52 protein-coding genes, 2 pseudogenes and 1 riboswitch (1 of these 55 running past the window's edge) are annotated in these 56,988 nt (G+C 55.7%); of the genes and pseudogenes, 25 read left to right on the top strand and 29 right to left on the bottom strand.

Translation table 11 applies throughout. The features are described from left to right. From ascF to AC1V0D_RS13970, 6 genes are all read left to right on the top strand, one after another. Positions 1-62: the 3' portion of a PTS cellobiose/arbutin/salicin transporter subunit IIBC gene (gene ascF, locus AC1V0D_RS13995; RefSeq protein ID WP_482907611.1), read on the top strand. Its footprint begins 1,387 nt before the window's first position; 62 of the gene's 1,449 nt are visible here — the last part of the coding sequence; its start codon lies off the left edge, out of view; its stop codon occupies positions 60-62. 36 nt (positions 63-98) lie between these two features. Next, positions 99-1,529, top strand: coding sequence for a 6-phospho-beta-glucosidase (locus tag AC1V0D_RS13990; RefSeq protein ID WP_009092841.1), 1,431 nt, complete (start codon positions 99-101; stop codon positions 1,527-1,529). 106 nt (positions 1,530-1,635) lie between these two features. Continuing rightward, a riboswitch (TPP riboswitch) is annotated at positions 1,636-1,738 on the top strand. 70 nt (positions 1,739-1,808) lie between these two features. Beyond that, positions 1,809-2,510 (top strand): thiaminase II, encoded by a 702-nt coding sequence (gene tenA, locus AC1V0D_RS13985; RefSeq protein ID WP_482907610.1) that lies wholly within the window; start codon positions 1,809-1,811, stop codon positions 2,508-2,510. Continuing rightward, positions 2,507-3,247, top strand: coding sequence for an ABC transporter ATP-binding protein (locus AC1V0D_RS13980; protein WP_058957086.1), 741 nt, complete (start codon positions 2,507-2,509; stop codon positions 3,245-3,247). The genes tenA and AC1V0D_RS13980 overlap by 4 nt, the downstream gene beginning before the upstream one ends. Continuing rightward, complete coding sequence (locus AC1V0D_RS13975) at positions 3,244-4,002, top strand: ABC transporter permease (protein WP_482907609.1); 759 nt, start codon at positions 3,244-3,246, stop codon at positions 4,000-4,002. Before AC1V0D_RS13980 ends, AC1V0D_RS13975 begins: the two co-directional genes overlap by 4 nt. A 24-nt stretch (positions 4,003-4,026) precedes the next feature. Then, positions 4,027-4,962: an ABC transporter substrate-binding protein gene (locus AC1V0D_RS13970; RefSeq protein ID WP_482907608.1), complete on the top strand. Its 936-nt coding sequence runs from the start codon at positions 4,027-4,029 to the stop codon at positions 4,960-4,962. A 36-nt stretch (positions 4,963-4,998) separates the two neighbouring features. Here the strand turns inward: AC1V0D_RS13970 and AC1V0D_RS13965 are convergent, their stop codons facing one another. Further along, positions 4,999-6,771 (bottom strand): sensor domain-containing phosphodiesterase, encoded by a 1,773-nt coding sequence (locus AC1V0D_RS13965; protein ID WP_140029346.1) that lies wholly within the window; start codon positions 6,769-6,771, stop codon positions 4,999-5,001. Positions 6,772-6,917: 146 nt separating this feature from the next. Then, positions 6,918-8,144, bottom strand: coding sequence for an FAD-dependent oxidoreductase (locus AC1V0D_RS13960; protein ID WP_154928868.1), 1,227 nt, complete (start codon positions 8,142-8,144; stop codon positions 6,918-6,920). Positions 8,145-8,401: 257 nt separating this feature from the next. Here AC1V0D_RS13960 and clcA point away from each other — a divergent pair, with 257 nt between their 5' ends. Next, positions 8,402-9,790, top strand: coding sequence for a H(+)/Cl(-) exchange transporter ClcA (clcA, locus tag AC1V0D_RS13955; protein WP_482907607.1), 1,389 nt, complete (start codon positions 8,402-8,404; stop codon positions 9,788-9,790). A gap of 76 nt (positions 9,791-9,866) precedes the next feature. Here the strand turns inward: clcA and AC1V0D_RS13950 are convergent, their stop codons facing one another. Continuing rightward, complete coding sequence (locus AC1V0D_RS13950; RefSeq protein WP_167431801.1) at positions 9,867-10,391, bottom strand: phenolic acid decarboxylase; 525 nt, start codon at positions 10,389-10,391, stop codon at positions 9,867-9,869. A 917-nt stretch (positions 10,392-11,308) separates the two neighbouring features. Next, positions 11,309-11,989, bottom strand: coding sequence for a type 1 glutamine amidotransferase domain-containing protein (locus AC1V0D_RS13945; protein WP_058957080.1), 681 nt, complete (start codon positions 11,987-11,989; stop codon positions 11,309-11,311). Positions 11,990-12,355: 366 nt separating this feature from the next. Here AC1V0D_RS13945 and AC1V0D_RS13940 point away from each other — a divergent pair, with 366 nt between their 5' ends. Continuing rightward, on the top strand, positions 12,356-12,571 hold the full coding sequence (locus AC1V0D_RS13940; RefSeq protein WP_009092831.1) for a YdgH/BhsA/McbA-like domain containing protein: 216 nt from the start codon (positions 12,356-12,358) through the stop codon (positions 12,569-12,571). Between the two features lie 62 nt (positions 12,572-12,633). Here AC1V0D_RS13940 and AC1V0D_RS13935 read toward each other — a convergent pair whose 3' ends face one another. Both AC1V0D_RS13935 and AC1V0D_RS13930 read right to left on the bottom strand, forming a co-directional pair. Next, on the bottom strand, positions 12,634-13,836 hold the full coding sequence (locus tag AC1V0D_RS13935; RefSeq protein ID WP_482907606.1) for an MFS transporter: 1,203 nt from the start codon (positions 13,834-13,836) through the stop codon (positions 12,634-12,636). Between the two features lie 165 nt (positions 13,837-14,001). Then, a complete protein-coding gene (locus tag AC1V0D_RS13930) occupies positions 14,002-14,742 on the bottom strand; it encodes a nitroreductase family protein (RefSeq protein ID WP_140029340.1) in 741 nt (246 codons plus the stop codon). A 578-nt stretch (positions 14,743-15,320) separates the two neighbouring features. Here AC1V0D_RS13930 and AC1V0D_RS13925 point away from each other — a divergent pair. Then, positions 15,321-16,010: a hypothetical protein gene (locus AC1V0D_RS13925; protein ID WP_482907605.1), complete on the top strand. Its 690-nt coding sequence runs from the start codon at positions 15,321-15,323 to the stop codon at positions 16,008-16,010. Between the two features lie 233 nt (positions 16,011-16,243). Next, positions 16,244-16,723, top strand: coding sequence for an Hcp family type VI secretion system effector (locus AC1V0D_RS13920; protein ID WP_267370716.1), 480 nt, complete (start codon positions 16,244-16,246; stop codon positions 16,721-16,723). Between the two features lie 286 nt (positions 16,724-17,009). Here the strand turns inward: AC1V0D_RS13920 and AC1V0D_RS13915 are convergent, their stop codons facing one another. Both AC1V0D_RS13915 and pdxR read right to left on the bottom strand, forming a co-directional pair. Further along, entirely contained in the window at positions 17,010-18,386 is a 1,377-nt protein-coding gene (locus AC1V0D_RS13915) for a glycoside hydrolase family 10-like protein (RefSeq protein ID WP_337021644.1), read from the bottom strand. Positions 18,387-18,426: 40 nt separating this feature from the next. Then, positions 18,427-19,917 (bottom strand): MocR-like pyridoxine biosynthesis transcription factor PdxR, encoded by a 1,491-nt coding sequence (gene pdxR / locus AC1V0D_RS13910; protein ID WP_181161937.1) that lies wholly within the window; start codon positions 19,915-19,917, stop codon positions 18,427-18,429. Between the two features lie 110 nt (positions 19,918-20,027). On the opposite strand from pdxR, the gene gabT reads away from it, so the two are divergent. Continuing rightward, positions 20,028-21,314 carry a 4-aminobutyrate--2-oxoglutarate transaminase gene (gene gabT / locus AC1V0D_RS13905; RefSeq protein ID WP_482907604.1) on the top strand — a complete coding sequence of 429 codons (1,287 nt, stop codon included), beginning with the start codon at positions 20,028-20,030 and terminating at the stop codon, positions 21,312-21,314. Between the two features lie 84 nt (positions 21,315-21,398). Further along, positions 21,399-22,808 (top strand): GABA permease, encoded by a 1,410-nt coding sequence (gene gabP / locus AC1V0D_RS13900; protein WP_369750604.1) that lies wholly within the window; start codon positions 21,399-21,401, stop codon positions 22,806-22,808. 205 nt (positions 22,809-23,013) lie between these two features. Here the strand turns inward: gabP and AC1V0D_RS13895 are convergent, their stop codons facing one another. The 3 genes from AC1V0D_RS13895 to AC1V0D_RS13885 all read right to left on the bottom strand — a co-directional run bounded on the left by AC1V0D_RS13895 (position 23,014) and on the right by AC1V0D_RS13885 (position 25,020). Then, positions 23,014-23,316: a fimbrial protein gene (locus AC1V0D_RS13895; protein WP_009092822.1), complete on the bottom strand. Its 303-nt coding sequence runs from the start codon at positions 23,314-23,316 to the stop codon at positions 23,014-23,016. A gap of 366 nt (positions 23,317-23,682) precedes the next feature. Beyond that, complete coding sequence (locus tag AC1V0D_RS13890) at positions 23,683-24,102, bottom strand: bleomycin resistance protein (RefSeq protein WP_140923155.1); 420 nt, start codon at positions 24,100-24,102, stop codon at positions 23,683-23,685. A gap of 33 nt (positions 24,103-24,135) precedes the next feature. Further along, positions 24,136-25,020, bottom strand: a complete 885-nt coding sequence (locus AC1V0D_RS13885) for a LysR family transcriptional regulator (RefSeq protein ID WP_267370706.1) — start codon at positions 25,018-25,020, stop codon at positions 24,136-24,138. Positions 25,021-25,164: 144 nt separating this feature from the next. On the opposite strand from AC1V0D_RS13885, the gene AC1V0D_RS13880 reads away from it, so the two are divergent. Further along, entirely contained in the window at positions 25,165-26,016 is an 852-nt protein-coding gene (locus AC1V0D_RS13880) for a Vmh family MBL fold metallo-hydrolase (RefSeq protein ID WP_471803696.1), read from the top strand. Positions 26,017-26,067: 51 nt separating this feature from the next. Here the strand turns inward: AC1V0D_RS13880 and AC1V0D_RS13875 are convergent, their stop codons facing one another. From AC1V0D_RS13875 to AC1V0D_RS13865, 3 genes are all read right to left on the bottom strand, one after another. After that, positions 26,068-26,739: a hypothetical protein gene (locus AC1V0D_RS13875; RefSeq protein WP_482907603.1), complete on the bottom strand. Its 672-nt coding sequence runs from the start codon at positions 26,737-26,739 to the stop codon at positions 26,068-26,070. 202 nt (positions 26,740-26,941) lie between these two features. Further along, a complete protein-coding gene (locus AC1V0D_RS13870; RefSeq protein ID WP_046102778.1) occupies positions 26,942-27,256 on the bottom strand; it encodes a helix-turn-helix domain-containing protein in 315 nt (104 codons plus the stop codon). Positions 27,257-27,470: 214 nt separating this feature from the next. Then, positions 27,471-28,379, bottom strand: a complete 909-nt coding sequence (locus tag AC1V0D_RS13865; RefSeq protein WP_482907602.1) for a LysR family transcriptional regulator — start codon at positions 28,377-28,379, stop codon at positions 27,471-27,473. A 103-nt stretch (positions 28,380-28,482) separates the two neighbouring features. Here AC1V0D_RS13865 and AC1V0D_RS13860 point away from each other — a divergent pair, with 103 nt between their 5' ends. Beyond that, positions 28,483-29,535 carry an SDR family oxidoreductase gene (locus AC1V0D_RS13860; protein WP_482907601.1) on the top strand — a complete coding sequence of 351 codons (1,053 nt, stop codon included), beginning with the start codon at positions 28,483-28,485 and terminating at the stop codon, positions 29,533-29,535. 61 nt (positions 29,536-29,596) lie between these two features. Here the strand turns inward: AC1V0D_RS13860 and rluF are convergent, their stop codons facing one another. Both rluF and AC1V0D_RS13850 read right to left on the bottom strand, forming a co-directional pair. Further along, positions 29,597-30,475, bottom strand: a complete 879-nt coding sequence (gene rluF / locus AC1V0D_RS13855) for a 23S rRNA pseudouridine(2604) synthase RluF (RefSeq protein ID WP_046102781.1) — start codon at positions 30,473-30,475, stop codon at positions 29,597-29,599. Positions 30,476-30,568: 93 nt separating this feature from the next. Further along, complete coding sequence (locus AC1V0D_RS13850; protein ID WP_476640170.1) at positions 30,569-31,039, bottom strand: GNAT family N-acetyltransferase; 471 nt, start codon at positions 31,037-31,039, stop codon at positions 30,569-30,571. Between the two features lie 268 nt (positions 31,040-31,307). On the opposite strand from AC1V0D_RS13850, the gene sfnG reads away from it, so the two are divergent. Then, entirely contained in the window at positions 31,308-32,396 is a 1,089-nt protein-coding gene (gene sfnG / locus AC1V0D_RS13845; protein WP_482907600.1) for a dimethylsulfone monooxygenase SfnG, read from the top strand. A 95-nt stretch (positions 32,397-32,491) separates the two neighbouring features. Here the strand turns inward: sfnG and AC1V0D_RS13840 are convergent, their stop codons facing one another. After that, complete coding sequence (locus AC1V0D_RS13840) at positions 32,492-34,465, bottom strand: autotransporter outer membrane beta-barrel domain-containing protein (protein ID WP_476640168.1); 1,974 nt, start codon at positions 34,463-34,465, stop codon at positions 32,492-32,494. Between the two features lie 176 nt (positions 34,466-34,641). Continuing rightward, positions 34,642-35,532: a MurR/RpiR family transcriptional regulator gene (locus tag AC1V0D_RS13835; RefSeq protein ID WP_009092811.1), complete on the bottom strand. Its 891-nt coding sequence runs from the start codon at positions 35,530-35,532 to the stop codon at positions 34,642-34,644. 469 nt (positions 35,533-36,001) lie between these two features. Here AC1V0D_RS13835 and AC1V0D_RS13830 point away from each other — a divergent pair, with 469 nt between their 5' ends. Continuing rightward, positions 36,002-38,125, top strand: a complete 2,124-nt coding sequence (locus tag AC1V0D_RS13830) for a TonB-dependent siderophore receptor (RefSeq protein ID WP_482907599.1) — start codon at positions 36,002-36,004, stop codon at positions 38,123-38,125. After that, a complete protein-coding gene (locus AC1V0D_RS13825; protein ID WP_154928885.1) occupies positions 38,112-39,251 on the top strand; it encodes an ABC transporter substrate-binding protein in 1,140 nt (379 codons plus the stop codon). The genes AC1V0D_RS13830 and AC1V0D_RS13825 overlap by 14 nt, the downstream gene beginning before the upstream one ends. Here the strand turns inward: AC1V0D_RS13825 and AC1V0D_RS13820 are convergent. The 6 genes from AC1V0D_RS13820 to AC1V0D_RS13795 form a co-directional block, all read right to left on the bottom strand. After that, positions 39,240-40,223, bottom strand: a complete 984-nt coding sequence (locus tag AC1V0D_RS13820; RefSeq protein ID WP_058957065.1) for an XdhC family protein — start codon at positions 40,221-40,223, stop codon at positions 39,240-39,242. The two genes, AC1V0D_RS13825 and AC1V0D_RS13820, sit on opposite strands and share 12 nt — an antisense overlap. Further along, positions 40,220-40,786, bottom strand: coding sequence for a nucleotidyltransferase family protein (locus AC1V0D_RS13815; protein ID WP_482907598.1), 567 nt, complete (start codon positions 40,784-40,786; stop codon positions 40,220-40,222). The genes AC1V0D_RS13820 and AC1V0D_RS13815 overlap by 4 nt, the downstream gene beginning before the upstream one ends. Positions 40,787-40,877: 91 nt before the next feature. Beyond that, positions 40,878-43,262: a xanthine dehydrogenase family protein molybdopterin-binding subunit gene (locus AC1V0D_RS13810; protein WP_482907597.1), complete on the bottom strand. Its 2,385-nt coding sequence runs from the start codon at positions 43,260-43,262 to the stop codon at positions 40,878-40,880. After that, entirely contained in the window at positions 43,259-44,251 is a 993-nt protein-coding gene (locus AC1V0D_RS13805; protein WP_482907596.1) for an FAD binding domain-containing protein, read from the bottom strand. Before AC1V0D_RS13805 ends, AC1V0D_RS13810 begins: the two co-directional genes overlap by 4 nt. After that, positions 44,248-44,712, bottom strand: a complete 465-nt coding sequence (locus AC1V0D_RS13800; protein ID WP_009092803.1) for a (2Fe-2S)-binding protein — start codon at positions 44,710-44,712, stop codon at positions 44,248-44,250. Before AC1V0D_RS13800 ends, AC1V0D_RS13805 begins: the two co-directional genes overlap by 4 nt. A 487-nt stretch (positions 44,713-45,199) precedes the next feature. Then, the gene (locus tag AC1V0D_RS13795; RefSeq protein WP_482907595.1) at positions 45,200-46,099 is read right to left on the bottom strand and encodes an alpha/beta hydrolase; all 900 of its coding nucleotides are present in this window, start codon (positions 46,097-46,099) and stop codon (positions 45,200-45,202) included. A gap of 284 nt (positions 46,100-46,383) precedes the next feature. Here AC1V0D_RS13795 and AC1V0D_RS13790 point away from each other — a divergent pair, with 284 nt between their 5' ends. From AC1V0D_RS13790 to AC1V0D_RS13770, 5 genes are all read left to right on the top strand, one after another. Beyond that, positions 46,384-46,944 carry a fasciclin domain-containing protein gene (locus AC1V0D_RS13790; RefSeq protein ID WP_167431785.1) on the top strand — a complete coding sequence of 187 codons (561 nt, stop codon included), beginning with the start codon at positions 46,384-46,386 and terminating at the stop codon, positions 46,942-46,944. Between the two features lie 61 nt (positions 46,945-47,005). Further along, a complete protein-coding gene (locus AC1V0D_RS13785; RefSeq protein ID WP_058957062.1) occupies positions 47,006-47,554 on the top strand; it encodes a sigma-70 family RNA polymerase sigma factor in 549 nt (182 codons plus the stop codon). After that, a complete protein-coding gene (locus tag AC1V0D_RS13780) occupies positions 47,551-48,237 on the top strand; it encodes an anti-sigma factor (RefSeq protein ID WP_482907594.1) in 687 nt (228 codons plus the stop codon). Before AC1V0D_RS13785 ends, AC1V0D_RS13780 begins: the two co-directional genes overlap by 4 nt. Positions 48,238-48,417: 180 nt before the next feature. Beyond that, positions 48,418-48,966 (top strand): GNAT family N-acetyltransferase, encoded by a 549-nt coding sequence (locus AC1V0D_RS13775; RefSeq protein ID WP_482907593.1) that lies wholly within the window; start codon positions 48,418-48,420, stop codon positions 48,964-48,966. 118 nt (positions 48,967-49,084) lie between these two features. Then, on the top strand, positions 49,085-50,509 hold the full coding sequence (locus tag AC1V0D_RS13770; protein WP_482907592.1) for an alpha,alpha-trehalose-phosphate synthase (UDP-forming): 1,425 nt from the start codon (positions 49,085-49,087) through the stop codon (positions 50,507-50,509). A gap of 533 nt (positions 50,510-51,042) precedes the next feature. Here AC1V0D_RS13770 and AC1V0D_RS13765 read toward each other — a convergent pair. The 3 genes and pseudogenes from AC1V0D_RS13765 to AC1V0D_RS13755 all read right to left on the bottom strand — a co-directional run. Continuing rightward, positions 51,043-51,417, bottom strand: a pseudogene (locus AC1V0D_RS13765) (baseplate J/gp47 family protein); the annotation flags it as partial. Further along, positions 51,404-51,760 (bottom strand): GPW/gp25 family protein, encoded by a 357-nt coding sequence (locus AC1V0D_RS13760; RefSeq protein WP_482907591.1) that lies wholly within the window; start codon positions 51,758-51,760, stop codon positions 51,404-51,406. The pseudogene AC1V0D_RS13765 and the gene AC1V0D_RS13760, both read right to left, overlap by 14 nt. After that, positions 51,757-52,335, bottom strand: coding sequence for a phage baseplate assembly protein V (locus AC1V0D_RS13755; RefSeq protein WP_482907590.1), 579 nt, complete (start codon positions 52,333-52,335; stop codon positions 51,757-51,759). Before AC1V0D_RS13755 ends, AC1V0D_RS13760 begins: the two co-directional genes overlap by 4 nt. A gap of 114 nt (positions 52,336-52,449) precedes the next feature. Here AC1V0D_RS13755 and AC1V0D_RS13750 point away from each other — a divergent pair, with 114 nt between their 5' ends. Further along, positions 52,450-54,201, top strand: a complete 1,752-nt coding sequence (locus AC1V0D_RS13750) for a hypothetical protein (RefSeq protein WP_482907589.1) — start codon at positions 52,450-52,452, stop codon at positions 54,199-54,201. An 8-nt stretch (positions 54,202-54,209) separates the two neighbouring features. On the opposite strand, the pseudogene AC1V0D_RS13745 reads toward AC1V0D_RS13750, so the two are convergent. Next, positions 54,210-54,588: pseudogene (locus AC1V0D_RS13745) on the bottom strand (phage virion morphogenesis protein). Between the two features lie 572 nt (positions 54,589-55,160). Between AC1V0D_RS13745 and AC1V0D_RS13740 the strand changes: the two are divergent. Beyond that, the gene (locus tag AC1V0D_RS13740) at positions 55,161-55,574 is read left to right on the top strand and encodes a hypothetical protein (protein WP_482907588.1); all 414 of its coding nucleotides are present in this window, start codon (positions 55,161-55,163) and stop codon (positions 55,572-55,574) included. Positions 55,575-55,876: 302 nt separating this feature from the next. Beyond that, a complete protein-coding gene (locus tag AC1V0D_RS13735; protein WP_337021660.1) occupies positions 55,877-56,173 on the top strand; it encodes a hypothetical protein in 297 nt (98 codons plus the stop codon). A gap of 107 nt (positions 56,174-56,280) precedes the next feature. Here AC1V0D_RS13735 and AC1V0D_RS13730 read toward each other — a convergent pair whose 3' ends face one another. After that, positions 56,281-56,847 (bottom strand): GNAT family N-acetyltransferase, encoded by a 567-nt coding sequence (locus AC1V0D_RS13730; protein ID WP_150029201.1) that lies wholly within the window; start codon positions 56,845-56,847, stop codon positions 56,281-56,283. Positions 56,848-56,988: the final 141 nt, after the last annotated feature.

Raw genomic sequence — 56,988 nt, 5'->3', positions numbered from 1 at the left:
CCACCACCACGACACAACCGGCAGCCGTACCCGAACGCGTCAACGCCATTAACAGCCACTAAAGGAAAGGGTCTTACCGACCCGGAAAAGAGGAATGCATGTCTGAATCAAGGTTTCCGCAAGGGTTTTTATGGGGCGGTGCACTGGCCGCCAACCAGAGCGAAGGCGGTTTTCGCGAAGGCGGAAAAGGGTTAACCACCGTCGATATGATCCCGCATGGCCCGCATCGGATGCCGGTCAAACTCGGTCTTGAAAAACGGTTTGCGCTTCGCGACGACGAGTTCTACCCGAGCCATAATGCGATCGATTTTTATCATCGTTACCGGGAGGACATCGCGCTGATGGCGGAGATGGGGTTCAGCGTGTTCCGCACCTCGATTGCCTGGAGCCGTCTCTATCCCAACGGCGATGAGCTGACACCTTGCCCGGAAGGCATTGCTTTTTACCGTTCGGTGTTTGAAGAGTGCCGGAAACATCAGATCGAACCGCTGGTCACCCTCTGCCATTTCGATGTGCCGATGCATCTGGTGACGGAGTATGGCTCGTGGCGTAACCGTAAAATGATCGACTTTTTTGCCCGCTATGCCCGCAGCTGTTTCGAGGCGTTTGATGGTCTGGTGAAGTACTGGCTGACCTTCAACGAGATTAATATCCTGCTCCACAGCCCCTTCTCCGGTGCCGGACTGGTGTTTGAACCAGACGAAAATCCGGAGCAGGTGAAATATCAGGCGGCGCATCATGAACTGGTCGCCAGCGCGCAGGTGACCCGCATTGCGCATGAGGTCAATCCGGCTAACCAGGTTGGCTGCATGCTGGCGGGCGGCAACTTCTACCCCTGGTCGAGTAAACCGGAGGATGTCTGGGCCGCGCTGGAGAAAGATCGTGAAAACCTCTTCTTTATCGATGTGCAGGCACGCGGCGCCTATCCCGCCTACGCGGCCCGGCTGTTTCGGGAGAAAGGCGTAACGCTGAAGATCGAGGAGGGTGACGCGGAAATTCTGAAAAACAGCGTCGATTTTGTTTCGTTCAGCTACTACGCCTCACGCTGCGCCTCGGCGGAGATGAACGAGCAGAACAGCAGCGCCGCCAATGTGGTGAAGTCTTTGACGAATCCCCATGTGCCGCGCAGTGAATGGGGCTGGGGCATCGATCCACTCGGATTACGGATCACCATGAACATGATGTATGACCGCTATCAGAAGCCGCTTTTCCTGGTCGAAAATGGTCTGGGCGCACGCGATGAACCCGATGCCAGTGGCGAAATCCATGACGACTACCGCATCAGCTATCTGCGTGAACACATCCGCGCTATGGGTGACGCGATTGAAGATGGCGTGCCGGTCATGGGCTACACCAGCTGGGGCTGCATCGATCTGGTGGCGGCCTCAACCGGTGAGATGAGTAAGCGCTACGGTTTTGTCTATGTTGACCGTGACGATCTCGGGCGTGGTACGCTGGCCCGCACGCGTAAGAAGTCATTCTGGTGGTATAAGAAGGTCATTGCCAGCAACGGAGCCGATCTTGAGTGACAACGTCACTTATTGAGTGTTGTGTCTGCGGTGATACGCCTGTCAGCGACGCCGCAGGTTTGCAGTCAACCTGCCGTTGTACTCTGCCGGTAATTATCGTATAACCGATGTCTCCGAGGGGTGTCCTGTTATGGGCTGAGATGGCGTAAGCCGAACCCTTTGAACCTGATCTGGGTCATGCCAGCGAAGGGACGGGTCGGCAGATATTTCTGCGTCATCTCCTGCATCACTCCCTGTTCCAGCCCGTATGCCCGGATCTCCATTGTGACAGGAGATCTGATGACACATCCGCTTTTCGAAACCGGCTTTTACGGTCGTCTGCGTCAGCAGGCTGACCCTCACTGGTACGCCTATGTGGCACATGACTTTGTACAGCAGCTCGGTCAGGGTACGCTGCCCCCCGCCGCGTTTCGCCATTATCTCACCCAGGATTATCTGTTTCTGCTGCACTTCGCCCGCGCCTGGGGCCTGCTGATAAGCAAGCTCTCCGCACCGGACGCCCTGCGCAGCGCGACGGCGTCGCTCAACGCCATCGTCAGCGAACTGCCGCTGCATCTGGACTACTGCCAGCAGTGGGGCATCAGCGAAGCGGCAATGGCGAGCGAACCGGAGGCGGTGGAAACGCTCAACTACACCCGCTATGTGCTGGATGTGGGGCACAGCGGCGATGCGCTGGAGTTGCTGACCGCGCTGATGCCCTGTGTCGCCGGGTACGCTGAAACGGGTCTGACCCTGCTACAGGATCCTGCAACCCGCTTCAGCGATAATCCTTATGCGGCGTGGATAGAAAACTACGGCGATGAGTCCTATCTGAACGGCGTTCGCAACGCCCTTTCGCTGTTTGAAACCCTGGCGGGCGAGCGTGCGGCTGAGCAGCGTTTTGCCTCACTGGCGCAGATTTTTACTACCGCCACACGGCTGGAATCCGCGTTCTGGCAGATGGGACTGAATCATGCGGCCAGTCTGCAGGTCCGCCCATGATTGCGTCAGCCTGTTCGGCGCCGCCTGGTATCGCAATCCGTCAGCTGTCACTCAGGTTGGGTCAGCAGCAGCTCTTCAGCCAGCTCACTCTGGAGATCGCGGGTGGCCAGTTTACAGCGTTGCTGGGGGCGAGCGGCGTGGGTAAAAGCAGTCTGATGCGGGTGATTGCCGGTCTGTTACCGCCTTCCTCCGGCCAGGTCAGCGGCAGTGATGGCCTGCCGCTGACCGGACGCATCGCCTGGATGGGACAACAGGACTTGCTCTATCCGTGGCTGACAGTGGAGCAGAACGTTTGTCTGGCCAGCCGCCTGAACGGGGAGAAGCCGGATCGTGAGCGGGCACAGCACCTGCTGGCGCGTGTCGGTCTGAGTCGTTATGCCACCGCACGGCCCGCGACGCTCTCCGGCGGGATGCGTCAGCGCGCCGCACTGGCTCGCACCCTCTATACCCGCCAGCCCGTGGTGCTGATGGACGAACCCTTCTCTGCGCTGGATGCCCTGACCCGCAGTCAGATTCAGACGCTGGCCGCGGAAGTGCTGGCCGGGCACACCGTGTTGCTGATAACGCATGATGCCGCAGAAGCCTGTCGATTGAGTCATCATCTGCTGGTGATCGGCCCGACGGGTATCGAAGCCTCTCCCTCCCTCCAGGGGCAGCCTCCACGGGCGGCAGAGGATGTCAGCGTCATCCGGAGTCAGGCTGCCCTGCTGAATCAGCTGAGCAGGTTAGCCGGATGACGTCAGAACAACGATCTGGCGGACTACGCCGTGGTGTGACGCTTTTTACAGGCCTCATCGGATTGTGGTGGCTCATTTCCCTTTCCGTACCCGCTTTTTTGCTGCCCTCCCCCCCGGCGGTCGCCACCGCGCTCTGGCAGAACGCCCGCTATCTCAGCCAGCACAGCCTCATCACCCTGACGGAGATCCTCAGCGGCATGGCACTGGGCGTGCTGCTGGGCGCCCTGCTGGCGCTGGGGATGTCCTTTTCACCGCGGTTGCAGCGCTGGATGATGCCGCTGGTGATCACCAGCCAGGCGATCCCGGTGTTTGCGCTGGCGCCCCTGCTGGTGCTCTGGTTCGGCTTCGGGATGAGCGCCAAAGTCGCAATGGCGGTGCTGGTCATCTTTTTCCCGGTGACCTCTGCCTTTTTTGATGGCCTGCGCCGCGTCCCGCCCGGCTATCTCGATCTGGCCCGCACGCTGGGCGCCTCACGCGCGGCTCAGCTGCGTCATGTCAGGCTGCTGGCGGCACTGCCCGCGCTGGGATCCGGTTTACGGATGGCGGCCGCGGTGGCCCCGATTGGCGCCATTATCGGAGAGTGGGTCGGCTCAGCGGAAGGACTGGGCTACGTCATGCTGAATGCCAATGCCCGGATGCAGAGTGATCTCTGCTTTGCCGCCCTGTTCATTCTGGTGCTGATGACGCTGCTGCTGTGGCTGTTCATCGATTTCCTGCTCCGTCGCCTGATTAGCTGGGCCCCCGAAACGGATTAATGACCTTAACTGACGAGAAAAAGTATGACGAAAATACCGCTCTTTACCCTGCTGCTGGGTGCCGCCTTCGCCACCCCCCTTCAGGCAATGGAAAAACTGACGCTGGTGCTCGACTGGTATATCAATCCCGATCACGCGCCGATCGTGGTGGCACAGCAGACCGGCGCCTTTGCCGCAGAGGGGCTGGAGGTCAGCATCATTCCCCCTTCCGACCCGGCGCTGCCGCCGCGCCTGGTGGCCGCAAAGCAGGCAGACTTAGCCATCACTTACCAGCCTCAGCTGCATTTCTTCGCCGACCAGGGCCTGCCCCTGATGCGGGTCGGCACCCTGATCAATACGCCGCTGAATACGCTGATCACACTCGACAGATCGATGAAGAGTCCGGGGGCGTTAAAAGGCAAACGCATCGGCTATTCCGTCAGCGGTATTGAGCAGGCGACGCTGGCGACCATGCTGAGCCATGAAGGAGTAAAGGCCGATCAGGTGACGCTGATTAACGTCAACTTTCAGCTCACCAGCGCCCTGCTGACCGGAAAAGTGGATGCGGTGATCGGTGGCTATCGCAACATCGAAGCGCTGGAGATGAAAGATCAGGGGAAAGATCCGATGGTGTTTAACGTTGAGGATTATGGCGTTCCGGCTTATGACGAGCTGATCATCGTTGCCCATCGGGATGAGGCGCATTCAGAAAAGATCAGAAAATTTCTGCGGGCACTGAAGAAGGGAAATGCGACGTTACAGGCCCAGCCTGAAGCGAGCTGGCAACAGTTTGCCCTCGCCCATCCGGAACTGAATACGTCGTTGAATCACCAGTCATGGATGGCGACGCTGCCGCTGTTCGCCTCCGATCCGGCAAAACTGGATCGCGCACGCTATCAGGCTTATGAACAATTTCTCTTCGATAACCAGCTGATTAAACGCATGACCCCGGTTGATCGCTACGCCACTGACAGCGAATAAGAGACCGGCCCGCAGCGTGCGCCGCGGGCCGATTTCCTAGCGGACCTTCTGATAGAGCCAGTGTTCGATGTCACTGGCGGGCAGCGGTTTTGAGAAGAAGTAACCCTGAATTTCGTCACAGCCGTAACTTTTCAGCAGTGCCAGCGTCGACTCGGTCTCTACCCCTTCCGCCAGAACGGTGTAGTTGAGCTCTTTCAGCATCTGAATAATGCACCTGACGATGATTTTAGATGCCTCATCCTCACCCATGCGCGAGATCAGGGAGCGATCGATTTTGATCACATCCAGCGGGATATCTTGCAGGTAGCTGATGTTGCTGTAGCCTACGCCGAAATCATCCAGTGAAATGACAAAGCCGTGCGATTTCAGTGCCTCCAGCCCCTTGATCCCCACATCGCTTTTGGTGATCAGTTCATTCTCAAGACATTCAATACCCATAATCGAGGCCGGGAGCTGCGCGGCCGTCAATTTCGCCAGCAGGTTGTCGGCAAAATCTGCTTTTGAGAAATCACGTTCACTGACGTTAATGGAGACCGGAATCAGATCGTATTCGCGATTCCAGCGCGCCAGTTGCTCTATCGTGTGATCGATGACCCAGTTGGTGAGGTCGGAAATCAGATTCGTTTTACCCGCTAACGGAATAAATTCTGAAGGAAAAAGTTCACCCCGCTCAGGGTGATTCCAGCGGATGAGTGCCTCCAGCCCGACGGTTTTGCCGGTTCTCAGGCAGACTTTGGGCTGCCAGGCGAGATAAAGCTCTTCATTTTTATGCAGCGCCTGCGCCAGATCGTTCATGATCATAAAGTCATCGGTGCGACGTGTATCGTAGCTCTCATCAAACACCATTGCGCTGATGTTCTCATCAACCGCTTCGTGCAGCGCGCTCACTGCCTGACGCACCGTTTCATTGGCATCCATCTGCGACGGCACAAATTCGGTTTCGCCGGTGTGAACATCCAGATCGAGCGTAATGTTCTCGGCCAGGTCGGCCTTGAGGCCTGTGAACAGGTCAACCATATTCTGCGCAGTATAGCGACCAGACCAGGGCTGAATAATGGCAAAGCGGCCCGGTGCAAAGCTGTAGAGCGTTTCGTTTTCAGTCAGATTGAGCCGGTGAGCGACATCTTCTGCCATCTGCTTCAGCAGTTTCTCCATCGGTGCGATCCCGACGGCACGTGAAAGCTCATACGCGCGAATAATGTCGATGCAGTCGATCAGGATCAGACGAAAGCGGCTGTGCGGTGCGGTCAGGGTCAGCTGCTGAATATCGCGCAGCAGGCGTGGACGATTCGGCAGATGCGTGATGACATCGGCAAAGCCCGCATTGTTCCAGGCATCCAGAAACGAGGTGACCAGCGTTGCCAGTGAGCGCAGAACCGTCAGTTTCTCGTCGGTAAAGGGGTGAGGCTCGGTATCCGTGACGCAGAGGGTTCCCAGTACCGAACCTTCAAGATTCTGCAGCGAGACACCGGCGTAGAAACGGATATGCGGATCGCCCTCTACAAACGGGTGGGTGACGAAGCGCTCATCCAGCAGGGTGTCGACCACCACCAGATGGCCTTCGCCATCAATCACATGGCGGCAAAGTGACTCATCCCGGGTCGATTGCTGAAGATCGAAGTTGCGAGAGGCTTTAATATACTGATTATGGTCGTCAATAATCGAAATGAAGCTGCCTGAGATACCCAGGACCTCACTGGCAAGATTCACAAATCTCTCCAGCACCTCATCCCGGGTTTCATCCGGTGACAGCAGTGCCTTAATAGCACTCAGTCGTTTTACGTCACTGCCATTTTGCTCGTTATGCACGAAACCTCTCCTATGCAGGCGCAAAATTCGAAATAATTTCGCTGCTTAATGCTCAATTAGCGCCCAATTATCAGATAAATAGCGGCTCAATCTGACAGTAATTCCACAGCGAAACAGTGTCGCATGATATCTGAACGCTGTCGAAATCATTTATTGTCCTTACCACGTGCAACCTGCGGCGATTCCGGCCGGAACCCGAGTCCGATGAGGCGACCGGCCATAAACTTCAGAAAGGGCAGCCGACCGATCATCCCGGGGATGCGACTGCTACCACCGGTTTTCTTTTTGCTCTTTTTGCGGCTCATTTTGATCTGCAAAAACTGCGTGGCAACGGTAGGAAACTGACGGCGCTTCTGCACTTTTTCCAGGTCGCGCAGCTGCAGCTCACCGGCTTTAAGCGGCGCAGTCAGAATATTCGCCGTCGCCACCGCATCCTGAATCGCCAGATTCACACCCACCCCGCCTATGGGCGACATTGCATGCGCCGCATCGCCAATGCAGAGCACGCCAGGCTTCGCCCACTTATCGAGCCGGTCAATGCGGATAGAGAGCAGCTTAAACGCCGTCCAGTCCTCGATTTCCGCCATTCGCGCGGCTTCAAAAGGTGACAGGGCCGCAATCTCCGCTTTAAACGCATCAAGTCCGGCGGCCTGTTTCGCGTCAAACTCCCCCTTGGGGATAGTCAGCCCGCACTGCCAGTAGTCACCGCGATCGATAACGATAAAGTTTCGTCGCGGTCCCGTGTGCCCCACGCCCATATCAGGGTCGTGCGGCTGCCTGCTGAGACGGAACCAGATGACATCCCGTGCCGCGCCAAAAGCCTGACTGGTCAACCCTGCCGCTGCGCGTACCTGAGAATGTCGGCCATCCGCACCCACCACCACTTTGCAGCGGACATGAATGCGCTGATTTCCGCGCAGTGCCGTGACGCCACTGACCGTGCCATTTTCCTCATTAAGCGACGCAAAGGCGGTTGACCGCAGGAGAGTGTAGCCCGGATATCGGGCGCTGTGATCGGCAATAAAATTCAGGAAATCCCACTGCGGCATAAAAGCGATGAAGCGGCACTGAACCGGCAGGCGGGAAAAGTCGGCCATGGTGACTTTCTGGCCGGCAATCTCCGCCTCCAGCTTTTCGACCCGCTGATGCGGCAGCGTGAGAAATGCTTCCAGCAGGCCGAGCTGGTGCATCGTTTCCAGCGTAGAGGGGTGAATGGTGTCACCGCGAAAATCGTGCAGAAAATCGGCGTGCTTTTCGATGACTACCACGCGCACGCCTGCCCGGACGAGCAGATAGCCCAGCATCAGGCCAGCCGGGCCGCCCCCGACAATACAACAGTCAGCGGTGAGGATTTCAGTAGAATGTGGCTGCATGTCGGCTCCCTGTCACGCCAGTATTGCTATGATTATTGCGTCAACCGTGGCGACAACGCCACAGTCGGTCGATAGTGCGTGGCTCAGACACTGAAAAATCAGGATACGCCAGCCTACCGCGAACGCATGGCGCAAGTGGTTTGTCCACCGCAGGCGAAATAGCCGCTTTCCTCAGCTGAAATTGATCCTGACGTTTGTTTTCACCTTATCTCTCAGTACACTGGAGCGCTGGTCTGGTTGAACAAGAATCCCTCTCAATGAATGAAGAAATACCGCAACCGGTTTATGTTCCCCGCTCCATCGCGGCACGCAGCCGGATGTTCCGCGCCCTGCTCCACCGTGATAAGACGCCGCTGGCGATGCTGTTTTGCGCTGCGCTGGTCGGTTCGCTGGTTGGCCTGGCCGGGGTAGCCTTTGCCCGCGCCGTTGAGGCTATTCAGCAATGGCGCGCCGACACACTGATACCCGCCCACTTTAAGGGCTGGACACTCTATGTGGCCGCCTTTGCCATCTCGGCGTTACTGGCGATGGTCGGCTATTTTCTGGTCAGACGCTTCGCCCCCGAAGCCGGTGGCTCCGGTATTCCGGAAATTGAAGGGGCGCTGGAGGAGCTGAGGCCGGTGCGCTGGTGGCGGGTGATTCCGGTAAAATTTTTTGGTGGCATGGGCACGCTGGGTGCCGGAATGGTACTGGGCCGGGAAGGCCCGACGGTGCAGCTGGGCGGCAATATCGGCCGGATGGTGATTGATATTCTCGGGATGCGCAGCAACGAGGCGCGGCATACGCTGCTGGCAACCGGTGCGGCGGCCGGTCTGGCAGCGGCGTTTAACGCGCCGCTGGCGGGCATTCTGTTCATTATTGAAGAGATGCGTCCGCAGTTCCGCTATAACCTGATATCCATTAAGGCCGTGTTTACCGGCGTGATTATGGCCAGCATCGTCTTTCGCTGCTTTAACGGCGAACAGGCGGTCATCTCCGTAGGCAAACTGGCGGATGCGCCGGTGCAGACGCTGTGGCTCTACCTGGTGCTGGGCATGATTATCGGGATGGTTGGTGTACTGTTTAATCGCCTGATTTTTCTGACGCAGGATATGTTTGCCCGCTTCTACGCCGGTAAAACCGCACGGGTTGTACTGGCGGGGGGCTTGTTAGGGGGCGGCTGTGGCATTCTGGCGCTGCTGTTCGCCCCCGGAGCAGGTGGCGGTTCAGAACTGATCCCCCAGGCTGTGCATGGCGTCTTCCCCTTCGCGCTGCTGCTGCTGATCTTTCTGGTCAGGCTGATTACCACCCTGCTCTGTTTCAGTTCAGGTGCGCCGGGCGGTATTTTTGCGCCGATGCTGGCGCTGGGAACTCTGCTGGGTACCGCGTTTGGTGTGGTGATGACCGATCTCTTTCCGTTCTATCAGCTGGAGCCCGGTACGTTCGCTATCGCAGGGATGGGTGCACTGTTTGCGGCCTCGGTCAGAGCCCCTCTCACCGGCATCGTGCTGGTGCTGGAGATGACCGACAACTATCAGTTGATCTTACCGATGATTATCACCTGTCTGGGCGCGACGCTGCTGGCGCAGTTCCTGGGGGGCAAACCGCTCTATTCATCTATTCTGGCCCGCACGCTGGCCCGGCAGTCGGCCGTGACGCCTCCTTAGGCGGACATTCACGCCGCGGGATAAAGGTTCTTATCCCAACCGGCTACCCGCCTCTCAGGGCGGGTAGCCCGGTCACTTACTTGTCATCAAAAAAGTCAGCAGGCATCTGGCCGGGTGCCAGATTGATCACTTCATCATTATCCGGCCCCTCATTTTTCATGTAGGTGACCTTAGCGAACTCAGGAATAATCACGTAGGGGTAAGCGGGACCTTCGTCGCGGAAGCGATGCATATCCTCAATGAAGTCATTCTGATAGCAGATAGTTTTTTCAGGATGCTGACCTTCTCCGGCAATCCACTGCGGGAAGAAGATGGTTCCGTGCAGGAGAGTGCGATTAAGATCGAACAGCAGGCTGACGCAGGTTCCGGTCGGCTCATGCCAGTCTACTTTGTAGATGCCCGGGGCAAACTGAACCGCGTGCATCTTCTGGTTGGTCACCCAGCGGCCGCCCACCAGCCCCTGATGAATGCGGTAGTCACAGGTAGTTTCATTGCGCGCGTACCACTCATATTTCCAGCCATTGTCATAGGTATAGACAAAGTGCGTACCCACGAACTGAGACAGATCGCTGGCAATATCCTCTGGAGATTCTGCAGACATGTTACCCTCTCTGAACAGGCGCCCGGACCGGGCGCAGATAAATGTATAAACCAGCCGGCAAATACTCACTATGGACCAGACTGGCTGAATTGCCATCCATAGCTGGAAATTGTCATCGGACTGTCACAGAGCCGGAACGGTCACATTGACAGAGAAAGGTCACAGAGGAAGAGTCGATTAAATGCCTGAAAGAAAAATAAAAGCCCTGACTAAGACAGCCAGGGCTTTTAGGTTACTACTGATTTAACATTTACCATTAACTAACTTAATTAACAGGAACAACTTTGGTACAGCTATTTATGAACAGATTCTGCGGATAATAATGAACACGGTTACAGAATGTCACTATTATTAACGGTCTCAACCACCTGAGAGGCTTTCGTGAGACAAAGACAGGTCAGGCCCGTATAAATCTGCACACCCCCATCGCGATATATACTCTTTGATGCGTTGCCTTACATTCATTACGACGTGTAATCCGCAACCGTAACCGTCGTAAAGTCACGTTCAGAACTACGAGGCCTTACATCATCGCGATGCAATACTGCTTATCTCTCAGTGCGTTACTACGACTCGATTTAACAGGATTGTGATTAACTCAAATGAGCTGATGACAACAATGTTTAACAGAACCGCCGACAGCTTAAGCGAATAAGTCCATCGACACCGATAACACCGTTAATTCCCGGTGTGTCAGGGCACTTTCATGCCGCTGATAATTCTTAATCTACCTCTGATATAAATAATGTCAACACTGGAATTTAACCCATGTTTATATCTTCAGTGTTCCGGAAATTATGCTGGGAGTAATAATCGATATATTGATCCTGAATAATTCGGCAGGTAACTATTTTGACAGAGAGGATTAAAAGGCGATTACAAGGGCGCCGACAGACGCCCCTGTGAAAGACCCGACGCTATTTTTTCAGACTCGCCAGCAGAACCTTCGCGGTCTCAGAAGAGGAGCCCGGATTCTGCCCGGTAATGAGCAGACCATCCTGGACAGTATAGGACTGCCAGTCCTCTCCCCGTGAATAGAGACCGCCATTCTGTTTCAGCGCGTCTTCAACGAGGAATGGGACGATGTCGGTCAGGCCAACGCCCTCCTCTTCACTGTTAGTGAATCCCGTGACTTTCTTTCCCTTAACCAGAGGCGTGCCATCCGGATTTTTCACATCGCGCAATACGCCTGGTGCGTGACATACCAGTGCTACCGGTTTGCCAGCCTGCAGGGTCTGCTCAATCAGTGCAATAGAGTGTTTGTCATTTGCCAGATCCCATAGCGGGCCATGGCCGCCCGGATAGAACACAGCGTCAAAGGCATTCGGGCTCACGCTGTCCAGTTTGTGGGTAGAAGCCAGCACCGCCTGCGCAGCCGAATCGCTATGGAAGCGACGGGTATCCGCGGTCTGAGAGTCGGCTTCATCACTTTTAGGATCGAGCGGAGGTTGTCCTCCCTGTGGTGATGCCAGGGTTACGTCTGCGCCCGCGTCAAGAAAGGCATAGTAAGGTGCGGCAAACTCTTCCAGCCAGAAACCGGTTTTCTTGCCGGTATTACCCAGCTCATCATGTGAGGTCAAAACCATCAGAATCTTCATGTCCGCTCCCTGTAAGCGTTGCAGGTTAAGAGTTCAGGCGCGTCATACCCGATGTTAATCGCGCCTTCTTCTGTTTTGTCCGTCAGTCGTGACGGACTCTGAGGAATCACTGAAATTTACCGCTTAATATTCGGTGATCCGCAACCCATTATAGTTCATCACTATTCTTTTCGTTTTTATGCCGGATAGGCGTGTCAGACTTTCTGGAAAGGTTCTCTCACCAGCCTGAGATGAGCACAACCCGGCACAACTAGTTAGTATGATCACGATTACCGCACTAATAGTTAATATTGATATGGTAACTATGGTTATTATTATTGCCATCGGAGGCACACATCCTCCTCATTGATAAACAGGAATATGACCATGAAAAACGTAAAAGCACTTTCAATTGCCGCTCTCGCCACCCTTTCACTGATCTCATTTGGCAGCTTCGCGCAGAGCGTATCTGTGACCTCCTCAACACTGGATGGCGCAGAGTCAAAAATCGCTGCTCAGGCACAGGAACAGGGCGCGCAATACAAAATCACCGAAGCGAACACCAACAACCGTGTTCATATGACCGCAGAACTGTATAAATAACGGATGGTCGCAAACGGAATTGCCAGAAGAGGCTGCCCAACGGGCAGCCTTTTTTGTGTCGGTCAGGCGAGGCGTGCGGCTGGTGCGCTGCCGGTGCGCCACCATAAAATCAGCGCTGCCAGCGCGATCACGCCCAGAACAGCAAAGGCGGTGCTGTAGGAGTAACGCGCGGCGATCATGCCCGTCATGGCCGGACTCAACGCAGCGCCCGCTCCCTGCATCAGCATAATCACGCTTTGCCCGGCGTTAACATGGCCGGAGCCACGCAGCAGAGAGACGATATAACCCGGCACCGCCACCCCCAGGATCCCCGCTGCCACCCCATCCAGTACCTGAACCGGTATAACAAAGAGGGGAGCGGCAAAGCCCGCCGCAATCACCGCGCGCAGCGGTAAGATCATCAGGGCGATCATAATAAAGAGTCGGTAGCCGTACGTTTCGACCCGTTTAGAGACCCATAGCGCCACCGGAATCATCACCAGCTGCGAGATCACCACCGTTGCCGCAGCAAAGAGGCCAGGGCTGACCGCCGCCTGCCCGCCTGCCGAGGCGACGCGCATGCTCAGCATCGGCAGCAGCGCGGCATTGGCAAGATGAAACAGCAGCAGCGTCACACCGGCCACCAGCAGGGCCGGTTTGCGTATCAACATCGATAAGCGCGGCGCGGGTTCACGCTCTTCATTCTGCTCGTAACCGCGGGCAACGTCGTTATCGATTTCATCACCGCGGATCGCTATCGTGGCAACGGCAGCGAAGAGCGCCATCACCGTCATCAGAATAAAGACCGCGCCCATTCCCCAGTACCAGGCTGAAAATCCCGCCAGCAGTGCGGCGATGGTATTCCCGCCGTGATTAAAGGCCTCATTACGACCCATCTGGTGGTTAAAGCCGCGCTGGCCGGTCAGTCCCAGGGTGATGCCCGCCACGGTCGGGCCGATAAAGGCCGCCGCTATTCCCGCCACGATTTGTGAGACCATGGCGGTCCAGGTCTGATTGCTGTACCAGAGCAACAGCGTGGCGACCGTGATCACCAGACAACCCAGCAGCACAATCATTTTCTTGTGTCGGGTGGCGTCGGCCGCGATCCCGGCAGGCAGCGTGGCCAGTAACCCGGCGATGCCGCCGCAGGTCATGACCAGACCGATTTCGTCGGGACGCCAGTGTCGCTCCGTCAGAAAGATGCCCAGAAATGGCCCCAGCCCATCGCGAACATCGGCCAGAAAAAAGCTCATTAAACAGAGCGCGTAGAGAGAACGCTGTGACATGTTATTTCCCTGGAAGGTAAGTGTTAAAGGCAATTGCGCTTCGGTTAAAAAGGAAATTATGTGTTACAACGAGGAAAGTCACATTTCGTTATAGTAACAAAATGAAAAAGGCCACCCGTATCTGGATACGGGTGGCCCTGACGTGTTTCGCGTTAAATGCGCGGCTTATTTATCGGTGCCGAAACCCTGCTTCAGCAGTGCAGGCAGCACAGCCGGGAAGTAGATGTTTTTGTAATAACCACCGACGCTTGCACTCCAGCTTTCGCCATCGTCGCGGCCGATGTTTTTCCAGTGCTGTACCATCTCATCGTTATAAGCGGCAATCTGCTGCTCCAGCCCCTGGGTTTTATAGGTCTCATCATGGCGGAAGGTCGCCAGCGGCAGACGGGGTTTCTGATGAGCGGGTTCATCAACATGACCAATGACCACACCTGCCACAGGGAACGTCAGCGGCGGCAGATCCAGCAATGAAATCATCGCTTGTGGATCGCGGCGGATCCCGCCAATTGGCACAATGCCTAATCCTTCTGCGCGCGCGGCAGCCATCACAGAGCCCAGCGCAATACCGATATCGGTTGAGCCAGAGACGATGCTTTCGATGCTCTGATGCGCGATTTGCTGCTGATCGACCGCAGACATCGCTACGGCAGATTTATGCATATCAAGTACAAAGGTGATGAACACCGGTGCTTTAGCAATCCACGGCTGACCACCCGCAATCGCGGCGATCTCCGCGCGACGGCCTGCGTCACGGGTGATGACGACAGAAACCTGCTGCGAGTTGACCGATGTTGGCGCACGGTAAGCGGTACTGATAATCCGATCCAGTACAGCCTCATCAACGGGTTGCTCAGTGAAACTGCGTTCACTTTTGTGACTTGTGAAAATATCAATCAGATCGCTCATAGTTCCTCCCATTTAAAAAGCAACTATAACAGTAACGTATTCGCACGCTTGGTAATTCGAGGGTTTTTGAGCACCCTTTTGTAACCGTTTCTAAACACGTCTGCGTCTGTGTATACGTTTAAAACGCCGGGGTTAAAGTCACCGAATCACTCACCGCCGGTGCGCTATAAAGTCAGTCCCGTTACCGGACATCTTTAAAGCGCTGTGTGCAACTGACAATGCAATGCTATCTGCTGAAACGCGCCGCCCGGATTGAGCCATTACCCTTCAGGCGATTAATGCCTGCTTCACCGTTTGACCGCGGCTAAAAAGCAGACAGGTAGCAGAGGCCTTTATCATACCTGCGGCGTTAATCGCTCTTTCCTGAAATCCCTTTTTCATATTCCGACAATTCATCAAAAAGAACCGAAGGTAACCTATTTAAGCGCTATGTGAATAAACCGATCACACAATTACGGGACATCTTTCAGGTTATATTGATCAAGCGCATTACTGAAGCGTTAACCATATTTACATAAAAAGAACGGCCAGATAATGTGAGACATAAATCAGGGATGAATGGTTCGAGGGAATGAGCAATGCCATACAGCTATCAGGTGATAAGATATTTACAACAAAATAACATTTTAGCTAATCAACTCGATCACGCTGTTTCAGGCGTTAAGGAAGCCGTATTAAATCAGATTGAGATGACAGGCGCTGGTGCCAGACGCTTGCTCTATTACACCTCCTGCTTTACCGATGAATATAAAGATATTTGCCTGCAGCAAAAGACCGAAGATATTCGCTTTGCGAAAGGTATTTACCACCTATTGCGACATGAAGATATTATTTATGAAATGCTTAATATCTATTTTAATGAGATATTGCGCTATAAAACATCTGAGCAACTACAACATATTAAGCATTTGCTTATGGCAACAAATATTCATATCGCAGCAAGTTCATTGACTAATTTAGGGTTTGCATCAGCGACGGCAACTGCAGTTTCATTAGGTTTAAATATTCATCAAAACATAGCAGCTCTTGCAGGACGTATGGGAGGGGGCATTGTAATGGCAACGGGTTTTTATGGCATAGTGCAAAAAGACGCTGATAGTGCTCAAAGCTTACATATTAAATCCCCCGCTTATTTTCAGGCTTTATACACTCATGAGCTTGAAATGATGTATTTTTTAATAGACCCCATATTTAAACGTGCTGAGGTATTTCAGCACGTAGCGTCAGATGAAAATATAGCAAACATCATCACCAGGATGATAAGATGATGCTGCTTAATATTATTAAACGACTTCTGAAGCGGATTTTCACTTCACTGATAGGGTTATATGCCCCGCAGGCTATAATAATTGCCTATGCCTTATTCCAGATAATACTATTTCCTTCAGCCCCACTCTGGTTTGTGCCAATATTTGCACTGATAGTGATATATATATTTAGTCGCTATGTGAAGTGGTGAAGTGCCATTAGTTTTTTAACCTCATAAGGAATTGAAAAAATTATGTCTATACCCGCCCATTTATGGCTTGAAGATGAAAACGGTTCTCCCGTCACAGGCAGCTGTCAGATGCCACTGCGGTTGGGCTCCATCGAATTAAAATCGTTCTCTCACGGTGTAACCATACCTGTCGATCCCAGCTGGGGAAAGCTCACGGGAACGCGGGTCCATAGCCCTGTAACGATAGTCAAAGAATTTGATCAAACAACCCCGCTACTCTACAGAGCAGTCTGTGAAGGCCGGACAATGAAGAAAGGCACTATCCGAATGTATCGCATTCTGGAATCCGGAATCGAAGCCGAATATTTCAATATCATTCTGGAAAATGTCAAATTTACGACAGTTGCACCCTACCTTGCCCCTGGCGGGGTGAGCAGTACGCATCTCGAAACGCTGGAATTACGCTATGAGGCAATCACATGGAAATATACGGATGGCAATATCGTATATCGTGATGAGTGGAATAACTACGCGAGATCATAAGTGCTCCTGACTGACTTCACCAATCAACTTCTGAAATTAATAGATAACACAGTTACGTCACCCCCGGATTTTTGTCACGTCGGAGTATTTCCAATCCGGTTATCTGCTGCTGTTGCATTACTGCCGTCCTGTGAACAGGTGTAACGAAATGGAGAGTCCGTTACCGTTACACCTGTCGCAGGGAGAAGGCAGCAACCGCGAGCATGCATCACGCCAGCTTCACCAACATTCGTTTCGTCAGGTATGCGTTGAGCGCAGAAGCCATAACTATGCTGCCGTGTCGATGTCAGCCGCCCCAGCGACTTTTCAGATAACTCACCGCCTGCTGAGTCTGCGGCTGATTGAGATAGTTCTCTCTGAAAAGAATGGTGCCGTCGATATGGGGCCAGGACTCATTGAGGTCGAGCTGCTTTCTCAGTTCCGGCACTCCGCCCTGCAGCGTCCAGTCAGGCTCAATCCGCGAAGGCTCGCCCACCTTGTAGAGCGCCAGACCGATGTAAAGCCGGGTTCTGGTCGGCTTCACCACCTCTGCCCACCACTTTGCCAGCACGTCATAACGGGCAGCCTGACGGGAGAACGGCCAGTAGAGCTGAGGCGCGATATAATCCAGCAGACCCTGCTGAACCCAGCGACGGGTATCCGCATAGGCTTCATCGTAGGCCGCTGCGCCTCGGGTATCTGAACCCGCCGGATCGTGCGACAGGTTGCGCCAGACACCCGCCGGGCTGACACCAAATTCCACCTCCGGCTTCAGCTGTTTAATGGTACGGGAGACCTGCTCAATAAGCTGTTGCGTATTGTGACGCCGCCAGTCCGCTTTGCTGGCGAAGCCCTGCCCGTAACGGCTGAAGGTCTGACTGTCGTTGAGAAGGGAGCCTGCCGATTCCGCATAGAAATAGTCATCGAACTGCACACCGTCGATCGGATAGTGCGCCACCACCTCGGCCACAATACTGGTGATCCAGTCGCGTGCGTCCGGGATGCCGGGATCGAGCACGTAGCGGTCGCCCGCGGTACGAATCCAGTCACGGTGCAGCACAAACACGCTGGCCGGATGAAGAGAGAGCGTGCGGTTCAGCTCACTGGCGGTAGAGGGTTTGATGTTGACCGAAACCCGATAGGGGTTGAACCACGCGTGGACTTTCATACCGCGTTTATGCGCCTCATCCAGCATAAACTGCAGCGGATCGTAACCGGGATCTTCGCCGATTCTGCCGGTCAGCATATCGGACCAGGGCAGAATTTTAGAGGACCAGAGCGCCGTGGCATCGGGCTTCACCTGGAAAAAAACCGTGTTAACTCCCAGGCTTTTCAGTTTATCCAGCTTGTCGATAAGCGACTGCTGCTGCATCCGGATGCGCTCTGCCGGGCTGGCGCCATTGACCGATGCGACGGGAGGCCAGTCAAGACGGGACACGGTAGCTAACCAGACGCCGCGCATCGGTTGCCGGACCTGAGGCTGCACCGGCTGGCTGGCTGGCGGTAACGGCTGTTTCGTGACCGGTGGAAAAGGCGTCACCAGCGACCGCGGCGGCTCAGAGGCGCAGCTGACGAGCAACAGTGCCGCAGCCAGTGCGGCCCCGCGCCTTAACGCCACGCTGGCTGCGGCAGGAATAAGATTCAGTGCGATAATAAACTCCAGTTTTATCTGGTCGGGACGCAAAGAGGAGTATTCTCGGTGACTCTGATTAAATGTCAATGCGTTAGCGCTGGGGACTGAACACAATACCGGCCGCCGCCAGACAGGCTTTGAGGGTGCCAAAGGCATCCTGACACTGCCGTTCATTAACGCAGGCATACCCCAGCAGCAGGCCTCGCGTCTCCTGAGGATGCATATAATATTGTGAAAGTGGCCGCACCTTGACGCCGCGCTTCAGCGCCTCGGCGGCAATGGCGACATCATCACTGCCTGCCGGCAGCGGCATTACCAGATGGAGACCGGCTTCATGGTTAAAAGCCGGTAAGAAGGCGGGCCCCAGATAGCGCTCGATCAGCCGACAGAGAAACTGCCGCCGCTGTCGATAGAGCAGCCGCATCCGCCGGATATGCTCCATGTAATGACCCAGCCGGATAAACTCCGCCAGCGCCCGCTGGATCAGCAGATGTCCGCCGCGATAGAGTTCCGCTGCCGCGATGCGCATCGGCTGAGCCAGCGGTTTTGGCACCACCAGATAGCCAATGCGCAGGGCGGGATAGAGCGTTTTACTGAACGTGCCCATGTAAATCACCGGCGCATCGGCTTCCAGCCCCTGCAGCGAGGGATGCGGCTGTCCGGAGAAACGAAATTCGCTGTCGTAGTCATCTTCGACAATCCAGCTCTGATGACGGCGCGCCAGTGTGAGCAACGCCTGACGACGTGCCAGGCTCAGATGCACCCCCAGCGGGTACTGATGGGAAGGTGTGACAAACACCATTTTGGGTGGCGGCCCGCTGTCGGGCACCAGGCCCTGCTCATCCACCGGCATGGCCCGGATTTTCAGGCCATTCATCCGCAGCAGATTGCGTGTTCCCCAGTAGCCCGGCTCTTCCATCCAGACCCGATCGCCTGGATCGCACAATACCCGCGTGACCAGATCGACCGCCTGATGAACGCCCTCGGTGATCAGAATCTGATCCGCATCGGCCTGCACGGAACGCGCCACCCGCAGATAATCGACCAGCGCATGACGCAGATCGGGGCAGCCACCGCCGCTGCTGTAAACCAGCCGATGGACGTCAGGCTCCCGGTTCAGACGCGCCTGAATCTGACTGAACAGCTTATGAGGAAATTCGGTCACGTCGGGCGCGCCAGGCACGAATGCTCCCCACTGGTAAGGGGATGCCGTGGCGTGCCCCAGTAGTGTGGCACCGCGCTTCGACAGGGTGGCCGGTCGCTGCGCCTTCACGGCGGCCAGGTCGGCAATCGCATCACTCTGCAGCGAACTCTCCGGCAGCGTCTCGGCAATCCACGTGCCGCTGCCGGTGCGCGCGGTCACATAGCCCTGCGCCATCAGACTTTCATAGACATGCATGACCGTGTTTCGCGACACGCCGAGTTCACGCGCCAGATCGCGGGTGGGCGGCAAACGACTGCCGCGCGGAAAGACCGCTTCCGTGATCGCGGCCTGCATACAGTTGAGCAGTCGCTGATGCAGGGAACCGGTTTTCATAAACTGTAACCGTGCTAATAGATGATCGGCGTACAAGAGTCGCAATTGGCTCCATCCTTCCTCTGATAATTGGCTCTGGCAACTCACCACGCCTCAGGCATAAATAAACGTGTTTGTCGGGAATTGTAAACACGCATATCAATGAGGTGGATCAAATGAGCGAAAAAAATAACCTGATGCAGGAACGTAAAGCACAGGCTCTGCCTAAGGGCATCGGTACGCTGTGCGACTGGTACGTTGCCCGGGCAGAAAACGCCACCTTATGGGATCAGGCTGGTAACAGCTGGATCGACTTCGCAGGCGGCATCGCCGTGCTGAACACCGGTCATCGCCATCCACGCATCGAGCAGGCGGTGGCCGAACAGTTAACAAAGTTTACCCATACGGCGTTCCAGATCACCCCTTACGAAAGCTATATCGCACTAGCTGAACGCATCAATCAGCGGGTGCCGGTTGCCGGTGCAGCGAAAACCGCCTTCTTTACCACCGGTGCCGAAGCGGTAGAAAACGCGGTTAAAGTGGCGCGTGCCTATACCCGTCGTCACGGCATCATCACCTTTGGCAACGCGTTTCATGGCCGCACCTTTATGACCATGGCCATGACCGGCAAAGTCGCCCCCTACAAGCGCGATTTCGGCCCGATGCCCCCTTCCGTTTTCCACGCCCGCTACCCCAGCGCGGTGCAGGGGATCAGCGTTGAAGCGGCACTGACCAGCCTGGATGAGATTTTCACACAGGACATTGCGCCCCATGATGTTGCGGCAATCGTACTGGAACCGGTGCAGGGTGAAGGTGGATTCCATGCGGCACCGGCAGAGTTTATGGTGCAGCTGCGTGAACTGGCTGACCGTCACGGCATCCTGCTGATTGCGGATGAAGTACAGAGCGGATTTGCCCGCACCGGCAGGCTGTTTGCCATGGAAAACTATCCGGTGAAAGCCGACATCATCACCATGGCGAAAAGCCTGGCGGGCGGGATGCCCCTCTCCGCCGTGGCCGGTCGCGCTGAGGTGATGGACGCGCCTGCCCCTGGCGGCCTGGGCGGTACCTATGCCGGAAATCCGTTAGCTATCGCGGCGGCTCACGCGGTGCTGGATGTGATCGAGGAGGAGCAGCTCTGTCAGCGCGCCGTGGATCTCGGTGGCCGGCTTGTCGCTGAACTGGAGGCGCAGCAGCGCAAACACCCTGATATCGCCGAAGTGCGGGCGCTGGGTTCGATGGTGGCGATGGAGTTCTATCAGGCCAGCACCGCGCAGGCCGTTCAGAAGATGGCGATGGAACAGGGCCTGCTGCTGCTGACCTGCGGCGCGAAAGGCAACGTTATCCGCTTCCTCTACCCGCTGACCATTCCGGATGCACAGTTCAGCCAGGCGCTGACCCTTCTCTCCACGGTGATCGATCGCTGTGTTGCCCCTGCCGGACACCCTGTCGTCCCGGCATGATTTCACTGGCTCGTTAATCGCAAGCCCCTTTCCTGTTCGTCCGGTCAGCATGGCCGGGCGTCCCCCGGAGACGTTGACATGACGATGACTCAGAGTGCGAATGAAGATTCGCTGGCTCAGAACCTGAAACCGCGCCACGTGCGCATGCTCTCGATTGCCGGCGTAATTGGCGCCGGGCTGTTTGTTGGCTCCGGCCATGCTATTTCTGAAGCGGGCCCCGCCGTGCTGATCTCCTATGCGGCCGCCGGGTTGCTGGTCGTGCTGATCATGCGGATGCTGGCGGAGATGGCGGTGGCCTCACCCGATTCCGGGTCATTCTCCACCTATGCGGAGAAAGCGCTGGGACGCTGGGCCGGGTTTACCATCGGCTGGCTCTACTGGTGGTTCTGGGTGCTGGTGATCCCGCTGGAAGCCAATGCGGCAGGCACGATCCTGCACGCCTGGTTCCCCGATGTGGCCATCTGGCAGTTCACCTTCGCCATCACACTCTTACTGACCATTACCAACCTGCTGAGCGTGAAAAACTACGGTGAGTTTGAATTCTGGTTTGCCCTGATCAAGGTCGTGGCGATCATCCTGTTCCTGGCCGTCGCAGGTGCCGCCGTGTTTGGCCTGCTGCCTGACAGTCACACCAGCGGCCTGTCGCATCTTTATGACACCAACGGCTTCATGCCAAATGGCCTCGGCGCGGTGGTGGCGGCTATCCTGACCACGATGTTCTCTTTTATGGGCACCGAGATTGTCACTATTGCCGCCGCAGAGTCGAAAAATCCCGGCCGGCAGATTACGAAAGCGACTAACTCGGTGATCTGGCGTATCGCGCTGTTCTACCTGCTGTCGATTTTCTTCGTGGTGGCGCTGGTTCCGTGGAATACGCCAGGCCTGGTTGAACAGGGTTCCTGGCAGACCGCTCTGCAGGCGATGAGCATTCCTCATGCCCGGCTGATCGTCGATCTGGTGGTGCTGATGGCGGTGTGCAGCTGTCTGAATTCGGCGCTCTACACCTCCTCGCGTATGCTTTACTCGCTGTCACGCCGCAAGGATGCGCCCGCTGCGGCCTCACGCACCAATCGCAGCGGCACACCCTGGGTTGCGGTGCTGCTCTCGACTGCGGCGGCGTTTCTGGCGGTGATCGCCAACTACCTGGCACCCAGCGCGGTCTTCGAATTTTTACTCGCCACCTCGGGTGCCATTGCGCTGCTGGTCTACCTGGTGATTGCCGCATCCCATCTGGTGCTGCGCAAAAAACGCGAGCAGGCGGGTGAAGTCCTGACTTACCGCATGTGGCTGTTTCCCGGTCTGACCTGGGTCACGATTCTGTTTATCGTCACGGTGCTGGTGATCATGCTGTTTGATCCTAAACACCAGACAGAATTAGTGGCGACGGGCGGTTTAACGCTGGTTATTATTGCGACCAGCCTGCTGCTGCGCCGTAAAAAGGCAGAACAGAAAAGCACGCGCTATTTTGTGCAGCGCTCCTCTGACCCGTCATAATTAACTGAAGCGCATTAACAGTGAAAAAGCCCACCTTTTATAAGGTGGGCTTTTTTTTGCATCTGGTTCCCTGGTGCTGACAAAAAGGGTCTGGCGATATAAGGTTTTCTCTGATACCCACTTTTTCGCTGTGGGTTTGGTAACATTACTTTTATTCCTGTTTCGCCCCGGGCGCAATCAATTTTCGTCAGAATGGCAGAAAAAATTAAAGATAAGTGAGGGACAGAATCCCTCTGGTTTTTTCGGCGTTTAACCAGTGCATTTTCACTTCTGCAGGTAACCTGTCAAGGGCGTGGAGATTTCTGAGATCAGCCGTCGTCAGCGTAGTCTTTCCCCTGCCAGAATCATAACAACTGAACACGACCTGATTCTTTCCGGTGTTCATATCACATGAATCATTCGTCACCATGCCGCGAAAGGTAATCGTGCCTGAATCCGAACCAGCACTTGCTGCCCCGGCGATTGTCATTAAGAGCGTGGTAAAGCCAGCGAGTAAAAATGATTTCATCCTGCATCCTCCTGAATGTGTGTCAGGAGTTATCGGCGCAGATCGCAAAAGATTAAGCACTGAAAAGAGAATTAAATGTAAATCTTCACCAGCCGGACTTTTCATCGCCCTGGATTTTTTAACATCGATAGTAAAAAAAGAATTTTTTGCGTTAACGGTATAAATAACATCAACACAGAAGAACAGGATTTAAACGCAAAGACGTCCAGGAGGAGAGCTTAAATAAGCTGAGGCACTTTCTGCAGTGACAGAAATGGGCATGCTGATTTTTATTCTGACTGCCTGTTCAAAATAAATATCACTCAGGCGTTCCGGAATGAGAGATATCCGCGCTGCCCGGCAGAATTCACCCAAAATGTTTTCAACTCATTCCAGATACTGGCTGAACCGCAGCAGATAACCATCCGGATCCTGCAGAAGAAACTCGCGCTGACAGGCGGTTGTCCCGCCGGTGTCATATACCGTATCCCGCAGCGGGCGATAGAGCGGAATACCCTGCTTTTGCACCCGAGCCAGTACGACCTGGATATCATCCACTTCAATCTGAAAATTGATGCCCCGTCCCAGCGGCCTGTGAAGCTCTGCCGTGTTCCAGCCCTGAGGATGAAACTGCTCAATCATCAGTTGCACCTCGCCATAGCACAGGTAGGCGAAGTCCGGCTGCTGCCGCTGTATTCTCACGCTGAATCCCAGTAACGTCGTGTAAAAATGCAGTGAGGCGGCAAAATCGGTTACGGTGAGTTCTGGCACCATACGATTCCAGTAAAGGGGTTGATTGTCACTCATTTCTTCTTCCCTGTTATCGGTTGTGAGGCTGGCTCAGGCAGGACTCAAAAGGTTGCGCTGCAGTTCATCGAGTATCAGCCGCAGTGCTGCAGGCTGATGTTCCCGCGACAGGTAAAGTCCCCAGATGCCAATGCGTCCCGGCTCATAATCGGGCAGTAAGGTGACCAGTTTTCCGCTTTCCAGAGCGTGACGCGCCTCCTGCTCGGGCACCATCGCAATTCCACAATCTGCACTGGCCGCATCGCACAGCAGAGAGGAGATCCCGGCGCTGAAATTTCCTTTTACCGCCACCGCCATTTTCTCTCCCTGCGGGGAGGTAAAGTGCCAGCTCTGTCCGGCGAAATGGCTGTAACAGAGGCAGTTATGGTGCGCCAGATCGTCAGGCGTTTGCGGCATCCCGTGCTGCTGCAGATAGGCCGGTGAGGCGCAGAGGACAGAGCAGCAGTCACCCAGGCGGCGGGCGATAGTGCCCGGCTCCGGCGTATCAGTAATGCGGATGGCGAGATCGATCCGTTCACCAATCAGGCTGACAGGCTGATTATTGATCTCCAGCTCGATGCGCAGGGCCGGATAGCGCGCCAGAAAGTCGGGGATCACCGGACCGACAAGGTGGACAGCCGTGAAGTGCGCGCAGGCGATGCGCAATGTCCCGGCGGGTATTCCCTGCGGGGTCTCCTGGCGGATCTCCTCCGAAAGGCGTGCCAGCTGGCGGGTCTTTTCCAGAATCGCCTCGCCTGCAGGAGTGATCGTCAGACGACGTGACGAGCGATGCAGCAGACGCGTTCCGGCCCAGCTCTCCATCTCTTCCAGATAACGGCTCACCATGGGACGGGAGATCCCCAGTGCGCGTGATGCCGCACTCAGGCTTCCCAGCTCACAGATCCGGTTAAAAACGGCCGCCGCAGTCACTCTGTCCATCTGTTTTGCCTGTTCGGATTATGAAACTCAGCATGTCTGATTTCGGGAATTCTAACAGATGTCAGAATGCGTAAAATAGCGCCACTGACACAAAACATGATCATTTGCGCCGCCCTGTGCGGTGATTACCCTCTGAGGATAAACATGAAAATTGCCGCTCACGCTTTAATTATGATGCTGGCTTCAGCCTCTGCCAGCGCCACGACCCTGAAACTTGAAACCTATAATCCGCAGGAAAAGGGCCTGTTTGCCGTTTCATCTACGCTGGTCTCCGGCCCCACCGAAGCCATTCTGTTTGACGCGCAGTTCAGCACGCAGGATGGTGAGAAGCTGGTGGCGATGATTAAACAGAGCGGCAAAAAACTGAAAGAAATCGTGATAACCTCCGGCGATCCCGACTTCTATTTTGGCCTTGAACCGATTGTTAAAGCCTGGCCGGATGTGAAGGTGGTGGCCTCACCCGCTGTGGTGAAACATATTCAGGAGACGCATGAGGCGAAGCTGAAGTACTGGGGTCCGCAGATGAAACAGGGCGCGCCTGACGCGCTGACCGTGCCAGAGGTGACGCATGAGACACGGTTTAGCGTAGACGGTGAAGTGCTGGAGCTGCGGCATCCGGAGCAGTATGCCGCTTACGTCTGGATCCCCTCCGCCAGCACCATTCTGGGTGGGACGGCCCTCTCTTCCGGCATTCATGTCTGGACAGCAGACACCCAGACCCCTGAAAGCCGTGCGGCGTGGCGTCATATCCTGACAGAGATGCAGACGCTGCATCCGCAGAACGTCATCCCGGGTCACTATCTGGGTGCGCGCCCCGCCGGGTCGCAGGCGGTGGATTTTACCCTCAACTACCTGAAGTCCTTTGAGCAGGCGCTGTCGCAGCACAAAACCTCAGCAGAGGTGATTAGCGCCATGACGGCCGCCTGGCCAGGACTGGCCGAGCCGGGTTCGCTGGAGCTCAGCGCGAAAGTGAACACCGGTGAGATGAAGTGGTAACCCGCAGAGAAACGGCTGACTTTGCGGCACAACGCGGGGTGCACCAGGGCGCTATTTTTTAGCCAGATAGCGTCTGTCATCCCGCGCCTGTAATCGCGCCTCAGCGGGTGTGGGGAAGATGTAGTGAAACAGGTCGCGGTAAAAACTCAGGTGTTTCAGCAGACCTTCCTGAATCGATCGGCTGATATCTTTGATCAGAAATTCCTGCGTGGTGTTGAAGTTCGTCACGCTGAAAAAGGTTTTGTCGTAGACGTTTACCACCCCTTCCCATTTCATCACCTGCTCCTCCGGGGAGAGGTCTTCCGAGACGGTAAAGATCCCCTTGTGGGATTTCACGCCCTGTTTACTGACATAGGTGGTTAAGGCGTCGTAGCCGCGTTTGTTGCGCCAGCGGCAGAATTCGTAGGGCACGTCGTAATGGGGCAGCACAAAGTCCGGGCTGCGAAAATGCTCATCTGCAATCAGGCCATCCAGCGTCACGGTAAAATGCAGAAAGTCCTGCAGAAAATCGAACTGGCGGGTTTTGGTCAGGGTGACATTAATTGAGTAGTGACCGGCCTGCACAAACCAGTAGTTGGTAAAGCCTGTCACCAGAATAGTGAACGCCTGCCAGTCACTGATGCGTCGATCGCCCGCCAGTCCCCTGAAACGGCTGATCATCATCCGTGACTTCGGATGCTGATACGCTTTCAGCAGCGGATCGTTCATACCTTTCAGTAACATCAGGCTCACTCCATGATAGTTTGCGCTTATCCTGCCACGCTCTGATCAGAGTGAAAAGTGTCGCTGTTCTGAATGTGACCGCTGTATGGCCGTAGCGGATGGGGTCCGGCAGAACGACCGGGGAGGTTCAGGATCTTTCACCGCACTGAGCAGGCCAGCCGAGAGGCGCGTCCTGATGACGCGCGATGTCCGGCTTATGAGATCACAACTGCGCGAGGGTTTTGAGTGTTTCAGGATTCTGCTGGACCATACGAATCAATAAAACTGCCTGTGCATTAGGTCTGGCTCTGCCCTGCTCCCAGTTCTGATAAGTGGTTTCACCTGTGTGAAGGTAATGAGCAAATACAGCCTGAGAGAGATTGAGTTTTTCACGGACGTCGCGCAACTCCTGCGGCGTAAGGGTAACAGGCGCGCGTTTTGTCACCTTGTGATGCTTCAGCGTGATCTTTCCCTCCTGGTGATCCTGGAGTTCCTGCATCCCCGTCATGAGTTCACTGAAAATATCGCGTTCAGACATGCCCTAGCCCTTTTTTGATCACCTGCAGTGCCGTCGCCAGCGCATCTCGCTGCGCCTTAGTGAGGTCATCGCGTTGATCTTTGTCGTAAATGGTCATCACTCAGATAATCAGGCCGGTATTTCTGAAAGCTGGAAAGTTCGATGAAGAGTGCGTCCATGTCATTCCCTATCCCCAATCAGGGGATAGTTTATCCCTGCATCGGCTAAAATTCAATCATGCCGTCCTTCCTGTCTGGTCTCCCGCCTCCAGCACTTCACTCAACCGCGCCATCAGCGCGCGTACCCGGTGAGGAATAAAACGGGCATCAGGGAAAATGGCGTAGAGATAGCGGTCGGGAAGCCGCCAGTCCGGTAACAGCCGTACCAGCCTGCCGGATGCCAGCGCCTCCGCGCCAATCAGGGTCTGCAATCCGCCAATCCCCAGCCCGGCCTCCAGAGCCTGCCGCAGGGCATCGCTGTTGTTGGCGCGAAACACGCTCTTCACCGGAACAGAGATCCTATCTGTCGCCGAGAGCAACTGCAGCGGGGCGTCCGGGGAAACGCCGCTGAAACGGACATGGGGATAATGCGCCAGCTCAGCCGGAGTCTGGAGAGTACCGTGACGGGCTATCCAGTAAGGGGACGCCACCAGCACGGTTTCAACGGTGGTCAGTACCCGGGCCGCCAGCGTGGCGGGTGGCGACTCACTCAGCCGAATTGCCAGGTCAACGCCCTCCGCAATCAGGTCTGACAGACGATCTTCCAGCGCAAGCGTTAACTGCAGGGCCGGATGCGCCTGCTGGAAGGCAATCAGAGACGGCATCAACCGCTGCCCGATACCGCTCGGTAACTGGATGTGCACCCTCCCGCTCAGCGGTTGCGAGTCGGGCCGCAGTTGCTGCTCCAGTTCCTCCATCGCATTGAGCAGGTGTCTGACCTGCTGCAGATAACGCTGCCCCTGCTCCGTCAGCGCCATGCTGCGGGTAGTGCGGTGCAGCAGCACAACGCCCAGCGCCTCCTCCAGGGCTGCAATCTGCTGACTCACGGCCGATTGTTTCATGCCGTTCTGCCGTGCCGCTGCCGAGAAGGAGCCCGCTTCCGCGACCCGGATGAAGGTCTGAATGGCGTTAAGTTTGTTCTGCATTCAATGATTTTCCTGATAAGTGATATCCGGCTGGTGGGATTTAATCAGAATCTTTGGCAGGTGAGAATGCGTTCCGTTACTCAACAAGAGAGTGGAGGTAAGCATGACGCAGAAAAACAGGGTGGCATTAGTGGCAGGAGCCAGCGGAATTGTCGGGCAGCAACTCTGCCAGGCGCTGGCTGACAATCACTGGCAGGTCAGGGCGCTGACCCACCGCGCTGCCGCTGCCGGGAGCGGGAGGGAAACCTTCCGGGTCGATTTGCGGGATCCAGAGCAGAGTGCGCAGCAGCTCGCTTCGCTGACTGACGTCACGCATCTCTTCTACAGTGCCTGGCTCAGCGCCGCTGACTGGCAGGCGATGGTGGAGCCCAATCTGGTGATGCTGCAGAATCTGGTGCGGGTCATTGAGGCTATCGCGCCGCTTGAGCATGTCAGCCTGATGCAGGGATACAAAGTCTACGGCGCGCATCTGGGCCGGTTCAAAACCCCGGCGCGGGAGAGCGATCCCGGTGTGCCGGGTGCCGAATTTAACGCCGCACAGCTGGCCTGGCTGAGCGCACAGCAACAGGGTAAAACCTGGCACTGGAGCGCCCTGCGACCCGGCGTGGTGGGCAGCGACAGGCAGGGCAACAGCATGAATCTGGCCCTGAGTCTGGCGCTGTATGCTTCCCTCTGCCGGGCGGCGCGGCTGCCGTTACGCTTTCCCGGTTCGCTGGCAACCTGGCACAGCATGGTCGACTTTACCGACGCCTCACTGCTTGCCGATGCGACGCTCTGGGCCGCACGTGCACCCGCGGCGGCCAACCAGGCCTTTAATATCAACAATGGCGATCTCTGGCGCTGGAGTGAACTGTGGCCGGTCATCGCCGCCTGGTTTGAACTGGCAATCGCGCCGCCGGTTACCCTCTCTTTCCGGCAGCTTTTTCAGGATTACCGTGGGCTCTGGCGGGAGATTGCGGAAGAGAACGCCCTGGTGCAGCCCGACATTCTGGCCCTGAGTGATGGAACGTTCGCGGATTTTGTCTTTGGCTGGGATTACGACATGTTTGGTGATAGCAGCAAGCTGCGGCGGGCGGGGTTTCACCACTATCGCGCGACGGATCAGATGTTTTGCGATCTGTTCAGTCGCTTCAGAGCGGCCCGCCTCATTCCGTGAGGACCCGGATCAGAGGCGCGAGGCAGAGCGCGCAGGGGTGGCGCTCTGCGACGGCAAGGTCTCAGCGCCCTTTTTTCTTGCGGCCCGGCTGGGTAAAGCGCTTGCGTGAGGCACCACCGGCATCCGCTTTTTCAGCCGGTTTCGCCGGGCCTTTCTGCGGTTTTTTTCCCGCCGCAGGTTTAGCAGGCGCTTTGGCTTTCTTTGCCGGTTTTTCTTCCGACGAAGAATTTTCCAGCAGTTTAAACAGCTCAATGAGTTCGTCGTCAGTCAGATCGCGCCACTCGCCCAGCGGTATGCCTTTGAGATTGACGTTCATGATGCGGGTACGCTCAAGCTTCGTCACTTCATAGCCAAAGTGCTTACACATACGGCGGATCTGGCGATTCAGCCCCTGCACCAGCGTGATACGGAAGACAAACGGCGCTTCCTTTTTCACTTTGCACTTTTTGGTGACGGTGCCGAGCATGGGCACGCCCGCGCCCATACCGGCAATAAACTCATCGGTGATCGGTTTGTCGACGGTCACCACATACTCTTTCTCGTGGTTGTTACCGGCGCGCAGGATTTTATTGACCAGATCGCCGTGGTTGGTCAGGAAAATCAGGCCCTGAGAATCTTTGTCGAGACGGCCAATCGGGAAGACGCGCTTACTGTGATTAACGAAGTCGCTGATGTTATCGCGCTCGCCCTCTTCCATCGTGGTGATAATCCCCACCGGTTTGTTCAGCGCGATCAGCACCAGATCCTCTTCATCACGCGGCTCGATCAGCTGACCATTTACCTTCACCACATCGCCTGCAAATACCTGCGCGCCCACAGTGGCGCGTTTGCCGTTAATAAAAACGTTGCCCTGCTCGATGTATCGATCGGCGTCGCGGCGGGAGCAGATACCGCTCTCGCTGATGTATTTATTGAGACGAGTTGATGAGTCAGTCAGCATGGTTCCTCCAAAAAACGCGGACTATACCTTACCGGCGTGAGCTTGCGAAGTCTTTGCGCGGGAAACTTGTAGCGCGCCCCGCGCAGCAGAGCGTCAGAGCGTAATCGCCATCTCCACACAGCGTAACGCACAGCCCACCAGCTTCGAAGGATAGAAGCTTTCGCCCAGAACCCGGAAGCCATGCTGCTGATAAAAGCCGGCGGCGTTGGGCGTCGAAGCCAGCGTCAGACGGTGATAGCCACGCTGCAGCGCCTCCGCTTTGATTCTGTCGATAATCCGGCCCGCCAGGCCCTGTCCGGTAAATTCAGGCAGCGTAAAAATCGCCTCCACGCTGGCCGCGCTGAGATCCAGCAATCCGGTCGCAACCGGCTCGCCGTCCGGGCCATCAATCACGAAAAAGGGATTCTCGCGGATCATCGCCGGAAAGCTGGCGGGCATCCGGTCTGGCGTCCAGGCAGTCAGCACCTCTGGCGGATAGGCATGCTGGCAGCCGTGGCGGATCGCCCGATTTCTGATCTCCCATAAACGGTGCGCCTCTTCAGGCGAGGCTTCTCTGACTATCATACTGCCCTCCTTTTGCTGAATACCCGGTTCGCTATCACACCACGTTGTGGCGCGCTCGGCTAGTGACTGAACAGGGCTGTTGCATTGGCAAACCGGCTGTTTTCATCCTGCTGCATCTGCAACAGCACCGGCGGCGTCAATCCGGATTCACTGTTGTTAAAACAGCGGCTTACTGACTGGCATGGTTACTGCTTAGCCTTTTCTTTTATATCTGAAAGTTTGGACAAACTTACGTTACCAGTAATTCAGCTATATCAGGAGAGCAACGATGTCAGAAACTCAACCCCTGCAGTTCGCCTACTGGGTGCCGAATGTCTCAGGCGGACTGGTGATCAGTCAGATAGAGCAGCGTACCCGCTGGGATGCCGGATACAACCGGAAACTGGCACAGATTGCCGAAAAGGCGGGCTTTGACTACGCACTGACGCAGATCCGTTTTACCGCCGGTTACGGCGCGGACAATCAGCATGAGTCGGTCACCTTTTCTCAGGATCTGCTCAGCCAGACGTCGCGATTGAAAGTGATTGCGGCTCTGCTGCCCGGCCCGTGGAATCCGGTGCTCGCGGCGAAGCAGATCGCCACCATCAGTCATCTCTATGGGCCGCGCATCGCCGTGAATATTGTCAGCGGCTGGTTCCGGGGCGAATTTAAGGCGATCGGCGAACCCTGGCTCGATCATGAAGAGCGTTACCTGCGCTCGGAAGAGTTTATCCGCTGCCTGCGCGGCATCTGGCGCGAAGAGAGCTTTACCTTTGCCGGGGATTTTTATCGCTTTCGCGACTACGCCATGAAACCGAAACCGCTTTCACCGCTGCCGGAAATTTTTCAGGGCGGCAGTTCACGGGCGGCGCGGGATATGGCCGCCCGGGTGTCAGACTGGTATTTCACCAACGGCAATACCCCGGAAGGAGTGCGTCAGCAGGTGGCCGACATCAGGGCGAAAGCCAGCGTCAACCAGCACAAGGTGCGGATCGGCCTGAACGGTTTTGTGATTGCCCGTGACAGTGAGCAGGAGGCGCAGGCGGTGCTGCAGGAGATCATCCGCAAAGCTAACCCGGATGCGGTCAAAGGCTTTCAGCATGAGGTCAGAAATGCGGGCAGCGCATCACCGGAGGGCGAGGGAAACTGGGCGAAATCGTCGTTTGAGGATCTGGTGCAGTATAACGATGGCTTTAAAACCAATCTGATCGGTACACCGCAGCAGATTGCCGAACGGATTATCGCGCTGAAGCGGGCCGGTGTGGATCTTCTGCTACTGGCGTTTCTGCACTTTCATGAAGAAGTCGAATTCTTCGGACGCGAGGTCATAACCCGGGTGCGTGAGCTTGAGGCGCAGGAAGCGCTGGTTCGCGCATAGCTGCCGCTTTCTTTGCTGGCTGTGCTGCAGGTTATCTGCCGCTCCGCGCTGGCGGGGCAGCAGGTTCAGGACGTCAGCGCCTTTGATCTGCCCGGTTAAAAACGGGCATTCACTCCCACGTTCCACGTCACCTGATGCGTCTCACTGTTACCCGCCACGGCCGAAACGCCCGCAAAGGCATTCACTGCGGCACCCAGCGGCACGCTGGCTCCCACGGCCATGTTGATCCAGTTGTCATCCCTGCCATCACTGCTGCGGGTAAAGGCGGTGCGGGTCGATTTCAGTCCGGCCGTTACCGCGGAATCACTGTTACCAAACTGATGGTTGTAACTGATCTGCGCCCAGGGATTGACCGGCAAATCTTTGCTGTCGATACGCCAGCCCAGGGAGCCGACCTGTGCGTGCAGCGTCTGGTCGCCAAAGCGCATAGAGGTGCTGCTGTTGCCCTCTTCCTGATAGCCGCCGACCCGCGTGTAGTCGAGCGCATAGCTCGCCACCGGCCCGGTCGTGACGTAACGGCCAACGGGAAGATCCCAGCCGGTCTGCACCCGCATCCCCAGCACTTTCCCGCCACTGTTACCCTGTTCGGTACGGGTCGCAGGCCCCAGTTTCACCTGGCGTTTAATATCGTCGAAATTCAGATCGGCATAGTGGGCGTCCGCGTTTATCCAGCCGTGGTCGAGGTAGTTCAGCTGGCTCCAGATCGCCACCAGATTACCGCGCAAGCGGTAATCGAAGCGCGACGAGGGCTGCTGGCGCTGCGAGGTGGTGGAGAGCATCGCGCCGGCCTGCCACGCATCGGTCAGCTGATAGCCCACCCCCACGGTGCCGGTGGCGCTGGTGGCATCCCCATCCAGCAGACTGTCGCCTCGAAAATCCCGCTGCTGCCCGGCGTAACCGCCAAAAACGGTTAACGTGCCCGCCTCTGCGGGCTGCTGACGCTGCTGCTGCAGATGACCATCCAGCGTATTCTGCGCATCGCCCACCAGCATTGAGGGGGCACGGCTCAGCGCCGCCACCTGCAGCGGTGCGTTAAGCACTGACTGAATGTAATCGGCGATCAGCGCATGGACGGCAGGGCTGGGATGCAGCCGGTCGGCAAACAGATACTGCTGCGAGGATGAAAATCCCGGCGTGGAAGTGGTGCAGTCCATTGACGACACGCCGGGCGGGCAGGCCATGCCGGCGGTGTTGGTGAGTCCATAACGGCCCGGATTATCGATCACCTCATTAAACAGGCCATTGATATCTACCCGTGCGATGTTGCCGCGGGCAGCCAGCAGCCCCTCCTCTTCGGCCTGATTGTAACGGTCGGTCAGCGCCGAGGCGGCCTCACTCAGCAACCGCCAGGCAGCAATCAGCTGCTGCGCGAGCGCCTCACGGATCGGCGGAATCGCAGAAAGCTGCCCCGCCGCCTCACCCAGGGCCGTTTCAATCGCCTGCTCGCGCGCGGCCCGGTCTGGCGTGGTGCGGGTGCTCAGCGACTGAAACAGCGCCGCCGTGGCCGGTTGCGCGGCGGGTCCGAGCGTCTGCAGAATCGCCTGCAACAACGCGGGGGTGGCCCCCACGTTGGGCACCGTCGGCACAATCACCGTTCCGGCGCCGGCATCCAGCAACCGGCTAACCTGTAAGGCCGCCGCACCGGCGCTGTTATCGACCAGCTGCCGGGCAATCAGGGGGGAGAGCGCCGCCGCCGCTAAGTCATTGCCGCCGATCCAGTGGATATAGAGGCCATCGGGATCGGCCCGCCCGCCGCGGGATGCCAGATAACTTTGCAGCTGATCCTGGGTATTGAACAGGGGATTGATCGCCGGTACCGCGACGGCGCCGCCCTCGGCATAGTTGTTTCCCCCCTGCGATGAAGGACGTAAGGTATCGCCCAGCGACTGCGCGACGATCTCGTCATAGAGCGGGTGGGTTGCGCCATCATAGGTAAAGCGCCCTACGTTCCCGCCATCACTCAGGCTGTCGCCAAAGACGGTGAGGTGGCTCCATGCCGCGGCGGGCAACGGTGACAGCAGACTCAGGATTGCACAGCAGAAAAGGGTTTGCGCGTGAAGGGGTTTCATCAGCAGCTCCGCACAGGGGTAAAGGAGGACGAACCGCACCCGATGGCACGGTTAGCAGTAAGCGTAGTCGTCCGGCGAAAGAGGCTGAGAAAAAGGCGAGATCTGGCTCGCAAAGCGGGAAAAATCTGGCGTGAAAGCGGTCTGCGGCCGCACCAGCCACAGCGGAGTCAGCGCGGCTACTTTTTAGTGGCGGGTTTCAGGCCACGATAGAAATCCTGCAGACGTTTCATGGTTTTGACCGTGCGCTGCGGCATCGCAGAAGCCACCGACAGGATCAGCATCTCCAGACAGACCATGATGGTGCCATGCAGCGGAATGCGTCCTTTTTCACCGCCGCGAGGCACGTTGATCACCACATCGGCTTCGCGGGCAAAAAAGGAGTCGGTGGCGTTGGTCAGCAGCACAAGCGGAATGCCGAGCCGTTTCGCCTCACGCACGACCGTTGTCCCCTCCCGGTGCGCCGACTGCTGCGCCATCATCACCAGCACATCGCCCCGCTGCATCGCCAGCATCTGTTCAGCCAGCGCCACACCAGAACGGTTCAGTGAAAAGGCTGGCAGGCCGATGCGGTTAAGCAGCCGCACGCTATAGTCCGCCAGAATGCCCGATGCGTTGATGCCAAAAATCGCGACGGCGCGCGCTTCGCTCAGCAATGTGACCGCATCCGCGACCGCCACGCGGTTCTGCGGCTGAGAGAGCACCTCACAGGCGTGGCGGTGGCCCGACAGCACAAAGTCGATGGCGCTGCTCACGTCGCTGGTCACCTCACTGACGGTCGTCACCATCTTATCTTCGGAGGTCAGCGCCGGCCCGAACCAGACTTTCAGCGTCTCTTTCAGGTCGCGCAGGCCGCTAAAACCCAGGGCCTGAATCGCGCGGATGACGGTGGCATCTGAGGTCTGATTTGCCAGGGCGATCTCCATCGCCGTGCTCTCCAGCACCGTTTCGCGCTGTTGATCAAGGTAACGGGCTACGGCAAGCAGACGCGGCGAGAGCTGCTTTTCCCTGGCGCGCAGGCGCTCTGCCAGCACATCGGTTCTGTTCTTTACTGTCCGGATCGATTTCATGCTTCACCTGATTCAGGGGGAATTAATTTTTCGTCTCTCACTCCTGCTCTCATTTTCACGACCCGATCGGCGAAAAAGATGTAGTGAACGAGCCGGAGCATCTGATTATTCACCTGATAACGCTGTGGATTAAGCGTCACCATTCAGGCTAAAAATAAATAATTTAATTATATTACAGATAGATAAACACAGCTTCGCTTAGCCTTCCGCTGAAAATTTGCCTCAGGCGAAATGTAGTATTTTACGATTAAATTATATTTACTACTACACCGGCTGATGATTGAATGATTCTCAATTACAGATGAGAAGCATTGTCGTCGGGGCGGTGAGAGGTTCTTTCCCCCTTCCGGCTTAACGCTTCGCTGTTTAACACACTGCATGTTGCAGAAGACCTCCAGGGAAGCCCTGTGTGACCGACAGAAGGTCATGCCGGGCGTGATTGACCTCAGCTTCAGAAACGAAAAGAAAAATGAAAAACAGTTCAGACTCCCGTTATCCGGCCCGGCACTCTGCTCTGGTCGTGGCGATCTGCGGCAGCATCCTGCTGCCGCAGGCTGAAGCAGCAACCGACAGCGCACCGGATATCACCGTCACCGCAGAGGCGAATCCGGAGGGAAATTACAGCGCCAGCCAGAGCAGCGTTGCCAGCAAAATGCCCACTGCCCGGCTTGATGAAGCGCAGTCGGTCAGCGTGGTGACACAGCAGCAGCTGGAGGATTATCAGGTCAGCTCGCTGGCAGAAGCGATGCGTTTTGTCAGCGGGGTGAGCGAAGCGAACACCCTGGCCGGCACCGAGGATGGCTTTGTGCGACGCGGCTTCGGCAGCAATGCCGACGGGTCGATCTACCGTGATGGGATCCGCAGCAGTCAGGGCCTTAACGTCGATGCCACCACGGAGCGGGTGGAGGTGCTGAAAGGCTCCTCCTCCCTGCTCTATGGCATTCAGAATCCGGGCGGCATCATCAATGTGGTCAGCAAAAAGCCGCAGTACAACTGGCACTCCAGCGTCAGCGGACGCTACGCCAGCGAAGGCGGCGGAGCAGGCACGCTGGACGTCACCGGGCCGCTGGGCAAGGGTTTCGCCTTCCGGCTGGTTGCCGAGAAACAGAATCAGGATTACTGGCGCAACTTTGGCCGTGAGGAGCACACCCTGGTGGCCCCCTCACTGCAATGGTTTGGTGAGCAGGCCAGCTTTCTGATCAGCTATGCCGACTACCGTTACGATATCCCCTACGATCGCGGCACCGCCTTTATCAATGGCCGGCCGATTGATATCGGCTATAAAGATCGTCTGGATGACAAAGCCAATCACGCCTGGGGACATAACAAAACCCTGAACGCGCACTACGACTGGCAGTTTAACGACGAGTGGACAACCCGTCTGACCCTGGGCTGGAACCAGCGGCGCTATGACAATAATGAAGTGCGGGTGACGGCGGTGAATGCCAGCAGCGGCGTGGTCACGCGCCGTGCCGATGCCAATCGTGGTTTTAACCATAAAACCAAATATGTCAGCTGGGATCTGCTGGGGAATCCAGAAATCTTCGGTATGTCGCACGCGCTGGTGGCGGGGACAGACTATGAGATGAACCAGACCTACCGCGCGCATCAGTATCAGGGCAGGGTCAACCGTCAGTTCAGCTACTTCAGTCCCGACTATGACCTGCTCTCTCCGGTGACCGATGCCAGCACGGAAAACAGAACCGCGGCCAATAACCTGAACCGCATTCACAGCCGTTCACTCTACCTCAAGGACAGCATTTCGCTCTCGCCCGACTGGATTGTGGTGCTGGGCGGCCGTTATCAGCACTACGAACAGCGGGCCTCTCGCGGTGTGAATCCGCAGGTGGAAACCCTGAACGATGAGGGAAATAAATTTCTGCCGCAGGCCGGGGTGATCTACAAACTGACGCCCGACCTCTCGTTCTACACCAGCGTCAGCAAGTCGTTTACCCCTTCCACCGACGTGGATGACAATGGCAACGTCGGCAAGCCGGAACAGGGCACCAGCTGGGAGGTCGGCAGTAAATGGCAGCTGTCGCCGAAACTCCTGGCGACCGTGGCTCTCTATCGCATTGATGAAAAGGCGATGTCGCTGAACATCAATGGCAGCACGCGGGCGATTGATAAGGCGCGATCTACCGGCGCGGAGTTTGAGCTGAACGGCGAGATTTCTCCCGGCTGGGATCTCAGCGCCAGCTACAGCTATGACCAGGCGGAGATTGTCAGCGACCGGGTCAATCCGGACAACAACGGCAACCGGCTGCAGAATGCGCCGCGCCAGTCTGGTGCGCTCTATCTGAGTCATGAGATGCAGGTCAGCGGGCTGCCAGGCTCACTGCGACTCGGCGGCGGTGCCCGCTATGTCGGCACCCGTGCAGGCGATCCTGATAACAGCTTTACCCTGCCCGACTATGTGGTAGCAGACACCTTTGTGGCGTGGAACAATCGCCTGTTTGGTGAAAAAACCCAGCTGCGTCTGAATCTGAATAACCTGTTCAACCAGCACTACTACAGTTCAAGCGGCGGCAATCTGCGCGTCCGTGAAGGTGAAACCCGTAACCTGATGGTACAGGCCCGTGTGGAATTTTAAATCGCTGCGTACCGGGCTGCTGCTTGGCCTGCTGTGCATCAGCGTCGGCGCAGGCGCGCGGACGCTGACCGACATCACCGGTCGCCAGGTGACGCTGCCCGATCATCCGCAACGCATCGTGCTGGGTGAAAGCCGGATGCTCTACAGCGTCGCGCTGCTGACCTCAGGCAATCCGCTGCAGCATATTGTGGGGTGGCCGCTCGACCTGAAAAAGTATGATCCTCAGACCTGGCAGGCTTTTGCCCGCCAGTTTCCGCAGATGCGCGAGATTACGCCACTGGGGCTGGATGGGGTCAATGACATGAACCCTGAACAGGTAATTGCACTCAGACCCGACGTGGTTGTCCTGCCGCAGCTGGCGCGTGACGGTGAAAACGGCGCCCTGCTGGAGAAGATGCTCAGCGCGGCGCATATCCCGGTGGTGAAGATCGACCTGCGGGTTGACCTGCTGAACAATACGGAACGCAGCATGACGCTGCTGGGGGACGTGCTGAATCAGCCGCAGCGGGCTGCTGAGTTTAATCATTTTTACCGCACCCATATGCAGCGCATTGAAACGCGGCTGGCTGATTATCATGGCCCCCGGCCCCGCGTGCTGTTGCAGCTGCATCTTGGCCGACGAAATGAATGCTGCGTGACTTCGGTAAAGGGTAATCTGGGCGACCTGCTGCGCTTTGCCGGCGGGGATAACATCGCCAGCCAGCAGGTCAACGGGGTGTTCGGGCGACTGAGCGAGGAGAGCGTCATCGCCGCCCGGCCCGACTTCTACTTTGCCACCGGCACCGGCAGCGTGGATGAGGCTGGGGCACTTCAAATCGGACCCGACGTCTCCGCCGCGCAGACCCGGCAGAGCCTGCTGGCACTGACCGGTCAGCAGCACGCCCTGAAGCAGCTGACCGCACTGCGGGACGGCCACACCGGGGCGATCTGGCACAACTTTTACCTCAGTCCGTGGCACGTGGTGGCAACCGAGTTCTTTGCCACCACGCTCTATCCGCAGCTGTTCAGCGATGTTGACCCGGAGCAGACGTTGCGTGAACTGTTCCAGCGATTTCTGCCGATCCCCTTCTCCGGCACTTACCTCTACCGGCTGGCCCCGGACACGGCGCAGCGGTCAGGCGGCTGACTGGCCGCCGTTTTTAATGCGGACAATATCGGCCATCACCGACAGCGCAATCTCTGCCGGGGTTTTGCTGCCGATAGGCAGACCGATGGGCGCATGGATGCGGTCCAGTTCGGCACGATCCATACCGGCGATCTGTTGCAGACGCGCGCGCCGCTTCTCACTGTTTTTGGCTGAGCCCATAATGCCGATGTAGAAGGCAGGGGTGGCAATCGCCTCCATCATGGTCAAATCGTCGATGCGCGGATCGTGGGTCAGCGCCACAATCGCCACCGCCGCATGCGCCCCGTTCAGTTCCAGCCAGCGCGCCGGATGCTGTGACACCAGCGTCACGTTGTCCGCGCCGCCGAAATGGCTCTCCAGCTCCGTCAGCATCTCCGGACGGTGCTCACAGACCCGCACATGGAAACCCAGAATCTGGCCGAGCCGGATGCACTCATAGGCCACGCTGGAATAGCCCGCGACCAGCAGTTCCGGGATCGCCCCCACCGGCAGCACGATCTGCTGCTCGCTGGCATCCAGTGCGGGCAACACCCGACTGGCGGCGATGGCCTCCCACTGCGCCCGTTCACCGGGGCGTATCATTTTTACCAGCGGCTGCTGACCGCTCAGCGCCCGCTGCATCGCCGTCAGCAGGGCCAGCGTGGCCTCATCGGGCGGCAGAAACTCAATAACGATCTCCAGACTGCCGCCACAGGGCAGGCTGACATCAGGCCGCATCCCGCCTTCGCCGTAACGCACCCGCTGACTGCTGTCGCGGTAAGCCCCGCTAGCCAGCTGCGCCAGAAAATCCTCTTCGATGCAGCCGCCCGACAGCGAGCCGCAACTCTCTCCGGTCTCACTGACCGTCATGAGTGTCCCCGGTGCGCGCGGGGAGGAGCCGTAGGTGCGCAGCACCGTGCAGATCCACACCGCTCGCCCCGCCTGAGAATGGCGGAGGGCGGCATTAATGACGCGTTGATCCAGCGTTATCATGAGAATTCCTTTATTAACTGCAGATCGGCAGGAAAATCGATGTCACACAGACAGCCGCGATCGTGCAGCGGCAGGCGGACGGCGGCGGCGTTCACCAGCGCCTGCGGCCCGCTGTCGCCCTGCAGGCTGCTCAGGACCGGATAACAGTGACGCTGAAAGCCCACCGGGTGCCCCGGCCTGCCCGCCACCCAGGGTCGGACGACAGGCGCGTCTGCCAGCGCCGTGCTGACGGCGCGGTAACTCGCGGCTGACACAAATGGCATATCCCCCAGCGCAATCAGCCAGCCGTCATAGTCGCGCGTGGCGTTAACGCCTGCCGCGATCGACTCCCCCAGTCCGCCGCTGTCACACAATACCAGCGTGGCGGAGGTGCAGAGCGCCTGAAGCGCAGCGGCGTCGGGACGCGTCACCACGAACAGGTCAAGTCCACTGGACGCGGCCTGCTCCAGCGTATGTTGCAGCAGCGGTTTGCCATCAAGGCGGGCCAGTAACTTATGCTCGCCCGCCTGCTGACGAAAACGGCGGCTCAGTCCGGCAGCCAGCACAATTAACGCTATCTTCACTCTCTCTCCCTGCAGCGTAAAAACGGGCGCAGCCCTCAGCCTGCGCCCGCCTGACCTCTGTCCGGCCTGCCGGAGCAGGTCAGGAACCGTCTCAGATGATTTTGTCGAGCGTAATCGGCAGATCGCGCACGCGCTTGCCGGTCGCATGGAACACGGCATTACTGATCGCCGCCGCCACGCCGACAATCCCCAGTTCACCGACGGCTTTCCCGCCCATCGTGGTCGCCTCAAAATCGGGCTCCCCGACGTTGATCGTGGTAATGCTCGGGATGTCGCCGTTGACCGGCACCAGGTAGTCCGCCAGGTTGTTATTGATCACCCGGCCATTGCGCGGATCGATAATGCCCTCTTCCATCAGCGCCTGACCGACCCCCATGATCATCCCGCCAATCCACTGGCTGCGTGCCAGTTTCGGATTGTAGAGACGGCCACTGTCGAGCGCGGCCACCATGCGTTTTACCCGGATGGTGCCGAAATCCTCATCAACCCGCACTTCCACAAACTGCGCGCTCCAGCTGTGCGCCGAAAACGCTTCGGGACGGCTCATGTCGTTCAGGTTGCGCACCATTTTATCGCGCTCGCTTTGCGACATATCATCCGGGAAGGTGCCGCCAGTGACCGTGAGACTCTCTGCCGGTGCCAGCGTCGCCAGCTGTGCCAGTGAAACCGCCAGCCCGCTGCGCAGAGTGTGCTGCACGGCGTCGCCTTTCAGCGTGAGCTGAGAGGCGGGGGTGCCATTGAGCGGTGACTGTGGCAGCTCGCTGGCCAGCTTCAGCAGCTGCGCGCGCATTCTTTTAGCGGTGTCGTTCACGGCGGCGGTGACGTTACCTGCCAGCTGCGAACCGCCCGCGACGCCGGCGCGCGGTAAGCGGGTGTCACCCAGCTCAACCTCAATGGTGGTGGAGTCGACGCCCAGAATGTCGGCGGCGGTCTGCGCCAGAATTGTGTAGGTGCCGGTACCGATATCTGCGCCTGCACACTGCACCACAAACCGGCCCTGCGGCGTCAGGATGATTTTCGCCTCCGCCGGCAGTTTGTTGACCGGATAGGTGCCGGAGGCCATGCCCCAGCCAATCAGTTCGCGTCCTTCCCGCATTGAGCGCGGCGTCATAATCCGCTTGTCCCAGCCAAACGCCTCTGCCCCTTTCTGATACGCCTCTTTCAGACGGCGCGAACTCCAGGGAAGATCCAGCTGGTAATCTTTATCGGCCCAGTTGCGCAGCCGCAGTTCCAGCGGGTCGATGTTCAGGGCATAAGCCATCTCATCCATGGCTACTTCAAGGCCAAAGGCGCTGGGATTTTCACCCGGCGCGCGCATCCAGCCAGGCGTGACGGTGTTGATCGGGCGCACCTGATGCTGAGCGGAGACGTTCTCCACCGCATACATGCGGGCGGTCACCTTGCTGCAGTTCTCGGCGAAGACGTCAATCAGTGACGTTTCACTGAAGCTGCGCTGGATAATCGCCTGAATTTTACCGTCACGCGACGCGCCCAGCTCCAGCTGCTGCGAGGTAGCCGGACGACCGCCCAGGCCGGTAAAGGTCTGCGGGCGGGTCAGCGACACTTTGATCGGGCGCTTCAGCGCGCGTGACGCCACGCACGCCAGTGCAACGTGGGTGTAAGGCACCGGTTTTGAACCAAAGCCGCCGCCGACGTAAGGCGAGATAATCCGCACGGCTTCGGTGTCAATGCCCATCCACTCGCCGATCTCCACCTGCGCGCCCGCCACCCACTGACTGGGCTCCCAGACGGTGATCCTGCCCTCCTGCCAGTGTGCCACGCAGGCGTGCGGCTCCATCGGCATGTTGTATTCGCGCGGGGTGGTGTAACGCTCGCTCAGGCGCACGTCGGCCTGCTGCATCGCCTGCTCTGCGTCACCCATATCGATATCCTGCTTCGACACCGGTTTCGGCTCCACGCCCTCATCGGTGGCGAAAATCAGGCCTCTGGACGTTTCATACTCAATCTCAACCAGCGAGGCGGCCCAGGTAGCCTGTTCAAAGGTTTCTGCCACCACCAGCCCGATGTTCTGACCATTGTGGATGATCTTGTCGTCCTGAATCGGGGTATAGGTTGACTGCGCTGCGCCACCGTCTGCGATGGCGGTGGGCTTGTTAATCTTCAGAGGGTTCAGGTGGGTGTAGACCGCCAGCACGCCTGTGGCCTGCTGCGCTTTTTCCACGGACATCCGGCTGATACGACCGCTGGCGACGGTGGACTGGATGACCACACCATACAGCGGATTTTCCGGCTGATGCTCGACCGCGTAGCGCGCTTCACCGGTGACTTTCACTTTGCCGTCACCCCGGGAGCGTGCTGCGCCTAATCCCTGAACCGGACTGGCCGTTTCTGGCATAGCCGTGGCGCTGTCGCTGGCGCTGACACTCTGCATGTGCAGCCCCAGGCTGCCCGCCGCTGAGATCGCCGCCGTGGCCTTTAATAAATCCCGACGCACCTTGTCATTCACGTCACTCATGCGGTTTCTCCTGCTGCCATCAGCGCGCGGGCAATGACCCGCGGCGCCAGTTTTACTTTATAGGCGTTGTGAGCCAGCGCCTGCGTCTCCTGCGTGATCAGCTCTGCGGCCTGGAACACCGTCTCTTCATTGAACGGCTGTCCCTCCAGCGCCTGCTCAACCGACCTGACCCGCCAGGGTTTGGTCGCCACGCCACCCAGCGCAATATGCACCTGGCGCATGACCCCATTCTCCAGCGTAAAGCCCGCGGCGGCACTGGCGGCGGCAAATTCGTAGGAGCTGCGATCCCGGACTTTCAGGTAGTGTGAGTGACGAAGGGACGTGGTCTGCGGCACTTCGATCGCCACAATGATCTCATCCTCGCGCAGGTCGTGCTCACGATCGGGCGAATCGCCGGGCAGCAGGAAGAAGTCATCAATCGCGATGCGGCGGGTCTCACCCTGCTGATTCTGCACCACCACAATGGCGTCAAACGCCACCAGCGCAACCGCCAGATCGCCCGGATAGACGGCAATACAGCTGTCACTGGCACCCAGAATAGCGTGGTTGCTGTTGACGCCATCCCGTGCGGCACAGCCGGAGCCGGGGTTGCGCTTATTACAGGCAGAGAAGGTCGCCGGGTCGCGGTAGTAGGCGCAGCGGGTGCGCTGACGCAGGTTGCCTCCCAGCGTCGCCATGTTACGGATCTGCGGCGATGCGGCCTGCCAGAGGCTGCCGTAGATGGCTGGTGCCCTCTGCTGACACTCAGGATGATCGGCCAGCTGGCTCATGGTGACCAGCGCACCAGCCATGATACGGTTTTCATCAAACTGCAGGGTTTTAAGTGTGGTCAGTCCGGTGATGCCAATTAACTGCGGTGGCGTGAAAACCCCACATTTCATCAGATCGAGCTGCGTGGTGCCCCCCGCCAGCAACTGGCTGCCAGCCTGCTGTTTCAGTGCAGCGGCGTCTTCAGGCGACTGCGCTACTTTCCAGCTGAATTCATTCATGCCGACTCCTTCGCCATTTCGGCGGCGGCCTGTTTAATCGCATCCACGATGTGGGGATAGGCGCCGCAGCGGCAGAGGTTGCCGCTCATGTATTCACGGATCTCATCCTCTGACCCGGCATGGCCCTCTTTGATACAGGCGACGGCAGACATAATCTGGCCCGGCGTGCAGTAGCCACACTGAAAGGCATCATTTTCCATAAAGCAGCGCTGCACCGGGTGCAGTTCACCTTCGGCGGAGGCCAGCCCTTCGATGCTGGTCACCTGCGCGTTGTTCGCCTGAACCGCCAGGGTCAGACAACTCAGCACTCTTTCACCATTTATCAGCACCGTGCAGGCTCCGCACTGTCCCTGGTCGCACCCTTTTTTCGTGCCGGTCAGATTAAGATGCTCGCGCAGTGCGTCGAGCAGCGTGACCCGCGGGTCGACCTGCATCTGTTGCGGCTGGCCATTGACCTGCATTGTTAGCGATATTTTTTCCGACATTGTCTGCTTCCCATTGTTGGCGGGCTGAAAGATATAGTTTTTATTGGCTTACTGCTGACGGGATCTGAATCGGGGAATAGCGTGATAACCCTAATCTTTACGCGCGTATCTCTGACTTAAGGTTTAGCAGCTTTTTCACAATCTGGCGCAAGGATTGGGGAAAGTCAGCGTTATCCGAAGCGCTGAGCGGCCGAAATGGACATAGCCGCATGGCTTAAAATATTCTAATGCATTGATTTTTAGTTTTTTTATCAGGACGTCTTTTGAATACAACCCTAACGGCGGCCTGTGTGACTTTTTCAATAAGATTTTCCGGTAACATCTATCCCAAGGCGATTTTCAGGTGTAGTGGCAGGCTGCAAAGCGACGTTGCATCCCACCTGGACAATCTGCCTGTGTGGGGCTGGCTTTGGGACGGTCGCAGTATGTGGTGTCCGGAGTGAATCAGTAAGCTGCTGGAAACTTATGCACGAAGGCGATCGAAGCGGGCAAAATGCTGTTCAATACTGTCACTGGCTTCAAAAATAGACTCTAAGTGATTGCATTGCCTGATGATGCTGCAGAACAGGTTCGGGTTACCACATCCTTCAATAAATGATTTCATCTCCCAGGCATCTGTTAATTCATCTTGTTCTGCAAACAGAAGAGAAACGGGTAATGTCAGGGCTGAAATCTGTCTGGCAGGCTGACGCGGTGTCAGGGCGTTTGCCATATTGACGCTATATCTCCTGACAAAATCTGGCCTTACTGACAGCACTGTTTCAGGAAAGTTAAGCTTAACGGCTAAGCTGGCACCACAGATCATCCCCCTGCTGAGCGCATTCAGGATGAATGGCCACTTGTTGACCGAGGCAAAGGGTGAGGCGGTTTTTCTGAATAGGTTTGCTGGTGCGAAGGGGCCTAACTCGGGGGCAAGCAGAATCAGGCTGTCGGTTTTCTGACAAGGCGTATGGCGCGTGAAGTAATTAATCAGCATGCCTCCTCCGCTGGAATGACCCATAAGATGAATTCTGGCTGAGGGAAAGGTGTCTGCCAGCAACTCAATCACCGTGTCAACATCACGCCAGATTTGTTCAGGATGGGAAATGTGGCCTTCCGGACCTGATGACTCGCCGTGTCCCCGAATATCGACAAGGCAGACACACACGGATTCACGCTGGCTTATCTGACGGGCCGGGATATCGTATCCGGCGTCTGAATTTACGCCGCCACCGTGATAAATCACCAGAACATCGTCAACTTCGCCTGCGGGTTCCCAGGTTCGGATCTGAATCCCGTCTATCCTGCGTGGCAATACCCTCTTCAGCACCGGGCAATGCCGAATTAAGCTGTTTATAGCGATTGTTGAAACCCATAAAGTCAATCACATCAAAATCCATTTCTGATAGTTAAGCCCGCCGGATGCAGGTGATGAAGAATGCCCTATTTTTTGTGAAAAATCCTCGTCACTACATTTTCCACTCACTTTACATCTATCAGCATGCTGTTTCCCGCACCGCAGTAAAACGGCAGATGTCCTGGGAGCTGACGCGACTTCCGGGTGACAGAAAAATATTTTAAATTTCTTTCATCCGTTTTCCCTGCTCATTCGTATTAACAGACAGGGGCACTCTGGCCCTGTCTGCAAACTCAATGAGGAAAGTGAAAATGAAAGCATTCCTGCCAACTCTGATTTTTTCAGCTTTAGTTTTCAGCAGTGCCACTTACGCGGCGAGCATGAGCAGTGACACGGTGATGGTCGGCGGTGCCGCCATGTACCCGTCGAAAAATATCGTACAGAATGCCGTTAACTCAAAGGACCACACCACCTTGGTGGCTGCCGTTAAAGCCGCCGGGCTGGTCCCGACGCTCGAAGGCAAAGGCCCGTTCACTGTTTTTGCACCCACCAATGAGGCGTTTGAAAAACTGCCGCAGGGCACGGTCGACTCTCTGCTGAAACCAGAGAACAAAGAGAAACTCACCAGCATCCTGACCTACCATGTGGTCTCAGGAAAACTGGATATGCAAGCGCTGGAGAAGAAGATCAAAGCGGGTGGCGGCAAGGCCGAGCTGAAAACGGTGAATGGTGCGTCGCTGTGGGTGATGGCAAATGGCCCGCATAACATCCAGCTCAAAGATGCGCAGGGCAATATTGCCAGCATTACAACGTATGATGTCAACCAGAGTAACGGCGTTATCGATGTGATCGACACCGTGCTGATGCCATAACGCATTACCTATACTGTGTGTGGCCACCAGCACGGTGGCCACACCTTTCACAGGGAAGCCGATGACAAAAAATGTGCCCCCGATTCAGGGCGACTTAATGAACCGGATAGCCTGCGGCGACAAAGCGGCACTCGCGCAGCTTTACCGCGTCCTCTCGCCCCGACTTTACGGCATTATTCTGCGGATGGTCAGACGGCGGGACTGGGCAGAAGAGATCCTGCACGATACCTTTATTCAAATCTGGCAGTCAGCAACCTATTACGATGAGCGGCGCAGTGAACCGCACATCTGGCTGAGTCACATTGCCCGTAATCGGGCGATCGATTTCCTGCGTAAACATGAGAACCGGTGCTGCTCTATGGAAGAGATCGGCGAAGCGGAAGCGGGTTTTCAGACATCTCTTCCCGCCGATGAGAGTCATGCAGAGGCGCGGCGGCTTCAGCACTGTATGGCACACTTACCTGCTGAAGAGCGACAAAGCCTCTCGCTCGCCTACTACCGTGGCCTGTCCCAGAGTGAGATTGCCCTCTCCATGAGGCAGCCTGAAGGAACGGTAAAAAGCTGGATCCGACGCGCGTTAACTCACCTTCGGGAGTGCATAGGCCTATGAATGGTCCCGAACACGACGATCTGATGGCGGCAGAATATGTCCTGGGACTCAGCGACCCGGAAACCCGTCTCAGGCTGGATAAACGCCTGACTGAAGATGACGCCTTTGCCGCGGAGGTGCTGCACTGGCAGAAAGCGTTCAGCGGTATCGATCTGACCACCCCGGAGGCCACGCCTCGCGCGGCTGTCTGGCGGCAGATTGAGCGGGATATTAACCGGAAGGCTGCCACCACAAAACTGCCGCTCCGCCATCCCGGCTTCTGGCTGGGCTGGGGCCTTGCCGCGGCACTCTCGGGTCTGCTCCTTTTTACTTACCTGAACAAGCCGGAGATCCCCGAGGCGCAGCAGCCGATTGCGGTTCTTAGTGGCACGCAGCCCAATGCACAATTTGTGGTGACGCTGGACAGGGCCGCTTCGCACCTTCAGCTTTCTGCACTTAACATTACGCTGCCGCAAAACAAAAGTCTGCAGCTGTGGCTGATCAGAGGCAGTGCCCCGCCGCGATCGCTGGGCCTCATCACGCACCCTGACCATAACGTTTTCCCGCTTCCTCCAGGTACGTTAGATCATCAGACGGTCCTGGCGATAAGCCTGGAACCGGTTGGGGGATCAACGTTAAGCGGACCGTCCGGGCCGGTCGTTTTCCAGGGCAAGGTCACGCGGCCTTCATCGCCAGGCGCATGAGGTGATAAGGCCAGGATCAGAGGTCGCTGCTGCACGCCCGATTTTCGATTCCTTAAAGTCTGATGACTGATTTGCAGCGTTTTTACACTTCATCCGGTTCTTTTTACGCCTTTTTTACGGGCTGAACGTTTTAATTAGCGACTCCGGGCGCCTCTGCGCCCATGTTCAGGGAAGTCGTGGATGAAATGTTTTACTAAGCCCTATTCCATAGCGGGAGGCAGCGATGCTGCCGTGGCTGAGCTTGCTGAACAACAGCGCCTGCGTCTTATCTCACCCCGCAAATGGTTCAGAGATGCCATTGAGGTGAATACGGATCCGGCGCTGCTCAACACGCGCCTGATTGCGCAGTGGCTGGGCGCAACCCTCCCGGATGCCCGCTCACTGACGCTGGCGCTGAACAGCAGCCTCTGTTTTGGTCTTTACCGCAATGGCCGGCAAATCGGTTTTGCCCGGGTCGTGACCGACATGGCGGAAACCTGGGTGATCAGGAATCTGTTCATTTCGCCCGAGTATCGTTTCGTCGGGCTCGGCTCATGGCTGCTGCACTGTTGCCTGTCGCATCCCGGTGCCAGAGCCTGCCGTAATATCATCGCCATGGGCGAGCCCGTTCCGGACTTTTTCGAACGCAACGGATTTATGGCTTTTCCCTCATTACCCGGCGTCTACGTGACGACGCTGCATGACGGGAATCACACCCCGGTTTGCACAAACAGCGCCAGCAGGCATTAGGCCGTCGGGGCGCACACGCATGAGCGGTTTTCTTCAGTTTATTCTCCGACCTCCGATTAACAGCGACAGGCTGCGCGGCGCTTTTGCCTGCCTGCAGCCGGTCCTTAAGGAATACATCATGTCAGGCCTGATCCTTGTTTCTCATAATCAGTGTCAACGTTCGACGCTTACAGCTATCTATGACGGCATTCTTTCCCGACAGGGAGGACTCTGGATTAGCTGGGATGGCAAAAGCAGCGTCATCCCTGACGATGCACCAAGATCCTGCGCCGTGCAGCAGACAGGCCAGTATGAAACCGTTACCTTCCCGATGACGCCGGGCGAGCTGAATGAGGGGTATCGCCATTATATTCACAAAGGACTCTGGCCCGTTTTTCATCAGCGCCCCGACATGGCCCGGTTTTCCACCAGCGGCTTCCAGGCGTATAAAAGCCTCAACAAAGCCTTTGCGCGCGCGATTTGTGAAAACATCACGCCCGATGATGTTATCTGGATTCAGGATTATCACCTGCTTGGCTGTGCCGCTTTTCTCCGTGAAGAGGGGCTGACCCAGCCCGTGGGTTTTTTCCTGCATCAGCCTTTCCCCGCGGGCAGAATATTTGAAACCATTCCTGAATGGCGCTGGCTGACAGAGTCGCTGTTGTGTTGCGATCTGATTGGCTTTCAGACCGTGCAGGATATGAATAACTTTATCGTCTGGCTGGAGGGGGAATTCCGGACTGAACGCCTGGAGTCGCACTGTTTTCGTGTTCACGGCCGGATTATCAGGGTGGGCGTATTTCCGGTGGGGATTGACCTGGATGATGTCCAGGCTCTGCGCGAGAGCAACAGCTGTGCCTTTATGGAGATGCAGTGCCGCGACAGCCTGCCGGAAAAAAGAGTGCTCAGCGGCGGCCATCTTGATGAGAGTTCAGGCCTGCCTTACCGAATCAGCACTCTTGAAGTGTTGCTGCGCAGACATGACTGTTATCAGAAAAACATTACGCTGCTGCAACTGGCCTCACCGGCAGCCGGACACGAACATGATGCCTCCGCAGTGGGCCAGGCACTGGAGGCGCGCTGCGGAGAGTTTAACGGGGTACATGGCGCCATGAACTGGTATCCGGTGAACTATCTGACGCAGGCTTACAGCCGCGAGGAACAGGCCGGGATCTATCGTGCCTCACGCGTGGCGCTGGTGACGCCATTAATGGCGGGCATGAGCCTGATGGCCAAAATGTATGTCGCTCTGCAGGACCCGAATAATCCCGGTGTGCTGATCCTCTCCCAGTTTGCCGGTGCAGCCGAGCAGCTGGAGGGGGCCATCACCGTTAACCCTTACGATCCTGACGGCATGGCCAGTGCGGTACATACTGCATTGCAGATGCCGTTACGCGAACGGCGAAATCTGCATGCCCGTCTGATGAACATCCTGCATATACACAACAGCCATGCCTGGGCCGGGTCCTTTTTGCGTATGCTGATTAACGTGCCGGATGAACCGGCGTCACTGCCGCCACCAACGGTTTTTCCACGCCTGAGCAGCAGCCGGGCGAGGTACTGAATCAGCGCTATCTCCACGTCCGGGATGATGCGCCTGTATGCATCAACGCCTGTCGCCGGAATAGAAGCAGAGCAGGCTTTTAACCGCTTTTATGCGCAACGTTTTCCAGCTCTTCACGGGTTGGCCCCTGAAACCAGAATGAGCTTATGTGACAGCTTCGCGGTTGAGTCAGCACAAAGTGAATTGTCTCCCACACAGAGCGTCCATTCATCAGGCGCTCTCCCATTCTGGAGCCGTCGTCGACAAACGGCTCAAGCCCCGTCAGTTCAAAATCCGGCGGATAAAGACCCGTAACACGAATGTTTTCTTCGGAAAGCTGCTGGGACAGTTTAGTGGTGAAACCGCTCAGACCCTGTTTACTGGCAAAAAAAGCAGGATGCGCAATGGAGTTCGTAAAACCCGGCATGCCGCGATAGTTTGTATGTTCTCCTCCTGCCGGGCGCTAAACTGACTTCGGCACCCTTTCGCGCCAGCCACACGCAAAGTACCTGATCAAATACCCTGCCACCGCCTGTAATGACCGCTCTTTTTCCTCTCAGCGCGTCGTCCAATTCCATCACCGCATCCACCGGCGGCACCGCGTCGGGATTCGCAGGCGTAATGGTCAGCCGCTTCACGTCGTTGCGTGCGGCCAGCGGTTCCAGATAGCTGCCGATGGCATAGGCCACCATCACTGCCTGCGCCGCCTCTTTAATACGCTGGCGCAGCAGGACTTCGCGGTAGATGCTCTCCTGCAGGTTTTTCACAATCGGTTCAAATTCCAGCGCCAGCACGCGGCGCATGGCGGCCTGTTCATCCTTCGGATAAAGCGTAATCAGCGCCTCTTTGCGCTCAGCCAGCAGCGTTTCAAAGTTCGGCACCTCAATAACCTGCGGCGCGGGCAGCTGAGAAAGGTCAATTACCGCCACTGTTCACCCCCACTGGCACAGACATAGCAACCGGCGAGCCGTCAGCGCGCTGGCCGGTCAGATCAACCTGCATAGAGCCGACCGCATTGCGCGTGATGTTTACCGAGGCCAGCCGTATGCGTGGCTCCCAGCGGCTCAGTGCGGTATAGGTGGCAGCCATTATCTGCAGTTCGGTAGCGGCGTTCTGCGGCCAGTCAATCATTGCGGACAACATCGAACCGTAATCACGCCGGGCAATGCGGCTGCCTTCCGGGGTGATCAGGATGTCGCGTATGCTTTGCCGGATGTGATCGATGTCGGTAATGGCTTTGCCGGTGTCGCGGTTCATGCGGAGGTACATCATTGCGGGCCTCCTGACATATCGCTGCCACTCTTCACTTTGTTGTGTAAGTGCTTATCAGCAATTACGCCGTTAGAACTCATTGAGCCACCGCCGTGTGTCACATCGCCGTTCATAGTGATATCACTGTTGATCCGTGCCTGGCTGGCTTCTATCCCCAGCGCGTCGGTTATCAGCTGAATGCCGTCCGCCGCCTCAATGCGCACGCTTTTAATATTCTTTATCAGCAGCAGGCCGTTTTCCGGCTCGTACTGAAACCAGCCGCCGTCCTTAAACACGGTGGTGGTGCCATCTTCTGAATAGTCGGGCCACAGGAAGGCTTCGGAATAAATGGCGGGCAGCGCAAAGGCGGTTTCAAGATTGCCGCCCAGGCTCAGCAGCACAACCTGTTCCCCAACGGTAGGCTGCCACCATGTGCGGGTGCTACCGGCGCGCAGGGTGAGCCAGTTAATCCAGTTGGTTTCAAGATCGCCCGTTTTCACCCGGCACAGCCAGTTCACCGGGTCCACTTCGGACATGGTGCCGGTGCGGATCAGGTTGGTGATGAGGCGCATGATTTCGGTGAGTTGATTGTTCATACATTAATCATATAGTTAAGGAACATGAAAGAAAATGCTTACACATTGTTTGATTGATGATACAAGAGCATTTCCATACATTAGGTTTTCTTTCTCTTTTGCAAGGATGAATTGATGAAACAGACTCACCACACTAATTGGACATCTCTAGAAAATTGCAGAGCTTTGATGTTTTTTACGCAACTGATGGAGGAGTTACTTTTCGATTATAGTCATAGCACCTATAAACCCTCGATAATGAACACGCCCGGATTATGCAATGAAGCGTTGAGTGCAATACGGGATATAGAGAAAGGAAGCATAAATCCAGCTCATATAAACCATATAATAGATGAGCTTACTTACAGTCTGAGAGACGATGACGTCGCGCAGAGTCTTTTAACGTCCCCTTTAGGCTCAATTCTAAGTGAGCTAAATCAGCAATCATTGAACCTAAGAGACTTAGAAGTCACTCTTGAATTGCTAAAAATACAATTAAACACACGTCTTTATGAGCAGGCTTTGTTTAAGGGACTAAAAGAAGCAATAACCACAGGATACGATACTAAAAATATCCGAAAGTTAACCAGACTCACTGTCACTCATTTGATTTCAAGAGGAATTAGTCAGGATTTCATAAGAGATCAGATTAAACAAAACTTTCGTTCAAAATCAAAAAATGTCACATCAAACGAAGATATCAATAATTTCTTAGGTTCTATACCTCAAGAACCAACTGAATATGATGTTTATTTTATTGTCGACAATTCATTAAAACATGCCTTGCAATACTTTGAAAGATTCGACATTGAAATACTAGACACAGCCCCAACTAACTTAGCAGATGAGAAGTTTTTCAAAACTAACAATCAGCGATTTATTCTGGTAGCTAGGAAAGTAAAAGCGTTTGACCCTTACGCGGCTAGAAAAATTGCCGAAGGAGGACTTAAGTTTTCATCAACTCTTATGTCACTCTATCATCATAAGCAAGAAGCCACTTGGTCGAGTGAAAATATTGTCGCCTCTGAAACACAAACTTACATTATCAGGGCCAACATCAATCCTATGCATCGTTGTAAAGATTTAGTTCCAGAAGCAGCAAATAAAAGAATTCAAGACTTTATCTCTAACTTTAACATGAAAAAAGATTCCTTTTCCAAATTCATACGAAGTGCACAATTGCATTCAATGGCTTTAAGAACTAAAGATGTTGAAAATCAGATATTAAATCTTTGGATAGCCTTAGAATCACTAGTGCCTGATGACTCTAAAGATGAAAAAACCAACACAATTCAGCATATAGTCGATTCGATGATTCCATTTCTAAATCATGGCTATATTGATGGACTTATAAACAATCTTATCAAGGATCTCCTTCGCTGGAACTACCAAAGCACAACCAACCTTCTTAAATTAACCGGAAATGATAGTTATACAAAGTCGCTATGTTTGATTTTTTTCTCAGAAGAACACCAAGCGGCTTTAATTGACTTTCGTCAAAAGCTTAATAGCTTTCCTTTATTGATTGACAGATTTGACCATATTCAAGATCTCACATCCTCACCTGAAAAAATAATCAAAGCCTTAGAGAATCACGCAAAACGGATTGAATGGCAGATAAAAAGAATCTATAGAACAAGAAATATAATTGTCCATACAGGAAATACCCCACCTAGAACTGGTATACTGGTCGAACACACTCATGACTATCTTGACACGGTTTTTAACCTGCTCATAAAACTTGCATCGAATCCAATTCAAATTCTTTCCGTGCCTCAAGGCTTTAAATATGTTCAAATGGAATATAAGATGAGAGCCAAAAAACTCTCTAAAAATAATTTGACTTTTGATAGCAATAACATCCTGAGTTTAATATTTTCTCACTAACCATCATGCTATGTTCTCTGGCATGACAACCAAGCTATAAGAGCGCTATTGATTGAGTTAGTGACTTTATGATTTAACCCAATCAATTGGCGCACTTTCACTTCAATTTTACTACGGCTAGTTATTTTTTCTTCCAAGACAAAACGATGAATTTTTACAATCCGTTGCAAATTGCCTTTAAAACTAACTTCTGAGTGATTAATTGTTACCTGAATTTTAAAATAGTTTGCCATTTTTAGCTTCGCGCACATCTCCCCAACCGATACGCTCCTTTTTGCTGCGGGCTGTTACGCGGCGCAGCTCCCATGCGGTGCCGTCCGGTAAACTCTGCGCGATGATGTTTGCCTGCTGAATCCGGCGCACGGCGCATGCCACCTCGCGCAACATTTAAGTGGGGCCGCTGGTTCCAGCTTCGACAGCCAAAGAGACACCTTTTCGTTAGTGCTATTTCAGTCGACAAGCCGTGTGGAAAAGGTTTGAAAGTATGCCCAACATTTTTTCATGACGGCACGGCATAATAATAAAATAGTTTTATTCGATTTTGTACATGATGACAAAAAATTCACTGAGTGAATGCTATGCTTGTTAAATATTAAGTAGCTAATTATTATCAGGTTATTGATATGAGACTTTATTTTTTACCGCTGATTTAGTCGCTGGCTGTCATTTAAGTATCATGATTATGTTTTATGTAACACCTGGAAATAACGCTACACGCTATAAAAACGAATGAAACATCAAAATCAGATTTTGTGAGTATATTTCCAGACGTGACTTACGGTAGTTTAAGTTACAACGACTTAATACCTGCTTTACGCAATGCGTTTCCGGTTTTGTTAATGCGTTCAGGATTATTCTGAAAAAGGAAGGTGCCCGCTTTGTCAGTGATGACCCTGACCGCGCCGCGCCAGTCATATAATCTGAATAACCATACACTGTAAGTGACTTAATAAAATTTCATGGCAGACATGCTTATTAACCGGCTCCTGCCTGCTATGGCTTATATCGCGTGTTCTGCGCTCAGATTTATGATTGTTTTTCCCATGCGCTGTGCTCAACTCAGAGCTGACAGCGTTCCATTACTCAAGCTAAGAGGATTTATTATGTCGGCATCTGTGATTAAAAACGCGCTTAAAACGACAGCTTTAGCAGCAGTCGTCATGGCCGGTTTACAGGGCGCTTCGTTTGCCAAAGAGCAGCCTTCTCAGATAACCCCTGATTCAGCTTCAGCCGGAAGCGTGTCTGTAAAAAAACCGGGGGCTTCTGTTGATGCAAGCGCGGTAAAACTGGCCGCCTGGCATCACCATCTGGAAATTAACAAAAGCTGTGACGATCCGTCACTGGGTGTGGGTTGCGGAGATGGCGACGCATAACCTCTGAAAAGTGCAGACACCTTGCAGAGGTGTCTGCACTGATGTGCATCAGATAAAACATTCTGCCTTCGGCCCCTTCGCCTCACTCCATCATTTACGCCGGCCTTGTCAGCATCTTAAATTCGTACTGAGTGTTATTTCAGAAGTGCTCAGCGAAGAAACGTCATCCGCGATTATAAAAAAATCCTCGCTATAAATGTCATATCCTGGCGAAAAGTGGTCTTTTGCTAATTTACCAAAAAATAAAGTGAGTATGCTTTGCGGGTCGTTTTAATGAAAACTAACACAACAGGATGGATGAGATGAAACAGGTCAGGATTTACACACTCAAAGACAGACAGTCAGCAGAAATTTATTTCCGTACACACTGGCCCCGGCATATGATTTCTCTTCCCGCTTTTAATATATATGTCAATCATGTCTATCTGAGTGATGAGTGTCAGGTCATTGCCACCGTGACCTATCAGGAGGGAGCTGACATGCAGGCTATAAATCAGGAGTATATGACCAGCGAGGCCTTCAGGTCTGACATGAAAGGTTTCGACATGTCCTCAATCCTCCGGGTAGAGGAAATCAGCATTAAAGAAGCCCTTTTCTGACTTCGCGATTTTCTCAGCCAGCATACATACACGCCCCTGGCCGTGAATGCTTACTCAGGCAGAGAGCAGGTGACTGGCCCGTTTCTGGCACTCCTGACCCGACATCACTATTCCGCAGTTCCCTCTGCCCTGCTCGCAGGCCAAATCGGTGCGACAGCCTGACCGGCAGAGTCGCCAGACAGTGCCGGACTGCCGGAAGCCAGTTCACTGAGGAGGTGACCATGAAGATAATAATTCACGATATCGCTATTTATTTTGCCCCCTAATGACTGATAAAAACCGTTTGCTTCAGCGTTTGATTTCTCGGCATTCCAGCTGAGGCTACGACACTCATGCTTCAGAGCGAGTTTCGCCATAAAACACATGAGGGATTTACCTGTACCCTTACCTCTCTCACGCCGGGAGACATAGAGCTCTTTAATGTGCATTTCGCCACTGTACCTCGGCGAGGGATAGAGAATAGTGCAACACGCCAGCCCAGTGATTTCAGCATTGCGACGCGCCCTGAGCACCAGCGTAGCGGAGAGCGGACTGAAGAGTCGGTTACTGAGATAATGCTTCAACAGTGCTTCCTGAATAATGCCCCTACCATAGTAGTGCTCTTCCATCTCGGTAAAAATTTTCACCATGGATTCCCATTCATCTGGCGGGCATATTTCTACTGTTACTTCCATGTTTACTCCCTGTCACTGAAAAAATGTCATAGTCGAGCCGGGGTTTAGCCCAACCACAGCCCTTGACTCTTTGGCCCCATATATAAATGAACTTAGCCTTGAGCGAAAAGCGGACGCCCTATAGCGTTACCAGGCGTCCGT

The organism is Pantoea sp. PA1, from assembly GCF_056856975.1.
The sequence above is the reverse complement of the archived record's forward strand: the minus strand, read 5'-3'. Positions and strand labels throughout refer to the sequence as shown.

Bases quoted from the DNA above. Each gene is read 5' to 3' on its own strand.
- AC1V0D_RS13990 (WP_009092841.1), top strand. From the start codon at position 99: ATGTCTGAATCAAGGTTTCCGCAAGGGTTTTTATGGGGCGGTGCACTG.
- tenA (WP_482907610.1), top strand. From the start codon at position 1,809: ATGACACATCCGCTTTTCGAAACCGGCTTTTACGGTCGTCTGCGTCAG.
- AC1V0D_RS13980 (WP_058957086.1), top strand. From the start codon at position 2,507: ATGATTGCGTCAGCCTGTTCGGCGCCGCCTGGTATCGCAATCCGTCAG.
- AC1V0D_RS13975 (WP_482907609.1), top strand. From the start codon at position 3,244: ATGACGTCAGAACAACGATCTGGCGGACTACGCCGTGGTGTGACGCTT.
- AC1V0D_RS13970 (WP_482907608.1), top strand. From the start codon at position 4,027: ATGACGAAAATACCGCTCTTTACCCTGCTGCTGGGTGCCGCCTTCGCC.
- AC1V0D_RS13960 (WP_154928868.1), bottom strand. From the start codon at position 8,144: ATGCAGCCACATTCTACTGAAATCCTCACCGCTGACTGTTGTATTGTC.
- clcA (WP_482907607.1), top strand. From the start codon at position 8,402: ATGAATGAAGAAATACCGCAACCGGTTTATGTTCCCCGCTCCATCGCG.
- AC1V0D_RS13950 (WP_167431801.1), bottom strand. From the start codon at position 10,391: ATGTCTGCAGAATCTCCAGAGGATATTGCCAGCGATCTGTCTCAGTTC.
- AC1V0D_RS13945 (WP_058957080.1), bottom strand. From the start codon at position 11,989: ATGAAGATTCTGATGGTTTTGACCTCACATGATGAGCTGGGTAATACC.
- AC1V0D_RS13940 (WP_009092831.1), top strand. From the start codon at position 12,356: ATGAAAAACGTAAAAGCACTTTCAATTGCCGCTCTCGCCACCCTTTCA.
- AC1V0D_RS13935 (WP_482907606.1), bottom strand. From the start codon at position 13,836: ATGTCACAGCGTTCTCTCTACGCGCTCTGTTTAATGAGCTTTTTTCTG.
- AC1V0D_RS13930 (WP_140029340.1), bottom strand. From the start codon at position 14,742: ATGAGCGATCTGATTGATATTTTCACAAGTCACAAAAGTGAACGCAGT.
- AC1V0D_RS13925 (WP_482907605.1), top strand. From the start codon at position 15,321: ATGCCATACAGCTATCAGGTGATAAGATATTTACAACAAAATAACATT.
- AC1V0D_RS13920 (WP_267370716.1), top strand. From the start codon at position 16,244: ATGTCTATACCCGCCCATTTATGGCTTGAAGATGAAAACGGTTCTCCC.
- gabT (WP_482907604.1), top strand. From the start codon at position 20,028: ATGAGCGAAAAAAATAACCTGATGCAGGAACGTAAAGCACAGGCTCTG.
- gabP (WP_369750604.1), top strand. From the start codon at position 21,399: ATGACTCAGAGTGCGAATGAAGATTCGCTGGCTCAGAACCTGAAACCG.
- AC1V0D_RS13895 (WP_009092822.1), bottom strand. From the start codon at position 23,316: ATGAAATCATTTTTACTCGCTGGCTTTACCACGCTCTTAATGACAATC.
- AC1V0D_RS13890 (WP_140923155.1), bottom strand. From the start codon at position 24,102: ATGAGTGACAATCAACCCCTTTACTGGAATCGTATGGTGCCAGAACTC.
- AC1V0D_RS13885 (WP_267370706.1), bottom strand. From the start codon at position 25,020: ATGGACAGAGTGACTGCGGCGGCCGTTTTTAACCGGATCTGTGAGCTG.
- AC1V0D_RS13880 (WP_471803696.1), top strand. From the start codon at position 25,165: ATGAAAATTGCCGCTCACGCTTTAATTATGATGCTGGCTTCAGCCTCT.
- AC1V0D_RS13875 (WP_482907603.1), bottom strand. From the start codon at position 26,739: ATGTTACTGAAAGGTATGAACGATCCGCTGCTGAAAGCGTATCAGCAT.
- AC1V0D_RS13870 (WP_046102778.1), bottom strand. From the start codon at position 27,256: ATGTCTGAACGCGATATTTTCAGTGAACTCATGACGGGGATGCAGGAA.
- AC1V0D_RS13865 (WP_482907602.1), bottom strand. From the start codon at position 28,379: ATGCAGAACAAACTTAACGCCATTCAGACCTTCATCCGGGTCGCGGAA.
- AC1V0D_RS13860 (WP_482907601.1), top strand. From the start codon at position 28,483: ATGACGCAGAAAAACAGGGTGGCATTAGTGGCAGGAGCCAGCGGAATT.
- rluF (WP_046102781.1), bottom strand. From the start codon at position 30,475: ATGCTGACTGACTCATCAACTCGTCTCAATAAATACATCAGCGAGAGC.
- AC1V0D_RS13850 (WP_476640170.1), bottom strand. From the start codon at position 31,039: ATGATAGTCAGAGAAGCCTCGCCTGAAGAGGCGCACCGTTTATGGGAG.
- sfnG (WP_482907600.1), top strand. From the start codon at position 31,308: ATGTCAGAAACTCAACCCCTGCAGTTCGCCTACTGGGTGCCGAATGTC.
- AC1V0D_RS13840 (WP_476640168.1), bottom strand. From the start codon at position 34,465: ATGAAACCCCTTCACGCGCAAACCCTTTTCTGCTGTGCAATCCTGAGT.
- AC1V0D_RS13835 (WP_009092811.1), bottom strand. From the start codon at position 35,532: ATGAAATCGATCCGGACAGTAAAGAACAGAACCGATGTGCTGGCAGAG.
- AC1V0D_RS13830 (WP_482907599.1), top strand. From the start codon at position 36,002: ATGAAAAACAGTTCAGACTCCCGTTATCCGGCCCGGCACTCTGCTCTG.
- AC1V0D_RS13820 (WP_058957065.1), bottom strand. From the start codon at position 40,223: ATGATAACGCTGGATCAACGCGTCATTAATGCCGCCCTCCGCCATTCT.
- AC1V0D_RS13810 (WP_482907597.1), bottom strand. From the start codon at position 43,262: ATGAGTGACGTGAATGACAAGGTGCGTCGGGATTTATTAAAGGCCACG.
- AC1V0D_RS13805 (WP_482907596.1), bottom strand. From the start codon at position 44,251: ATGAATGAATTCAGCTGGAAAGTAGCGCAGTCGCCTGAAGACGCCGCT.
- AC1V0D_RS13800 (WP_009092803.1), bottom strand. From the start codon at position 44,712: ATGCAGGTCAATGGCCAGCCGCAACAGATGCAGGTCGACCCGCGGGTC.
- AC1V0D_RS13790 (WP_167431785.1), top strand. From the start codon at position 46,384: ATGAAAGCATTCCTGCCAACTCTGATTTTTTCAGCTTTAGTTTTCAGC.
- AC1V0D_RS13785 (WP_058957062.1), top strand. From the start codon at position 47,006: ATGACAAAAAATGTGCCCCCGATTCAGGGCGACTTAATGAACCGGATA.
- AC1V0D_RS13780 (WP_482907594.1), top strand. From the start codon at position 47,551: ATGAATGGTCCCGAACACGACGATCTGATGGCGGCAGAATATGTCCTG.
- AC1V0D_RS13775 (WP_482907593.1), top strand. From the start codon at position 48,418: ATGAAATGTTTTACTAAGCCCTATTCCATAGCGGGAGGCAGCGATGCT.
- AC1V0D_RS13770 (WP_482907592.1), top strand. From the start codon at position 49,085: ATGTCAGGCCTGATCCTTGTTTCTCATAATCAGTGTCAACGTTCGACG.
- AC1V0D_RS13760 (WP_482907591.1), bottom strand. From the start codon at position 51,760: ATGATGTACCTCCGCATGAACCGCGACACCGGCAAAGCCATTACCGAC.
- AC1V0D_RS13755 (WP_482907590.1), bottom strand. From the start codon at position 52,335: ATGAACAATCAACTCACCGAAATCATGCGCCTCATCACCAACCTGATC.
- AC1V0D_RS13750 (WP_482907589.1), top strand. From the start codon at position 52,450: ATGAAACAGACTCACCACACTAATTGGACATCTCTAGAAAATTGCAGA.
- AC1V0D_RS13740 (WP_482907588.1), top strand. From the start codon at position 55,161: ATGGCAGACATGCTTATTAACCGGCTCCTGCCTGCTATGGCTTATATC.
- AC1V0D_RS13735 (WP_337021660.1), top strand. From the start codon at position 55,877: ATGAAACAGGTCAGGATTTACACACTCAAAGACAGACAGTCAGCAGAA.
- AC1V0D_RS13730 (WP_150029201.1), bottom strand. From the start codon at position 56,847: ATGGAAGTAACAGTAGAAATATGCCCGCCAGATGAATGGGAATCCATG.